Source organism: Pseudomonas sp. PI1, from assembly GCF_000812405.1.
In the GTDB taxonomy this organism is placed as follows: Bacteria; Pseudomonadota; Gammaproteobacteria; order Pseudomonadales; family Pseudomonadaceae; genus Pseudomonas; species Pseudomonas citronellolis.
Genome location: NZ_JWMC01000011.1, coordinates 1 through 56,973 on the forward strand (window position 1 = coordinate 1; position 56,973 = coordinate 56,973).

46 protein-coding genes (1 of these 46 only partly in view) are annotated in these 56,973 nt (G+C 69.5%); 28 read left to right on the forward strand and 18 right to left on the reverse strand.

Annotated elements, in window-relative coordinates:
• Positions 1–133 precede the first annotated feature (133 nt).
• Positions 134–2,320: a PQQ-dependent dehydrogenase, methanol/ethanol family gene (locus RN02_RS04110; protein WP_043313194.1), complete on the forward strand. Its 2,187-nt coding sequence runs from the start codon at positions 134–136 to the stop codon at positions 2,318–2,320.
• Between the two features lie 23 nt (positions 2,321–2,343).
• Positions 2,344–3,780 (forward strand): aldehyde dehydrogenase, encoded by a 1,437-nt coding sequence (aldA, locus tag RN02_RS04115; protein ID WP_043313195.1) that lies wholly within the window; start codon positions 2,344–2,346, stop codon positions 3,778–3,780.
• A gap of 212 nt (positions 3,781–3,992) precedes the next feature.
• On the opposite strand, the gene RN02_RS04120 is transcribed toward aldA, so the two are convergent.
• A complete protein-coding gene (locus RN02_RS04120) occupies positions 3,993–5,906 on the reverse strand; it encodes a sigma-54-dependent Fis family transcriptional regulator (RefSeq protein ID WP_043313197.1) in 1,914 nt (637 codons plus the stop codon).
• Positions 5,907–6,297: 391 nt separating this feature from the next.
• On the opposite strand from RN02_RS04120, the gene pqqA reads away from it, so the two are divergent.
• The 9 genes from pqqA to RN02_RS04160 all read left to right on the forward strand — a co-directional run bounded on the left by pqqA (position 6,298) and on the right by RN02_RS04160 (position 15,858).
• Positions 6,298–6,369: a pyrroloquinoline quinone precursor peptide PqqA gene (gene pqqA / locus RN02_RS32100; RefSeq protein WP_003106462.1), complete on the forward strand. Its 72-nt coding sequence runs from the start codon at positions 6,298–6,300 to the stop codon at positions 6,367–6,369.
• Between the two features lie 47 nt (positions 6,370–6,416).
• Complete coding sequence (pqqB, locus tag RN02_RS04125) at positions 6,417–7,331, forward strand: pyrroloquinoline quinone biosynthesis protein PqqB (protein WP_043313198.1); 915 nt, start codon at positions 6,417–6,419, stop codon at positions 7,329–7,331.
• A 10-nt stretch (positions 7,332–7,341) separates the two neighbouring features.
• Positions 7,342–8,088: a pyrroloquinoline-quinone synthase PqqC gene (gene pqqC / locus RN02_RS04130; protein ID WP_009622917.1), complete on the forward strand. Its 747-nt coding sequence runs from the start codon at positions 7,342–7,344 to the stop codon at positions 8,086–8,088.
• Positions 8,088–8,366, forward strand: a complete 279-nt coding sequence (pqqD, locus tag RN02_RS04135; RefSeq protein ID WP_043271907.1) for a pyrroloquinoline quinone biosynthesis peptide chaperone PqqD — start codon at positions 8,088–8,090, stop codon at positions 8,364–8,366. The genes pqqC and pqqD overlap by 1 nt, the downstream gene beginning before the upstream one ends.
• Positions 8,338–9,483, forward strand: coding sequence for a pyrroloquinoline quinone biosynthesis protein PqqE (gene pqqE, locus RN02_RS04140; protein ID WP_043313200.1), 1,146 nt, complete (start codon positions 8,338–8,340; stop codon positions 9,481–9,483). The genes pqqD and pqqE overlap by 29 nt, the downstream gene beginning before the upstream one ends.
• Before the next feature lie 2 nt (positions 9,484–9,485).
• On the forward strand, positions 9,486–11,318 hold the full coding sequence (locus tag RN02_RS04145; protein WP_043313202.1) for an alpha/beta hydrolase family protein: 1,833 nt from the start codon (positions 9,486–9,488) through the stop codon (positions 11,316–11,318).
• A gap of 81 nt (positions 11,319–11,399) precedes the next feature.
• The gene (ercA, locus tag RN02_RS04150; protein WP_043313203.1) at positions 11,400–12,563 is read left to right on the forward strand and encodes an alcohol dehydrogenase-like regulatory protein ErcA; all 1,164 of its coding nucleotides are present in this window, start codon (positions 11,400–11,402) and stop codon (positions 12,561–12,563) included.
• Entirely contained in the window at positions 12,547–14,244 is a 1,698-nt protein-coding gene (locus RN02_RS04155; protein ID WP_043313205.1) for a PAS domain-containing hybrid sensor histidine kinase/response regulator, read from the forward strand. The genes ercA and RN02_RS04155 overlap by 17 nt, the downstream gene beginning before the upstream one ends.
• 99 nt (positions 14,245–14,343) lie before the next feature.
• Positions 14,344–15,858, forward strand: a complete 1,515-nt coding sequence (locus RN02_RS04160) for a sensor domain-containing diguanylate cyclase (protein WP_043313206.1) — start codon at positions 14,344–14,346, stop codon at positions 15,856–15,858.
• 666 nt (positions 15,859–16,524) lie between these two features.
• Here the strand turns inward: RN02_RS04160 and RN02_RS04165 are convergent.
• Together RN02_RS04165 and bamA are read right to left on the reverse strand one after the other, a co-directional pair.
• Positions 16,525–16,929 (reverse strand): hypothetical protein, encoded by a 405-nt coding sequence (locus RN02_RS04165; protein ID WP_052267640.1) that lies wholly within the window; start codon positions 16,927–16,929, stop codon positions 16,525–16,527.
• Positions 16,930–17,053: 124 nt separating this feature from the next.
• Complete coding sequence (gene bamA / locus RN02_RS04170) at positions 17,054–19,423, reverse strand: outer membrane protein assembly factor BamA (RefSeq protein WP_043313208.1); 2,370 nt, start codon at positions 19,421–19,423, stop codon at positions 17,054–17,056.
• Positions 19,424–19,648: 225 nt separating this feature from the next.
• Here bamA and RN02_RS04175 point away from each other — a divergent pair, with 225 nt between their 5' ends.
• Together RN02_RS04175 and RN02_RS04180 are read left to right on the forward strand one after the other, a co-directional pair.
• Positions 19,649–20,338, forward strand: coding sequence for a response regulator transcription factor (locus RN02_RS04175; protein WP_009622900.1), 690 nt, complete (start codon positions 19,649–19,651; stop codon positions 20,336–20,338).
• Positions 20,335–21,594 carry a HAMP domain-containing sensor histidine kinase gene (locus tag RN02_RS04180; RefSeq protein WP_043313209.1) on the forward strand — a complete coding sequence of 420 codons (1,260 nt, stop codon included), beginning with the start codon at positions 20,335–20,337 and terminating at the stop codon, positions 21,592–21,594. Before RN02_RS04175 ends, RN02_RS04180 begins: the two co-directional genes overlap by 4 nt.
• A gap of 3 nt (positions 21,595–21,597) precedes the next feature.
• Here the strand turns inward: RN02_RS04180 and RN02_RS04185 are convergent, their stop codons facing one another.
• The 3 genes from RN02_RS04185 to RN02_RS04195 are packed head-to-tail and all read right to left on the reverse strand — an operon-like array spanning position 21,598 to position 27,281.
• The gene (locus RN02_RS04185; RefSeq protein ID WP_043313210.1) at positions 21,598–22,977 is read right to left on the reverse strand and encodes an efflux transporter outer membrane subunit; all 1,380 of its coding nucleotides are present in this window, start codon (positions 22,975–22,977) and stop codon (positions 21,598–21,600) included.
• A complete protein-coding gene (locus RN02_RS04190; protein ID WP_043313211.1) occupies positions 22,977–26,096 on the reverse strand; it encodes an efflux RND transporter permease subunit in 3,120 nt (1,039 codons plus the stop codon). The genes RN02_RS04185 and RN02_RS04190 overlap by 1 nt, the downstream gene beginning before the upstream one ends.
• A 9-nt stretch (positions 26,097–26,105) precedes the next feature.
• Entirely contained in the window at positions 26,106–27,281 is a 1,176-nt protein-coding gene (locus RN02_RS04195) for an efflux RND transporter periplasmic adaptor subunit (RefSeq protein ID WP_043313213.1), read from the reverse strand.
• A gap of 151 nt (positions 27,282–27,432) precedes the next feature.
• On the opposite strand from RN02_RS04195, the gene RN02_RS04200 reads away from it, so the two are divergent.
• Together RN02_RS04200 and RN02_RS04205 are read left to right on the forward strand one after the other, a co-directional pair.
• Positions 27,433–28,827, forward strand: coding sequence for an ATP-binding protein (locus RN02_RS04200; RefSeq protein ID WP_043313214.1), 1,395 nt, complete (start codon positions 27,433–27,435; stop codon positions 28,825–28,827).
• Positions 28,824–29,492: a response regulator gene (locus RN02_RS04205; RefSeq protein ID WP_043271894.1), complete on the forward strand. Its 669-nt coding sequence runs from the start codon at positions 28,824–28,826 to the stop codon at positions 29,490–29,492. The genes RN02_RS04200 and RN02_RS04205 overlap by 4 nt, the downstream gene beginning before the upstream one ends.
• Positions 29,493–30,147: 655 nt before the next feature.
• Here the strand turns inward: RN02_RS04205 and RN02_RS04210 are convergent.
• Positions 30,148–31,404 (reverse strand): OprD family porin, encoded by a 1,257-nt coding sequence (locus RN02_RS04210; RefSeq protein WP_043313215.1) that lies wholly within the window; start codon positions 31,402–31,404, stop codon positions 30,148–30,150.
• Positions 31,405–31,786: 382 nt separating this feature from the next.
• Between RN02_RS04210 and RN02_RS04215 the strand changes: the two genes are divergently transcribed.
• From RN02_RS04215 to RN02_RS04240, 6 genes are all read left to right on the forward strand, one after another.
• Complete coding sequence (locus RN02_RS04215) at positions 31,787–32,563, forward strand: IclR family transcriptional regulator (RefSeq protein WP_043313216.1); 777 nt, start codon at positions 31,787–31,789, stop codon at positions 32,561–32,563.
• A gap of 199 nt (positions 32,564–32,762) precedes the next feature.
• Positions 32,763–33,815, forward strand: coding sequence for a Gfo/Idh/MocA family protein (locus RN02_RS04220; RefSeq protein WP_043313218.1), 1,053 nt, complete (start codon positions 32,763–32,765; stop codon positions 33,813–33,815).
• 328 nt (positions 33,816–34,143) lie between these two features.
• The gene (locus RN02_RS04225; RefSeq protein ID WP_043313220.1) at positions 34,144–34,959 is read left to right on the forward strand and encodes a sugar phosphate isomerase/epimerase family protein; all 816 of its coding nucleotides are present in this window, start codon (positions 34,144–34,146) and stop codon (positions 34,957–34,959) included.
• Between the two features lie 82 nt (positions 34,960–35,041).
• Positions 35,042–35,920, forward strand: a complete 879-nt coding sequence (locus tag RN02_RS04230) for a DMT family transporter (RefSeq protein WP_043313221.1) — start codon at positions 35,042–35,044, stop codon at positions 35,918–35,920.
• 467 nt (positions 35,921–36,387) lie between these two features.
• Entirely contained in the window at positions 36,388–36,738 is a 351-nt protein-coding gene (locus RN02_RS04235; protein WP_043313223.1) for a type II toxin-antitoxin system RelE/ParE family toxin, read from the forward strand.
• Between the two features lie 5 nt (positions 36,739–36,743).
• On the forward strand, positions 36,744–37,067 hold the full coding sequence (locus RN02_RS04240; protein ID WP_043313224.1) for a helix-turn-helix domain-containing transcriptional regulator: 324 nt from the start codon (positions 36,744–36,746) through the stop codon (positions 37,065–37,067).
• Positions 37,068–37,127: 60 nt separating this feature from the next.
• On the opposite strand, the gene RN02_RS04245 is transcribed toward RN02_RS04240, so the two are convergent.
• Positions 37,128–38,504, reverse strand: a complete 1,377-nt coding sequence (locus RN02_RS04245) for an MFS transporter (protein WP_043313225.1) — start codon at positions 38,502–38,504, stop codon at positions 37,128–37,130.
• 529 nt (positions 38,505–39,033) lie between these two features.
• Between RN02_RS04245 and quiC the strand changes: the two genes are divergently transcribed.
• Positions 39,034–40,944: a 3-dehydroshikimate dehydratase QuiC gene (quiC, locus tag RN02_RS04250; RefSeq protein WP_043313226.1), complete on the forward strand. Its 1,911-nt coding sequence runs from the start codon at positions 39,034–39,036 to the stop codon at positions 40,942–40,944.
• A gap of 93 nt (positions 40,945–41,037) precedes the next feature.
• Entirely contained in the window at positions 41,038–41,703 is a 666-nt protein-coding gene (locus RN02_RS04255) for a TetR family transcriptional regulator (RefSeq protein ID WP_043271885.1), read from the forward strand.
• Here the strand turns inward: RN02_RS04255 and RN02_RS04260 are convergent.
• From RN02_RS04260 to RN02_RS04275, 4 genes are all read right to left on the reverse strand, one after another.
• The gene (locus RN02_RS04260) at positions 41,645–43,372 is read right to left on the reverse strand and encodes an FAD-dependent oxidoreductase (protein WP_152623724.1); all 1,728 of its coding nucleotides are present in this window, start codon (positions 43,370–43,372) and stop codon (positions 41,645–41,647) included. The two genes, RN02_RS04255 and RN02_RS04260, sit on opposite strands and share 59 nt — an antisense overlap.
• 64 nt (positions 43,373–43,436) lie before the next feature.
• On the reverse strand, positions 43,437–43,757 hold the full coding sequence (locus RN02_RS04265; RefSeq protein WP_009622855.1) for an NIPSNAP family protein: 321 nt from the start codon (positions 43,755–43,757) through the stop codon (positions 43,437–43,439).
• 2 nt (positions 43,758–43,759) lie between these two features.
• Positions 43,760–45,490 (reverse strand): FAD-dependent oxidoreductase, encoded by a 1,731-nt coding sequence (locus tag RN02_RS04270; RefSeq protein ID WP_043313228.1) that lies wholly within the window; start codon positions 45,488–45,490, stop codon positions 43,760–43,762.
• Positions 45,487–46,302 (reverse strand): shikimate dehydrogenase family protein, encoded by an 816-nt coding sequence (locus tag RN02_RS04275; RefSeq protein WP_009622850.1) that lies wholly within the window; start codon positions 46,300–46,302, stop codon positions 45,487–45,489. The genes RN02_RS04270 and RN02_RS04275 overlap by 4 nt, the downstream gene beginning before the upstream one ends.
• Positions 46,303–46,453: 151 nt before the next feature.
• Between RN02_RS04275 and RN02_RS04280 the strand changes: the two genes are divergently transcribed.
• Positions 46,454–47,224, forward strand: a complete 771-nt coding sequence (locus RN02_RS04280) for an IclR family transcriptional regulator domain-containing protein (RefSeq protein WP_043313229.1) — start codon at positions 46,454–46,456, stop codon at positions 47,222–47,224.
• A gap of 83 nt (positions 47,225–47,307) precedes the next feature.
• Positions 47,308–48,051 (forward strand): sulfite exporter TauE/SafE family protein, encoded by a 744-nt coding sequence (locus RN02_RS04285; protein ID WP_043313231.1) that lies wholly within the window; start codon positions 47,308–47,310, stop codon positions 48,049–48,051.
• 461 nt (positions 48,052–48,512) lie between these two features.
• Here the strand turns inward: RN02_RS04285 and RN02_RS04290 are convergent, their stop codons facing one another.
• The 4 genes from RN02_RS04290 to RN02_RS04305 all read right to left on the reverse strand — a co-directional run bounded on the left by RN02_RS04290 (position 48,513) and on the right by RN02_RS04305 (position 52,578).
• Positions 48,513–49,364, reverse strand: a complete 852-nt coding sequence (locus tag RN02_RS04290) for a shikimate dehydrogenase (RefSeq protein WP_043313233.1) — start codon at positions 49,362–49,364, stop codon at positions 48,513–48,515.
• A gap of 4 nt (positions 49,365–49,368) precedes the next feature.
• Complete coding sequence (gene aroQ, locus RN02_RS04295; protein ID WP_009622845.1) at positions 49,369–49,809, reverse strand: type II 3-dehydroquinate dehydratase; 441 nt, start codon at positions 49,807–49,809, stop codon at positions 49,369–49,371.
• Positions 49,810–50,002: 193 nt separating this feature from the next.
• Positions 50,003–50,842: an aldo/keto reductase gene (locus RN02_RS04300; RefSeq protein WP_043313235.1), complete on the reverse strand. Its 840-nt coding sequence runs from the start codon at positions 50,840–50,842 to the stop codon at positions 50,003–50,005.
• On the reverse strand, positions 50,809–52,578 hold the full coding sequence (locus RN02_RS04305; RefSeq protein ID WP_043313237.1) for an FAD-dependent oxidoreductase: 1,770 nt from the start codon (positions 52,576–52,578) through the stop codon (positions 50,809–50,811). Before RN02_RS04305 ends, RN02_RS04300 begins: the two co-directional genes overlap by 34 nt.
• A 944-nt stretch (positions 52,579–53,522) precedes the next feature.
• On the opposite strand from RN02_RS04305, the gene RN02_RS04310 reads away from it, so the two are divergent.
• From RN02_RS04310 to RN02_RS04320, 3 genes are all read left to right on the forward strand, one after another.
• Positions 53,523–53,792 (forward strand): LasR-specific antiactivator QslA, encoded by a 270-nt coding sequence (locus RN02_RS04310; protein WP_009622842.1) that lies wholly within the window; start codon positions 53,523–53,525, stop codon positions 53,790–53,792.
• 24 nt (positions 53,793–53,816) lie between these two features.
• A complete protein-coding gene (locus RN02_RS04315) occupies positions 53,817–54,119 on the forward strand; it encodes a helix-turn-helix domain-containing protein (protein ID WP_043313238.1) in 303 nt (100 codons plus the stop codon).
• A gap of 539 nt (positions 54,120–54,658) precedes the next feature.
• Entirely contained in the window at positions 54,659–54,961 is a 303-nt protein-coding gene (locus RN02_RS04320) for a LasR-specific antiactivator QslA (protein WP_052267642.1), read from the forward strand.
• Positions 54,962–55,074: 113 nt separating this feature from the next.
• Here RN02_RS04320 and lpdA read toward each other — a convergent pair whose 3' ends face one another.
• Together lpdA and RN02_RS04330 are read right to left on the reverse strand one after the other, a co-directional pair.
• Positions 55,075–56,481, reverse strand: coding sequence for a dihydrolipoyl dehydrogenase (gene lpdA / locus RN02_RS04325; protein WP_043313240.1), 1,407 nt, complete (start codon positions 56,479–56,481; stop codon positions 55,075–55,077).
• 5 nt (positions 56,482–56,486) lie between these two features.
• Positions 56,487–56,973 carry the end of a dihydrolipoamide acetyltransferase family protein gene (locus tag RN02_RS04330; protein ID WP_043313242.1) on the reverse strand. Its footprint extends 785 nt past the window's final position, so the window shows 487 of its 1,272 coding nt (coding positions 786–1,272); its start codon lies beyond the right edge, outside the window — the gene reads right to left on this strand; the stop codon is at positions 56,487–56,489.

Genomic DNA, 56,973 nt, shown 5'->3' on the forward strand with positions numbered 1-56,973 from the left:
CCACCGACCCCCCCGAACCCCCCGCCATTCCTGCCCCACAGCCATTCCCCCACCCCTTGGCACAGCCATTGCTCAAGCCCTCTCCAAGCCACGGCGTCCGATCCGTGGCACCAACAAGAATCGGAGACCCTCCATGAGCTCGACCGGCCTCACCTTGCCTGACGCCCACCCGCATCCCACCTCGCGCCTGCGCCGCAGCGCACTCGCCGCCGCGCTGCTGGCCGGCCTCTGCCCACCCCTGCATGCCGCCGATGCCCCGGCCGACGTCGATGGCGCGCGCATCGCTGCCGCCGACCAGGAGCCGGGCAACTGGATGAGCACCGGGCGCACCTACGACGAGCAGCGCTACAGCCCGCTCAAGCAGATCGACCAGGGCAACGTCGACAAGCTCGGCCTGGCCTGGAGCTACAAGCTGGACATCGACCGCGGCGTGGAGGCCACGCCCATCGTGGTCGACGGGGTGATGTACACCACCGGGCCGTTCTCCATCGTCTACGCGCTGGACGCGCGCAACGGCAAGCTGCTGTGGAAGTACGACCCGCAGTCCGACCGCAGCCGCGCCGGCGAGGCCTGCTGCGACGCGGTGAACCGCGGCGTGGCGGTGTGGAAGGGCAAGGTCTACGTCGGCGTGCTGGATGGCCGCCTGGAGGCCATCGACGCCAGGACCGGCAAGCGCGTGTGGAGCGTCGACACCCGCACCGACCCCTCGCGCAGCATCACCATCACCGGCGCGCCGCGCATCGTGAAGGGCAAGGTGATCATCGGCAACGGCGGCGCCGAGTTCGGCGTGCGCGGCTACATCACCGCCTACGACGCCGAGACCGGCAAGCAGGACTGGCGCTTCTTCACCGTGCCCGGCGACCCCAAGCAGGCGCCGGAGAACAAGGCCATGGAGATCGCCAGCAAGACCTGGTTCGGCGACAAGTACCCCGAGCAGGGCGGTGGCGGCACCGTCTGGGACTCCATGTCCTACGACCCCGAGCTGAACCTGCTGTACATCGGCGTGGGCAACGCCTCCTCGTGGAACCCGCGCATCCGCAGCGAGGGCAAGGGCGACAACCTGTTCCTCTCGTCCATCGTCGCCATCAACCCGGACAGCGGCGAGTACGTCTGGCACTACCAGACCACCCCGGGCGACGCCTGGGACTTCACCGCCACCGCGCACATCATGCTGGCCGACCTGCCCATCGACGGGAAGGTGCGCAAGGTGCTGATGCAGTCGCCGAAGAACGGCTTCTTCTACGTCATCGACCGCGCCACCGGCGAGCTGCTCTCGGCGAAGAACATCATCCCGGTGAACTGGGCCAAGGGCATCGACATGAAGACCGGTCGGCCCATCGTCGACGACAAGGCTGCGGCCTACTGGAAGGATCCCGAGCGCAAGGCGCTGCTGATCCAGCCGGCGTTCTGGGGCGCCCACGACTGGCAGCCGATGTCCTACAACCCGGCCACCGGCCTGGTGTACATCCCGGCGCACATCATGTCGGCCTACTACCAGGACGTGGAGGGCGCGCCGCCGCGCTCGAAGTTCAAGAGCATCTACCAGCTGGACGTCAACACCGGGATGATGCCCGAGGACCCGGAGGGCCTGCGCAAGGTCGCCGACTCCTGGTCCGGTAAGCTGATCGCCTGGGACCCGCTCAAGCAGAAGGCCGCCTGGGAGGTGCCCTACAGCACCATCTTCAACGGCGGCACCCTGAGCACCGCCGGCAACCTGGTGTTCGAGGGCACCGCCGACGGCCGCGTGGTGGCCTACGCCGCCGACAGCGGGAAGAAGCTCTGGGAATCGCCGGCCAACACCGGGGTGATGGCCGCGCCGGTGACCTACGAGGTGGACGGCGAGCAGTACGTGACCTTCATGGCCGGCTGGGGCGGCGCCTTCTCCACCTTCGCCGGCGCCCTGTCGCTGCGCGCTGGGGTCAAGCCCAACGCCCAGGTGCTGACCTACAAGCTCGGCGGCAGCGCCAGGCTGCCCGAGGCCAAGTACAAGTGGGCCGGACGCAAGCCCGAGCCGCCGAAGCTGACCGGCACCACCGCGCAGATCGACCAGGGCCGTGAGCTGTTCAACGCCAGCTGCTCGCAGTGCCACGGCATCAACGCCATCAGCGGCGGCGTACTGCCCGACCTGCGCACCCTCAGCGCCGAGAACCACCAGCGCTTCCTCGGCATCGTCTACGGCGGGCGCATCCCCGACGGCATGCCGTCGTTCCAGGGCCACCTCGACCTGCAGCAGGCCGAGGCGGTGCACCAGTACCTGATCAAGCGCGCCTACGACCTCCAGGAACAGCTGGCCGCCGCGCAGAAGACCGCCGGCAAGTGATCGACCCCCACAGGAGAACCCCGATGACCGACGTCACGACCTACCAGCACTACATCGACAACCGCTTCGTCGCCGGCGAGGCGCTGATCGAGGTGCACAACCCGGCCAACGGCGAGCTGCTGGCGCGCATCCCCGAGGCCAGCGCCGAGCAGGTGGACGCCGCCCTGGGCGCGGCGCGCATGGCCCAGAAGGGCTGGGCGGCCAAGCCCGCTATCGAGCGCGCCGGCTACCTGCGGCGGATCGCCGGGAAGGTCCGCGCCAACGCCGAGCGCCTGGCGCGCATCATCACCGCCGAGCAGGGCAAGGTGCCGGCGCTGGCCGAGGTGGAAGTGGCCTTCACCGCCGACTACCTGGACTACATGGCCGAGTGGGCGAGGCGCCTGGAAGGCGAGGTGCTGACCAGCGACCGCGCCGGCGAGCACATCTTCCTGCTGCGCAAGCCGCTGGGCGTGGTGGCCGGCATCCTGCCGTGGAACTTCCCGTTCTTCCTCATCGCGCGGAAGATGGCGCCGGCGCTGCTGACCGGCAACACCATCGTCATCAAGCCCAGCGAGGAAACCCCGATCAACTGCTTCGAGTTCGCCGCCCTGGTGGCCGAGACCGACCTGCCGCGCGGCGTGTTCAACGTGGTCGGCGGCACCGGCGGCGGGGCCGGGCAGGCGCTGACCGGCCATGCTGGGGTGGACCTGATCAGCTTCACCGGCTCGGTGGCCACCGGCTCGCGGATCATGGCCGCGGCGGCGCCGAACATCACCAAGCTGAACCTGGAGCTGGGCGGCAAGGCGCCGGCCATCGTCCTGGCCGACGCCGACCTGGACCTGGCGGTGAACGCCATCAAGGCCTCGCGGGTGATCAACAGTGGGCAGGTGTGCAACTGCGCCGAGCGCGTGTACGTGCAGCGCCGGGTGGCCGACGCCTTCATCGAGAAGGTCGCCGCCGCCATGGCCGCCACCCGCTACGGCGACCCGGGCACCCAGGCCGACTTGGACATGGGCCCGCTGGTCAACCAGGCCGGCCTGGACAAGGTCGCGCAGATGGTCCGCACGGCCCAGGGCCAGGGCGCCCAGGTGATCACCGGCGGCGCCGTGGCCGACCTCGGCCGCGGCTTCCACTACCAGCCCACGGTGCTGGCCGGCTGCTCGGGCGAGATGGAGATCATGCGCAAGGAAATCTTCGGCCCGGTGCTGCCGATCCAGGTGGTGGACGACCTCGACGAGGCCATCGCCCTGGCCAACGCCAGCGAGTACGGCCTGACCTCGTCCATCTACACCCGCGACCTGGGCGCCGCGCTCAAGGCCAGCCGCGAGCTGGACTTCGGCGAGACGTACATCAACCGCGAGAACTTCGAGGCCATGCAGGGCTTCCACGCCGGCACGCGCAAGTCCGGCATCGGCGGCGCCGACGGCAAGCACGGGCTGTACGAGTACACGCACACCCACGTGGTGTACGTACAGGAATAGGTGCCTCCTTGGGCGGCGCGTGCTTGCCAGGTGCGTGCCGCTCCTTTTTCCCTGCGCCGATCTGCTCTTCGTAGGAGCGAGCTTGCTCGCGAACAAACGCGGTGCCATGCGGTTCGCGAGCAAGCTCGCTCCTACAAAAAATCGCCGCCAGCCGGTGATGTAGGAAACGGGCCATGCCCCGGGCAAAGCGGACGCAGGGAAAAGGGATGCGCTCAATACAACGCGTTGGGCTGGACGATGCCGTGCTTCTTCATCTTCCGATACAGGGTCGAGCGGGCCACGCCGAAGTGCTCGGCCACCGCGCTGATGTTCCATTGCCGCTCGCGCAGCGCGGCCAGCAGGTGGCTCGCCTCGGTGTCGTCCAGGCGTGCGGCCAGGGCGCTGCTGGGCGTGGCCACGACGGGGGCCGGCTGATGCAGTTCGGCGGGCAGGCAGTCGAGGTCGATGACGCCGTCCTCGGCCAGGGCCGCGGCGTAGCGCAGGCAATTGAGCAACTGGCGGATGTTGCCCGGCCAAGGCTGCGCGCGCAGGCGTTCGCGCGCTTCCGGCGCCAGGCGCAGCGCGGGGTCGATGGCGGCCAGCAACTGCTCGACCAGCGCCTCGCGGTCGCTGCGCTCGCGCAGGGCCGGCAGTTGCAGGGTCATGCCGGCCAGGCGGTAGAACAGGTCCTCGCGGAAGCCGCGGGCCTGGATCATCGCGGCCAGGTCCTGGTGCGTCGCCGAGACCACCTGCACGTCCAGCGCCACCGGCGTCTCGGCGCCCAGCGGGAGGATCTCGCGCTCGGCCAGCACGCGCAGCAGGCGCGTCTGCAGGTGCGCCGGCATGTCGCCGATCTCGTCGAGGAACAGGGTGCCGCCGTTGGCCAGTTCCAGCTTGCCCTTCATGCCTTTCTTGCTGGCGCCGGTGAAGCTGCCGCCGCGGTAGCCGAACAGCTCGCTCTCGATCAGGCTCTCGGGGATGGCCGCGCAGTTCAGCGCCACGAAGGGCCCGGCGCGGCGCGCGCTGGCCTGGTGGATGGCGCGGGCGAAGGCCTCCTTGCCGGTGCCGGTCTCGCCGTTGAGCAGGATGGCGATGCCCTTGTCCAGCACCTTGCGCAGGCGCCGCACGCCCTCCTGCAGGCGCGGGTCGGCGCCGGCCAGGCGCGCCAGGTCCGGGTGCTCGCCGGCCTTGGCCGGCGCCGGCGAGGCGCTGCGCCGCGGCAGGCCGGCGGGCATGCGCAGGCCGACCTCCACCGCCGCCTCGTCGCCCAGGGTGCGCAGGCGCACGGCGCGGGCGCCGCCCTGGCTCAGGGCCAGCAGCTGGTCGAGGTCGCTGGCCAGCAACTGCTCGATGCGGCTGCCCAGCAGCTCGCCGGGACTGGCGGCGAAGGCGGCGTGGTTGGCGCCGATCACCCGGCCGCGCTCGTCCAGGGCCAGCAGTTGCTCGGCGGCCAGGTCGGCGACCTCGTCGCGAGCCTTCACCGAGAGCGTCAGGCGGTCGCGGTAGCGCTGGCGGAAGGCGGCGTTCTCGATCAGCCGGGCGTAGAGGATGACCAGTTGCAGGGTGAGGTACTGCGCCTCCTTGGGCCCGCCGCTGTTCAGGCAGGTGGCGTTGAGGCAGCCGCGCAGGTTGTGCTGGGCGTCGTAGATCGGCGCCACCGAGCAGCTCAGGCGGAAGTTGCTGACCAGGAAGTGCTCCTGGCGGTGGATGGTCAGCGGCGCGGCGGCGGCCAGGGCGGTGCCGATGCCGTTGGTGCCGGCCACCGACTCGTCCCAGCGCGCGCCGACGATCAGCCCGGCCTGGGTATAGCGGTCGCGCTGCGCCGGCAGGCGGGCGTCGAGGGTGACGCCCTGCTCGTCGCTGAGCAGCACGGCGAAGCCGGCCGGGGTGACGCGCCGGGCCAGGCCGCTGACGCCCTGGCCGGCGATGGCCAGGTATTCCTCGTGCTGGGCCTGGTGCTCGCGGATTTCGCCGGCGGTGAGGATGTGCTTCTCGGCGCTGGCGCGCGGGTCCAGGTGGTGCTGCACCACGCTGCGGTACCAGGAGCGGGCGATGGCGTCCTCCGGTTGCAGGTCGCGCTCGCCGAAGTGGTCGGCGATGAAGCTGGCGAGGTCGTTCGGGCAGTTGTCCAGGGCATGCTCGTTCATGGGTACTACTCCCGGGCGCCGTCAGCCGTGCTGCGGCGCTTTGTTGTTGTCAGGTGCCGTTCGGCGGGGCTTGCCGGGCGAACGGACCGGCGCAGGCAGGCAAGTCTAGTCAGGCGCCCGCCGAACGGCGAGGAACCGAGCAAGGCCCGTGCCGCCTGTACGGACAAGAGGCGCCCCGCGCGGCGCCAGGGTTCAGCGCGCCGCGCGAGGGCGGCGCCGGGAACGGTTGTCGCGCCGCGCGCGACACCTGTAGCGGGCGGGCGCGACAGCTGTCGCACCCTCCCTACCAAATCAGGGGGAAAACTCCTTCGAAAGTATCATTCGGAGGGCTCCCCCCTGGTGTTTAACTCGACCTGCCGGAATCGCCGGCCAACAAGAAGAGGACAGACCCATGTGGACCAAGCCTAGCTTCACCGACCTGCGCCTTGGCTTCGAAGTGACCCTGTACTTCGCCAACCGCTGATCCACCCGGCCCCGGTCTTCCGGGGCCCCTGCCCACGGGGCACTGTCATGCACATCCGTATTCTCGGTTCGGCCGCCGGTGGCGGCTTCCCGCAGTGGAACTGCAACTGCCGCAACTGCCACGGCGTGCGCAGCGGCCAGGTGCTGGCGCAGCCGCGCACCCAGTCGTCCATCGCCCTGTCCGACGACGGCGAGCGCTGGATTCTCTGCAACGCCTCGCCCGACATCCGCGCCCAGCTCGCCGCCTTCCCGGCCCTGCAGCCGGCGCGCAAGGTGCGCGACACGGCCATCGCCGGCATCCTCCTGCTGGACAGCCAGATCGACCACTGCACCGGCCTGCTCAGCCTGCGCGAGGGCTGCCCGCACGACGTCTGGTGCACGCAGATGGTCCACCAGGACCTGACCAGCGGCTTCCCGCTGTTCAACATGCTGCAGCACTGGAACGGCGGCCTGCGCCACCACCCGATCGAGCTGGACGGCGTGCCCTTCACCGTGCCCGCCTGCCCGAACCTGCGCTTCACCGCCATCCCGTTGCGCAGCGCCGCGCCGCCGTATTCGCCGCACCGCCACGACCCGCACCCGGGCGACAACATCGGCCTGTTCGTCGAGGACCTGGGCAGCGGCGGCAAACTGTTCTACGCCCCCGGCCTGGGCCAGGTGGACGAGGCGCTGCTGGGCTGGATGCGCCGCGCCGACTGCCTGCTGGTGGACGGCACCCTGTGGCGCGACGACGAGATGCGCCGCTGTGAAGTGGGCGACAAGCTCGGCAGCGAGATGGGCCACCTGGCCCAGAGCGGCCCCGGCGGCATGCTCGAGGTGCTGGACGGCGTGCCCGGGCCGCGCAAGGTGCTCATCCACATCAACAACACCAACCCCATCCTCGACCCGGCCTCGCCCGAACGCGCCGAACTGGACGCCCGCGGCGTCGAAGTGGCCTGGGACGGCATGGCCATCCACCTGTAGAGGGAGCGCGATGAACGCCGCCATGAGCCCCGCCGAATTCGAGCAGGCGCTGCGCGCCAAGGGCGCCTGCTATCACATCCACCACCCGTTCCACGTGGCCATGTACGAGGGCCGCTGCACCCGCGAGCAGCTCCAGGGCTGGGTGGCCAATCGCTTCTACTATCAGCTGAACATCCCGCTGAAGGACGCCGCCATCCTCGCCAACTGCCCGGACCGCGACACCCGCCGCGAGTGGGTGCAGCGCATCCTCGACCACGACGGCCGCCCCGGCGAGCCCGGCGGCATCGAGGCCTGGCTGCGCCTGGCCGAGGCGGTGGGGCTGGAGCGCGAACAGGTGCTGTCGCAGGAACTGGTGCTGCCCGGCGTGCGCTTCGCCGTGGACGCCTACGTCAACTTCGCCCGCCGCGCCAGCTGGCAGGAAGCGGCCAGCAGCTCGCTGACCGAGCTGTTCGCCCCGCAGATCCACCAGTCGCGGCTGGACGCCTGGCCGCAGCACTACCCCTGGATAGACGCGGCCGGCTACGACTACTTCCGCAGCCGCCTGTCCCAGGCTCGTCGCGACGTCGAGCACGGCCTGCGCATCACCCTGGAGCACTACCGCACCCGCGAGGCCCAGGAACGCATGCTGGACATCCTGCAATTCAAGCTCGACGTGCTCTGGAGCATGCTCGACGCCATGAGCATGGCCTACGAGCTGGGCCGCCCGCCGTACCACACGGTGACCCGCGAGCGCATCTGGCACAGGGGGCTGCTGTGATGAGCCTGCCCGCGCTGGACAGCGTGCCGCGCATCCGCCGCGGCTTCCGCCTGCAATTCGAACCGGCCCAGGGCTGCCACGTGCTGCTCTACCCCGAAGGCATGGTCAAGCTCAACGACAGCGCCGGGGAAATCCTCCAGCGCATCGATGGCCAGCGCGACGTGGCGGCCATCATCGCCGAGCTGAGCAAGCGCTTCCCCGGCGTGCCGGGCATCGACGAAGACATCCTGGCATTCCTCGAGGTGGCCCATGCGCAATTCTGGATCGAGCTGCACTGAAGGCGCCGGCCCGCCGCTGTGGCTGCTGGCCGAGCTGACCTACCGCTGCCCGCTGCAGTGCCCGTACTGCTCCAACCCGCTGGACTTCGCCAAGCAGGGCGGCGAACTTTCCACCGCCGAATGGATCGAGGTGTTCCGCCAGGCCCGCGAGCTGGGCGCCGCGCAGCTGGGCTTTTCCGGCGGCGAGCCGCTGCTGCGCCAGGACCTCGCCGAGCTGATCGGCGCGGCCCGCGGGCTGGGCTTCTACACCAACCTGATCACCTCCGGCATCGGCCTGAGCGAGGCGCGCCTGGCGCAGTTCGCCGAGGCCGGGCTGGACCACATCCAGATCAGCTTCCAGGCCGCCGACGAGGAGGTGAACAACCTGCTCGCCGGCTCGCGCAAGGCCTTCGCCCAGAAGCTGGCCATGGCCCGCGCGGTGAAGGCCCACGGCTACCCGATGGTGCTCAACTTCGTCACCCACCGGCACAACATCGACAACATCGGGCGGATCATCGAGCTGTGCATAGAGCTTGAGGCCGACTTCGTCGAACTCGCCACCTGCCAGTTCTACGGCTGGGCCGAACTCAACCGCGCCGGCCTGCTGCCCACCCGCGCGCAGCTGGAACGCGCCGAGCGCATCACCCACGAATACCGCGAGCGCCTGGCCGCCGAAGGCAACCCCTGCAAGCTGATCTTCGTCACCCCGGACTACTACGAGGAACGCCCCAAGGCCTGCATGGGCGGCTGGGCCAGCGTGTTCCTCGACGTCACCCCCGACGGCACCGCGCTGCCGTGCCACAGCGCGCGGCAATTGCCGGTGCAGTTCCCCAACGTGCGCGAGCACAGCCTGCGGCACATCTGGTACGAGTCCTTCGGCTTCAACCGCTACCGCGGCGACGCCTGGATGCCCGAGCCGTGCCGCTCCTGCTCGGAGAAGGAACGCGACCACGGCGGCTGCCGCTGCCAGGCCTACATGCTCACCGGCGACGCCGACGCCACCGACCCGGTGTGCGCCAAGTCGGCCCACCACGGGAAGATTCTCGACGCCCGGCGCCAGGCCGAGGAAGCGCCGCTGGGCCTGGACCAGCTGACGTGGCGCAACCAGCGCGCCTCGCAACTGATCTGCAAGGCCTGAGGGTGCGCAGCCTGGCCCATGGCGACTGGCCCAGCGCCTGGAGTGCCGAGCGCGCGGTGGCGGCGGGGCGCGACTTCGCCGAACTGCACGCGGCCCACGGCGGGCTGCTGTGGCTGGAGTTCGAACCGCGCAGCGCGCGTTGCCGCCTGTACCTGTGGCGCGACGGCGCGCTACAGGAGCTGACGCCGCCCGGCGTCTCGGCGCGCAGCCGCGTCTATGAATACGGCGGCGGCGCCTGCTGCGCCACGGCCGAGGGCGTGGCCTGGGTGGAGGAGGGCGACCAGCAGGTGCGCTGGCTGCGCTTCGGCGAGGCGCCCCGGCAGTTGACCGAGCGCCCGCAGTGCCGCTATGGCGACCTGCACTACGTGCCGGCCTGGAATGCGCTGCTGGCGGTGGAGGAAAGCCGCGAGGGCGATGCCGTGGTCCACCGCATCGTGCGCCTGGACGCCGATGGTGCGCGCCAGGTCATCGCCGAAGGCGCGGACTTCTACGCCGCACCGACAGCCAGCTCCGACGCGGCACGTATCGCCTGGGTGGAATGGGACCGCCCGCAACAGCCCTGGACCGCCACGCGCCTGTGCCTGCTGCGGGACGGTGTGCAGCGCTGCCTGGCGGGCGAGGGCGGCGAAGAATCCATCCAGCAACCGCGCTTCGACGACCAGGGCCGCCTGCACTGGCTCAGCGACCGCAGTGGCTGGTGGCGCCCCGAGGCTGAGGACGGGCAGACGGGCGCCTTCGCCTTCGCCGACCACGCCCCGGCGCCCTGGCAGCTGGGCGGGCGCAGCTACCTGCCCTTGCCCGGCGGGGAAATGCTGCTGAGCCGCTTCGAGGAAGGCCGTGGTCTGCTCATCCTGCGCGCCGCCGATGGCAGCGAACGGCGCCTGGCCCCGGATTTCTCGCGCTTCCGCGCCCTGGCCGCCGACGCCGGGCACTGCTACTGCATCGCCGCCGCCGAGGACCGCCTGCCGGCGCTGCTGGCCATCGGCCGCGAGAGTGGCCAGGTGCAAGTAATCGCCGGCGGCGAACATCCGCTGGACGAGGCCGAGCTATCGCGCCCGCAACCCTTCGGCTACCCGGTGGCCGGCAACGAGCGCGGCCACGGCTTCTTCTACCCGCCGCGCAACGCCCAGTGCCGCGGCCCGGCGGGGCGGCGGCCGCCGTTGGTGGTGTTCCTGCATGGCGGGCCCACTTCGGCCTGCTACCCGGTGTTCGATGCGCGCATCCAGTTCTGGACCCAGCGCGGCTTCGCCGTGGCCGACCTCAACTACCGCGGCAGCGCCAATTTCGGCCGCGCCTACCGCGAACGCCTGCGCAGCGAATGGGGCAGGGTGGAGGTGCAGGACATCTGGGCGGCGGTGGTGCAACTGGCCGCCGACGGGCTGATCGACCGCCAGCGGGTGTTCGTCCGCGGCGCCAGCGCCGGCGGCTACAGCGCGCTCTGCGCCCTGGCCTTCGTCGGCGGCTTCCGCGGCGGCGCCAGCCTCTACGGCGTCAGCGACCCGCTGGCGCTGGGGCGGGTGACGCACAAGTTCGAGGCCGACTACCTCGGCTGGCTGATCGGCGACCCGCAACGCGACGCCCGCCGCTACCGGGCGCGCACGCCGCTGCTGCACGCTGCGCGCATCCAGGCGCCGGTGATCTTCTTCCAGGGCGAGCTGGACGCCGTGGTGGTGCCCGAGCAGACCCAGGCCATGGTCGCCAGCCTGCGCCAGCGCGGCCTGGCCGTGGAATGCCACCTGTACCCCGGCGAGCGCCACGGCTTCCGACAGGCGGCCAACCTGGCCCACGCGCTGGATGCCGAGTGGCGCTTCTACCGCGCGCTGCTGGGCGGCTGACGGCCGGGCCAAGGTCGCATTGCAATCAGCGCAGGATGCAGTAGGCTCGCGGAAACATTTCATAACAAGAACAAGCACCCCATGAGCCACGACCTCAGCCTGCTGCGTAAATTCGTCTCGCCAGAGATCATCTTCGGTGCCGGCTGCCGGCACACCGTCGCCAACTACGCCAAGACCTTCGGCGCCCGCAAGGTGCTGCTGGTGTCCGACCCCGGCGTGCTCGCCGCCGGCTGGGTGGGCGACGTGCAGGCCAGCCTGGCCGGGCAGGGCATCGAGCACTGCCTGTACACCGACGTCTCGCCCAACCCGCGTGTGGAAGAAGTGATGCGCGGCGCCGAGCTGTACCGCAGCGAAGGCTGCAACGTGATAGTCGCGGTCGGCGGCGGCAGCCCCATGGACTGCGCCAAGGGCATCGGCATCGTCGCCGCCCACGGCCGCAACATCCTCGAGTTCGAAGGCGTCGACAAGCTGCGCGTGCCCAGCCCGCCGCTGATCCTCATCCCCACCACCGCCGGCACCTCGGCCGACGTCTCGCAGTTTGTCATCATCTCCAACCAGGACGAGCGCATGAAGTTCTCGGTGGTGAGCAAGGCGGTGGTGCCCGACGTGTCGCTGATCGACCCGGAAACCACCCTGAGCATGGACGGCTTCCTCTCCGCCTGCACCGGCATCGACGCCCTGGTCCACGCCATCGAGGCCTTCGTCTCCACCGGCCACGGCCCGCTCACCGACAGCCACGCGCTGGAGGCCATGCGCCTGATCGACGGCAACCTGGTGCAGATGATCGCCAACCCCAACGACATCACCCTGCGCGAGAAGATCATGCTCGGCAGCATGCAGGCCGGGCTGGCATTCTCCAACGCCATCCTCGGCGCGGTGCACGCCATGTCCCACAGCCTCGGCGGCTACCTCGATCTGCCCCACGGGCTGTGCAACGCCGTGCTGGTGGAGCACGTGGTGGCCTTCAACTACAACGCCGCGCCCGAGCGCTTCAAGGTCATCGCCGAGACCTTCGGCATCGACTGCCGCGGGCTTGGCCACGCGCAGATCCGCCAGCGCCTGGTCGAGCACCTGATCGCCCTCAAGCGCGCCGTGGGCTTCCACGAGACCCTCGGCCCGCACGGCGTGGGCATCTCCGACATCCCCTTCCTGTCGCGCCACGCCATGCAGGACCCGTGCATCCTCACCAACCCCCGCGAATCCAGCCAGCGCGACGTCGAGGTGGTCTATGGCGAGGCCCTCTGAGCCGCAGCAGGACGCCCTGGCGGCGCTGCTCGGCCTGGGCAGCCACTCCACGCGCAAGAGCCACTACCCCGAGCTGCTGGCGCGCCTGGAGGAACTGGAAACCGAGCGCAACCGCTACAAGTGGCTGTTCGAACACGCCGTGCACGGCATCTTCCAGGCCAGCCTCAGCGACGGCCTGCGCGCGGCCAACCCGGCCCTGGCGCGGATGCTCGGCTACGCCGACCCGCAGCAGGTGTTGTGGAACCTGCAGGACATGGCCACGCAACTGTTCGCCGGCGGCGAGGCGGAGATGCGCCGCATCCGCGACCTGCTGCGCGAGCAGGGCGGGCTGTTCGGCTACGAGACGCGCCTGCTGCGCAAGGACGGTAGCCACGTCGACGTGCTCATGAACCTGCTGCTCAAGCCCGACGAAGAAGGCCTGGTGGAAGGCTTCGTCGCCGACATCACCGAACGCATCCTGGCCCAGCAGCGCCTGCAGACGCTCAACGAGGAGCTGGAGCAGCGCGTCGCCGAACGCACAGGCGAGCTGGAAGCGCTGAACCAGCAACTGCGCGAGGCGCGCGACGCCGCCGAGGCGGCCAACCACAGCAAGGACAAGTACCTGGCGGCGGCCAGCCACGACCTGCTGCAACCGCTCAACGCCGCGCGCCTGCTGGTGGCCACCCTGCGCGAGCGGCAATTGCCGGGTGCCGAGCAGCAACTGGTGGAGCGCACCCACCAGGCCCTGGAAGGCGCGGAGAACCTGCTCACCGACCTGCTGGAGATCGCCCGCCTGGACCAGAGCGCGATCCGCCCGGACCTGGACGTCCACGGCCTGGACGAACTGCTCGGCCCGCTGGCCTCGGAGTTCGAAAGCGTGGCGCTGTCGTCCGGCCTGCAACTGCGCGTGCGCATCCCCAATCTCTCGGTGCGCACCGACGCGCGCCTGCTGTCGCGCATCCTGCGCAACTTCCTCAGCAATGCCTGCCGCTACACCGGGCGCGGTGGCGTGCTGCTGGCCGCGCGGCGGCGCGGCGCCAGCGTGCGCCTGGAGGTGTGGGACACCGGCCGCGGCATCCCGGCGGACCAGTTGCAGGCGATCTTCCTCGAATTCAACCAGCTCGACACCGGCCGCGCCGCCGAGCGCCAGGGCGTGGGCCTGGGCCTGGCCATCGTCGACCGCATCGCCGGGCTGCTCGGCTGCGCGGTGCAGGTGCGCTCGGTGCCCGGGCGCGGCTCGCTGTTCGCCCTCGAAGTGCCCCTGGCCGAGGCGCTGCCGCCGCGCGCCGGCGGCGATGCCGCGCCGCGCCCGAGCACCGGCGACCCGCTGCCGGGCCGGCGCCTGCTGGTGGTGGACAACGAAACCTCGATCCTCTTCAGCATGGCCGCGCTGCTCGGCCAGTGGGGCTGCGAGGTGCTCACCGCCACCGACCGCGACGCCGCCCTGGCGCTGCTCGGCCCGCAGCCGCCGGAGGCGATACTGGCCGACTACCACCTGGACCACGGCGCCACCGGCTGCGAGCTGGTGCGCGACCTGCGCCGCCACTACGGCCGCGAGATCCCCGCGGTGATGATCAGCGCCGACCGCAGCGACGAATGCCGCCGCGCCCTGCAGCGCCTGGGCATCCCGCAGCTGAACAAGCCGCTGAAGCCGGGCAAGCTGCGCGCGGTGCTCAGCGCCCTGCTCGATACGCCGGCCTGACCGGCCGGTCATGGGCGGATTCGCCCACGCGGGCTAGAATACCCGCTGCGCGGGCCATGCCGTCCGCTACGGATTACCCCGCGTCGAGCCCGTGATGTCGTGAAGCGTGATACCCGCGTAGCCTCCCTGCTGCTGTTCATGATCTGCGTCTCCCTGGCCCTGCTGACCGCCTGGCAGACCTGGTCGGCGCGCGAGCGCACCCTGGGCGAAGTCAACACCGACATGCTCAACCTCACCCAGGCGCTGGACTCCTACGCCGAGGGCGTGGTGCGCCAGTGCGAGGTGCTGCTGCTGGACCTGGCCGACCGCATCGAGAGCGACGGCCTGGGCCCCGCGCAGCTGGCGCGCCTGCAGCGGCTGCTGGAGCGTCAGCAGAAGGTGCTCAGCCAGGTAGTCGGCATTTCGCTGTTCGATGCGCACGGCCGCTGGCTGCTGCTCTCCCACGGCGCCATCCCGCCGGGGGCGAACAGCGCAGACCGCGCCTTCTTCATCCACCACCGCGACAACCCCTCGCGGGACATCTTCATCGGCCCGCCGATCCGCAGCCGCTCCAGCGGCCTGTGGGTGATCACGGTCAGCCGCCGCCTTGACCACCCCGACGGCAGCTTCGCCGGCGTGGTGGCCACCACCCTCGGCATCGAGAACTTCCTCAGCCTGTTCGGCCGCCTGGACATCGGCCAGCACGGCGCCATGAGCCTGAGCCAGGGCAACGGCCAACTGCTGGTGCGCTACCCCTTCCGCGAGGCCGACCTGGGCCGCGACCTGTCGGGCTCGCCGCTGTTCACCGACTACCTGCGCCACGCCGACTCCGGCAGCGCCAGCAGCACCTCGCGCTTCGACGGCGTGGAGCGCATCTACGTGTTCCGCCGCAACGACCACTACCCGCTGGTGACCACCGTGGCGCTGAGCAAGGCGGAGGCCCTGCAGGACTGGCGCAAGCAGGCCCAGCTCAACGCCGGCATCGTCCTGGTGCTGCTGGCGGTGCTCGGCCTGACCGGCCAGCGCCTGCTCATCGACATCCGCCAGCGCACTCGCACCAGCCGCCAGCTCGCCGCCGCCCGCGAAGAACTGCTGCGGGCCAACGACCAGCTGCGCGTGCTCGCCGCCCAGGACGCGCTGACCGGCCTGGCCAACCGCCGCAGTTTCGACGAAACCCTGGCCACCGAGGCGCGCCGCTGTGCCCGCGAGGGGGCGCCGCTGTCGCTGTTGCTGGTCGATATCGATCACTTCAAGCGCTACAACGACAGCTACGGGCACCAGGCTGGCGATGACTGTCTGCAGGTGGTGGCCGGGTTGCTCGCCGCCTGCGTGCGGCGACCGGGGGACCTGGTGGCGCGTTACGGTGGCGAGGAGTTGGCGGTGATTCTGCCCAGCACTGATAGCGCTGGCGCTGAGGCGGTGGCTAGGGCCTTCCTGCAGCGCTTGGCGGGTGAGCGGCTGGCGCACCGTGAGAGCCCCTTTGGGGTGGTTACTGCCAGCATCGGCTTGGCCACCGCACCGGCCACGGTTGCCGGGGGGCAGGAGTGGCAGTTGGTGAATGCTGCTGACCGGGCTCTGTATCGTGCCAAGGCTGGTGGGCGTAATCGCCTGGAGGTGGAGCGCCTGGAGGGGTGAGGGTGGTCTTCTACGGATTCTTAACCTCCGCTCCAGCCTCAACCCCATCGAAAATCCGTAGGGCGGATAAGGTCCGCTCCTACGCTGCCCCACCCACGCCATTCCCATGTAGGAGCGCGCCCTGCGCGCGAAATCGCGGGCAGGGCCCGCTCCTACAGGTTGACGCCGAATTTCTCGTTCGCGCCGGACGGCTCCCTCTCCCTCCGGGAGAGGGCTGGGGTGAGGGAGCGGCGTCAACCCGAAACACCGCTGTCGCCGGTAAGCACCGTTCGCGAGCAAGCTCGCGCCTACGAGAAGCTGTGCCCGCACCTACAGGTTGACGCCGAATTTCTCGTTCACGCCGGACGGCCCCCTCTCCCTCCGGGAGAGGGCTGGGGTGAGGGAGCGGCGTCAACCCGAAACACCGCTGTCGCCGGTAAGCACCGTTCGCGAGCTCGTTCCTACAGGTTGACGCCGAATTTCCCCCTCGCGCCGGACGGCTCCCTCTCCCTCCGGGAGAGGGCTGGGGTGAGGGGGCGGCGTCAACCCGAAACACCGCTGTCGCCGGTAAGCACCGTTCGCGAGCAAGCTCGCGCCTACGAGAAGCTGTGCCTGCCCATGCGGTGGGGGTGATGGGTATCGCTTCGCTCAACCCATCCTACAGGGCTACGGGGCTTGGCTTGTCGCTCAGCCCTGGGGCAGCAGCACCCGGGCCGAGGGGTAGAGGCTGGCGGCTACCTTCTGCAGCTCTACCGGGCAGACCAGTTCGCTGATCCACGCCAGGCGCCGTACCGGGCCGGGTTTGTCCAGGCGTTGCAGTTCGGCGGATTCGAGCATGGCCTTCATGCGCCAGGCGAGGGCGAACAGCTCCTCGATGAAGGGCGGCGCCACCGTGCCCTGGTGTTCCACCGACAGGCCGCTGGGTGCGTGGCGGATGGCCAGGTGGTAGTGGCTGGCGCCGTTGCGCCCGCCGCTGCCGGCGAGGGTGGCGGTGAAGTGCGCGCCGAGGATGCGCGCCAGTTGCCGCTGCACGTCGTGCAGCAGTTGCTGCGGCACTTCTTCCAGCAGCGCGGTGGGGTCGGTCTGGCCCATGGTCGTCCCGGGTTCTGAGTGGCAGGGCGGCGGCCGGGGCGGCCGCCGGAACAGGTGCCGCTAGCATAGGGAAGGCGACTGTGAACTTGGGTTAAGCCGGGGTAAAGGCGGGTAATTGCGTGCCTCAGAAGGTCTGCCCGAGGGAGAACTGGAACACCTCGGTCTCGGCGCCGTCGGGCTTCTTCAGCGGCGTCGCCAGGCTGAAGCTCAGCGGGCCCAGTGGGCTGTACCAGGTCAGGCCGACGCCCACAGACATGGCCATCTGGTCGAGGCTGACGTTGCCGCAGCCCTGGGTGGTGGACAGGTAGCACTTGTCGGCGAAGACGCTGCCGGCATCCCAGAACAGCGTGCTGCGCAGCTGGCTCTGGTCCTTGACGAAGGGCAGCGGGAACAGGTACTCGACGCCGCCGGCGATGAGGATGTTGCCGCCGAACACCTCGGCGTCGCGGTCGGAGTAGTAGGCCTGGCCGGCGCTGGAGTAGTTGCCGGTGGCCGGGGTGCTGCGCGGGCCCAGGGTGCCGTCCTTGAAGCCGCGCACCGAGCTCAGGCCGCCGGCGGTGTAGTTCTCGTAGAAGGGCAGGCCGTCGGTGGAGCCGTAGCCGTTGCCGTAGCCCAGGCTGGTGTGCAGGCGCAGGGCGGTGCGGTCGGTGACCGGGACGAAGCGCTGGGCGCTGTAGTCGAGCTTGTAGAACGACAGGTCGCTGCCGGGCACCGTGGCCATCAGCGTCAGGCTCTGGGAATGCCCGCGGGTGGCCAGCACGCCCTTGTTCAGGGTGGATTCGGACCAGCCGATGGAGGCCTTGAGGTTGTTGAAGCTCTTGCCCTCGCGCTCGATGAAGTCGTAGATCTCGTCGGCGCTGTAGGTGCCGGGGCTGACGACGTCGTGCTGCAGGGTCAGGCCGTAGGTCAGGCGCGAGGTCTCGCTGATCGGGTAGCCGACGCTGACGCCGGCGCCGAAGCTGTCGAGGGAGTAGTACGACACCTCGTCATCGTCGTCGTAGTACTTGCTGTAGTCGGTGCTGCTGTAGAACAGGTTGTAGCCCAGGCTCACGCCGTCGGTGGTGAAGTAGGGGTTGGTGAAGCCGAAGTTGTACTTGGTCTGGTACTCCGAGCGGGTCAGGCCGATGCTGGTGTAGTTGCCGGTGCCGAGGAAGTTGCTCTGGCTGATGGAGCCGCCGAGGATCAGCCCGGCGCTCTGGGAGAAGCCGACGCTGGCGCTGAGCGAACCGGAGGCCTGCTCCTCGACGCTGTAGTTGACGTCCACCTGGTCGTCGGTGCCGGGCACCGCCGGGGTCTCGACGTTGACCGTCTTGAAGTAGCCCAGGCGCTCCAGGCGCTGCTTGGACTGGTCGATCAGGTAGGTGCTGGCCCAGCCGCCTTCCATCTGGCGCATCTCGCGGCGCAGCACCTGGTCTTCGGTCTTGGTGTTGCCGCGGAAGTTGATGCGGTTGACGTAGGCGCGCTTGCCCGGGTCGACCACGTAGGTGATGGACACGGTCTTGTCGTCGTCATGGGCCTCGGGCACGCCGTTGACGTTGGCGAAGGTGTAGCCCTCGTTACCCAGGCGGCGGGTGATCAGGTCGGAGGTGGAGGTCATCACCTTGCGCGAGAACACCTGGCCCGGCTCGACCAGCATCAGCTTCCTGATTTCCTCTTCCGGCACCTTGAGGTCGCCGGTCAGCTTCACGTCGCGGACCTTGTACTTCTCACCCTCGTTGATGTTGACGGTGATGTAGACGTGTTTCTTGTCCGGGGTGATGGAAACCTGGGTGGAGGCGATATCCATGTGGATATAACCGCGGTCCAGGTAGTAGGAGCGCAGGCGTTCCAGGTCGCCGGAGAGCTTCTCGCGGGAATACTTGTCGTCGTTCTTGAAGAAGGACAGCCAGTTGGTTTCCTTCAGCTCGAACAGGCCGGTCAGGTCCTCGTCGGAGAACACGGTGTTGCCGACCACGTTGACGTGGGCGATGGCTGCGACCGTGCCTTCGTTGACGGTGATCTTCAGCGCCACGCGGTTGCGCGGCTGCGGAGTGACCTGGGTCTCGATGTTGGCCGAGTAGCGGCCCTGGGCCACGTACTGGCGCTGCAGCTCGTTGCGCACGCCTTCGAGGGTGGCGCGCTGGAAGATCTCGCCTTCGGCCAGGCCCGATTGCTTGAGGCCCTTCATCAGGTCCTCGGTGCTGATGGCCTTGTTGCCTTCGATCTCGATGCCGGAGATGGACGGGCGCTCGACCACGTCGATGACCAGCACGCTGCCGTCGCGGCCGAGGTGGATGTCCTGGAAGAAACCGGTACGGAACAGCGAGCGCGAGGCTTCCACCAGGGCGTGGTCGTCGGCCTGGTCGCCGACGTTCAGCGGCAGGGCGGCGAACACGCTGCCGGCGGAGACGCGCTGCAGGCCGTTGACGCGGATGTCGGCGATCTTGAAGCCTGCGGCGTGGGCCAGGGCGGCGTTGAACAGCAGGATCGGGAACAGCAGGCGGGTAGGGCGCATCGTGACTTCCAGACAGGCGGTGGCAGGGGGCGCGGACGGTTCGCACGGCGATCGTCCGGGCGCTGCCGCCCGGCCCGGGCTGGCGGCCGATGAGGATAAGAGCGGGCTGTGTTCGGCGCGGTTAACCCAGGGTAAAGATGTGTAAAGTTTGCCCATGCGGCGGTGACAGGGCGGCCCCGCGGAAGGGATCATTGCGCCCTCCAGGCCTTGAACCGCGTGCCCTGCATGATTCCCGTACTGCTGGTCGACGATGACCGCGAACTCACCGAGATGCTCAGCCAGTACCTGGCCCGCGAGGGTTTCCAGGCCACCGCCGTGGGCACCGGCGAGGAAGGCGAGGCCGAGGCCCTGGGTGGCGCCTACGCCCTGGTGGTGCTGGACGTGATGCTGCCGGGCCTGTCCGGCATCGAGGTGCTGCGGCGCATCCGCGCGCGCAGCCAGGTGCCGGTCCTGCTGCTGACCGCGCGGGGCGACAACATCGACCGCATCGCCGGCCTGGAGCTGGGCGCCGACGACTACGTGCCCAAGCCCAGCTCGCCCGGCGAGCTGGTCGCGCGGCTGCGCGCCATCCTGCGCCGGGTGCAGCCCCAGGTGCCGCTCGGCAACGCGCCGGAGGCCGTCGGCAGCGGCGCCCTGGCGCTCTGGCCCGGCAAGCGCCAGGCGTTGTGGCACGGCCAGCCGCTGGAGCTGACCGGCACCGAGTTCAGCCTGCTGGAGGTGCTGGTGCGCCGGGCCGGGCAACTGGTCAGCAAGCAGGACCTGTCGCTGGACGCCCTGGGCCGCCCGCTGACCCGCTACGACCGGCGCATAGACGTGCACGTCAGCAGCATCCGCCAGAAGCTCGGCCCGCGCGCCGACGGCAGCAGCTGGATCCAGAGCGTGCGCGGCATGGGCTACCTGCTGATCGTCGAATGAAGCGCGGGCGGCTGTTCTGGAAGCTGTTCCTGGCCTTCTGGCTGGCCAACAGCCTGACCTTCCTGGTGGGCGCCGGCGCCTTCATGTTCGACGAGCTGCGCGGCGACACCCCGGCGCTGCGCTCGCTGCTGGCCACCGAGGTGCGCCTGCTGCAGCGCTTCGGCGAAGCGGCGGGGCGCCAGCTACTGGAGGTGTCGCCGCAGCAGCCGGACGTCCAGGTCGGCCTCTACGACGCCCAGGGCGCGCTATTGGCCGGGCGCGCCGTGGCCCAGGTGCGCTTCGAGCAGGCGGTCACCAGCCAGGACGGCCATCGCCTGCTGCTGCGCGCCTCGGCCGCCACCACCCTCGACCAGGCGCCGCCGCCGCGCAGCCTGGGCCCGCTGCTCACCGGCACGCTGATGAGCGCGCTCTTCGCCCTGCTGCTCAGCCAGTACCTGGCGCGGCCGCTGGCCTGGTTGCGCCAGGCCATGGGCCAGGTCGCCCAGGGCCGCTTCGAGGTGCGCGTCAAGCCGCGTCTGGGGCGGCGCCGCGACGAGATCGTCTACCTGGCCGAGGACTGCGACCGCATGGCCGGGCAGCTCAAGGCGCTGGTGGAGGCGCAGCAGCACCTGCTGCACGACATCTCCCACGAGCTGCGTTCGCCGCTGACGCGGATGAGCGCCGCCATCGGCCTGCTGCGGCAGGCGCCGGGGCAGCCCGGCATGCTGGAGCGCATCGAGCGCGAGTCGCGGCGCATGGACGAGCTGATCGAGCAACTGCTCACCCTGGCGCGGGCGCAGTCGCGCCAGGACAGCGGCGAATACCGCCTGCTGGACGTCGTCGAGCTGCTGGCGCAGATAGTCGAGGACGCCCGCTTCGAGGCGGCGGGCAAGGGCTGCCAGGTGCGCCTTGTAGCCGAGCAGCCGTTCCTCGGCCGCGCCCACGAGGAGCTGCTCTACCGGGCCTTCGAGAACGTCATCCGCAACGCCGTGCGCTACACCGCGGCGGGCACCGAGGTGCGCGTGGGTGCGAGCCTGGTGGAGGGCGGCGAACGCCTGGTGGTGTGCATCAGCGACCACGGCCCGGGCGTCGACGAGAGCCGCCTGGGGCGCATCTTCGAACCCTTCGAGCGCGGCCCCGACGCCGGCCCCGACGGCTTCGGCCTGGGCCTGGCCATCGCCAGCCGGGCGGTGCAGCTGCATCACGGGCGGATCGCCGCCGAGCCCGCCGAGGGCGGCGGGCTGTTGGTGCGTATCGAGTTGCCGCGGCTGTTCTAAGCCTTAGCCTTGCCAACCGCCGCCCAGGACCTTGTACAGGGTGACGCGGTTGACCTGCTCGGCCAGCTCCAGGCTGATCAGCGTCTGCTGCGCGGAGTACAGCGAGCGCTGCGCGTCCAGCACTTCCAGGAAGCTGTCCGAACCCTGCTTGTACAGCGCCAGCGACAGGTCGTAGCTCTTGTCGGTGGCCGCCGTCAGTTCGCGCTGGGCGTCCAGGCGCTCGTTGATGTGGCTGCGCACGGAAAGGGCGTCGGCCACTTCGCTGAAGGCGGTCTGCAGGGCCTTCTCGTAGTTGGCCACGTCGATGTCGCGGGTGATCTTCGCGGCGTCCAGGCCGGCCTGGTTGCTGCCGGCGTCGAAGATCGGCAGGTTGATCGAGGGGGCGAAGCTCCAGGCGCGGCTGCCGGACTTGAACAGCCCGGACAGCTCGCCGCTGGCGCTGCCGCCGCTGGCGGTCAGGCTCACGCTGGGGAAGAAGGCCGCGCGCGCCGCGCCTATGTCGGCGTTGGCCGCCTTGAGCGTGTGCTCGGCGGCGAGCACGTCGGGGCGGCGTTGCAGCAGGCTCGACGGCAGGCCCGCCGGCACCGTCACCAGCAGCGCGGCGTCCAGGCCGGTGTCGCCCGGCAGCAGGCTGGCGTCCAGGCGTTCGCCCACCAGCAGTTCCAGGGCGTTGCGGTCCTGCTCGACCTGGCTGGCGTAGCTGGCCGCCTCGGCGCGCGCCGATTCCACCGTGCTGCGCGCCTGCGCCAGGCTCAGCCCGGACTCGCCGCCCAGGCCGTGGCTGCGCTGCACCAGCTCGTAGGTCTTCTGCTGGCTGGCGTGGGTATCGCGGGCCAGCTTGAGCAACTGCTGGTCGGCGGCCAGGGTCATCCAGGCGCTGGCCACCTCGGCCACCAGGCTGATCTGCGTGCTGCGGCGGGTCTGCTCCAGGGCCAGGTAGTCCTCCAGGGCGGCGTCCTTGAGGTTGCGCAGGCGGCCGAACAGGTCCAGCTCGTAGCTGCTTACGCCCAGGCCGACGCTGTACTGGCTGCTGACCGCCGTGGTGCCGTCGGAGAGGGCGCGCTGGCGGGTGCCCTCGGCGCTGGCCGAGACCGCCGGGAACAGCTCGGCGCGCTGGATGCGGTACTGCGCGCGCTGGTACTCGACGTTCAGCGCCGCCACCCGCAGGTCGCGGTTGTTGGCCAGGGCGCGGGCCACGGTGTCGCGCAGGCGGGCGTCGACGAAGAACTCGCGCCAGTCGACGTCGGCCTGGCTGGCGCCGGCCGGCGCGGCGCCGGGCCATTGCGCCGCCACCGGCGCGGCGGGGCGCTGGTAGTCCGGCTCCAGGTTGACGCAGCCGCCCAGCAGCAAAGCCAGCAGCAGAGGGAGAGGGGAGGTGCGCATCAGGCGTCTCCTTCGACGGTGGCCGGGGCACGGCGCGCGACCAGGCGCTGCACCAGCACGTAGAACAGGGGAATGAAGAACAGGCCCAGCAGGGTCGCCGCGAGCATGCCGCCGAGCACGCCGGTGCCGATCGCCTGGCGCCCGCCGGCGCCGGCGCCCTGGCTCAGCGCCAGGGGCAGCACGCCGAGCATGAAGGCCAGCGAGGTCATCAGCACCGGGCGCAGGCGGATGCGCACCGCTTCCAGGGTCGCGGCGAGCAGGTCCTGGCCGCGGTCGTAGCCTTCCTTGGCGAACTCGACGATGAGGATGGCGTTCTTCGCCGCCAGCCCCACGGTGGTCAGCAGGCCGACCTGGAAGTAGACGTCGTTGGACAGCCCGCGCAGGCCGGTCAGGGCCAGGGCGCCGAGGATGCCCAGGGGCACCACCAGCATCACCGCGAAGGGCACCGACCAGCTCTCGTAGAGCGCCGCCAGGCAAAGGAACACGAAGAGGATGGAAATGGCGTAGAGCAGCGGCGCCTGGTTGCCGGCCAGGCGTTCCTGGTAGGACTGCCCGGTCCAGGCGTAGCCGATGCCCTCGGGCAGCTGCGCCATGATCGCCTGCACCGCGGCCATGGCGTCGCCGGAGCTGACGCCGGCGGCCGGCTCGCCGACGATCTCGTAGGCGCCGAAGCCGTTGTAGCGCTCCAGCAGCGGCGAGGCGGTGCTCCAGCCGGTGCTGACGAAGGTGGCCAGCGGCACCATGGCGTCCTGGTCGTTGCGCACGTACCAGTCGCCGATGTCCTCGGCCTGCATGCGCTTGTCGGCGTCGCCCTGCAGGTAGACCTTCTTCACCCGCCCGGCGTCGAGGAAGTCGTTCACGTAGCTGCCGCCCAGGGCCACGCTCAGGGTGTCGTTGATGTCGCTGGCGGCCACACCCAGCGCGCCGGCCTTGCGGTCGTCGATGTGCAGGTCCAGCTGCGGGGTGTCTTCCAGGCCCTGGGCGCGCACGTTGGCCAGGCGCGGGTCCTGGCGGGCCAGTTCGATGAAGCGGTTGCGCGCCGCCAGCAGCTCGGCGTGGCCGAGGCCGGCGAGGTCCTGCAGCTCGACGTCGAAGCCGGCGCTTTCGCCCAGGCCCTGGATGGCCGGCGGGGCGATGACGAATACGTCGGCATCGATGATCCCGGCCAGCGCCCGGTTGGCCCGCCGCGCCACTGCCGCGGCGCTGTGCGCCTCGCCCTGGCGCTGGCTCCAGTCCTTGAGCTTGATGAAGCCGCGGCCACTGTTCTGCGCGTTGCCGCCGTTGCCCAGGCCGCGCACGGTGAGCACCGTGTCCACCTCCGGCTGCTGCAGCAGGTAGTCCGTCACCTGGCGGGTGACCGCCTGCAGGCGCTCGTCGGTGCCGCCCACCGGCAGGGTCATCTGCATCATCAGCATGCCCTGGTCCTCCTCGGGGAGGAACGCGGTGGGCAGCTTGTGGAACATCAGCCCGACGCCGGCCAGCACCAGCGCGTAGACCGCCAGCGCGCGCACGGGCCGCGCCAGCAGGTTGCCGACGCCGCGCTGGTAGCGCCGCGAGCCGGCCTCGAAGTTGTGGTTGAACCAGCCGAAGAAGCCGTGCCGCGGCTGGCCGTGGCCGGGCTTGAGCAGGGTGGCGCACAGCGCCGGGGTGAGGGTCATGGCCACCAGCACCGACAGCGTCATGGCGGCGACCATGGTCACCGAGAACTGCCGGTAGATCACCCCGGTGGAGCCGCCGAAGAAGGCCATGGGCACGAACACCGCCGAGAGCACCACGGCGATGCCCACCAGCGCGCCGCTGATCTCGCCCACCGACTCGCGCGTGGCCTCCCGTGGCGACAGGCCGCGCTCGGCGATGATCCGCTCGACGTTCTCCACCACCACGATGGCGTCGTCCACCAGCAGGCCGATGGCCAGGACCATGGCGAACATGGTCAGGGTGTTGATCGAGTAGCCCATCAGCGCCAGCACGCCGAAGGTGCCCAGCAGCACCACCGGCACGGCGATCGCCGGGATCAGCGTGGCGCGCAGGTTCTGCAGGAACAGGTACATGATCAGCACCACCAGGGCGATGGCCTCGAACAGCGTCTTGACCACCTCCTCGATGGAAATCTTCACGAAGGGCGCGGTGTTGTAGGCCACCTCGGCGCGCAGCTGCAGCCGGCTGGGGAAGAACTGCTGCAGCTCGGCCACCTTGGCCTGCACCGCCTCGGCCACGTCCAGGGCGTTGGCGCCGGTGGCCAGGCTGATGGCCAGGCCGCCGGAGGGGCGCCCGCCGTGCTCGGCGACCACGTCGTAGCTCTCGCTGCCCAGCTCCACCCGCGCCACGTCGCCGAGGGTGACCACGGCGCCGTTGCTGGCGTACTTGAGCACCACCTCGCGGAACTGCGCCGCGGTCTTGAGCTTGCTGCGCGCATTGATGCTGGCGTTGAGCTGCTGCCCCGGGCGCGCCGGCAGGGCGCCGAGCTGGCCGGCGGAGGTGTCGACGTTCTGCGCCTGCAGGGCGCTGCTGATGTCCGAGGGCATCAGCGAGTACTGCTTGAGCTTGTCCGGGTCCAGCCAGATGCGCATGGCGTAGCTGGAGCCCAGGGTGGTCACCTCGCCGACGCCGCTGACGCGGCTGACCTGGTCGTACAGGGTGCTGGCGATGAAGTCGCTGATGTCGGTGGCGCCGACCTCGGGGTTGTCCGAGACCAGCGAGAGGATGATCAGGAAGTCGCTGGAGGAATTGCGGATCTCGATGCCCTGCTGCTGCACCTCGTCGGGCAGCCGCGCCTTGGCCTGCTCCAGCTTGGTCTGCACCTGCATCTGCGCGGTGTTGATGTCGGTGCCGGCGTCGAAGGTCAGGGTGATGCTGGCGCTGCCCGCCGAGCTGCTGCTGGAGGACATGTAGGTGAGGCCGTCCAGGCCGGTCATCTGCTGCTCGATGACCTGGGTCACCGAGTCTTCCATGGTCTTGGCCGAGGCGCCGGTGTAGGTGGCGCTGAGGCGGATCTGCGGCGGCGCGATGCTGGGGTACTGGGCCAGCGGCAGCTGGAAGATGGCCAGGGTGCCGCCGAGCATCACCAGGATGGCGAGCACCCAGGCGAAGATGGGCCGGTCGATGAAGAAGCGTGCCATGGCGGGTCCTCAGTCGCGCGCGTCGTTCTGCGCGGTCAGCTGCGCGTCCAGGGTCTTGACCTGCTGGCCGACGCGGACCTTCTGCGCGCCCTGGACGATCAACTGGTCGCCGTCCGCCAGGCCCTTGTCGACCCACCAGTGGTTGCCCACCGCGCGGGCCAGGCTCAGCTGGCGCTGCTCGACCTTGCCGTCAACCACCACCAGGGCGGTGGCCTGGCCGCGCTCGTCGCGGGCCACGCCCTGCTGCGGCACCAGGATGGCGTCCGGCTGCACGCCCTCGGCCAGCGTCGCCTTCAGGTACATGCCCGGCAGCAGCAGGCCCTCGGGGTTGGGCACCAGGGCGCGCAGGGTCACGCTGCCGGTGCTCTCGTCGACGCTCACGCCGTTGAAGGTCAGGGTGCCGTCGTGGGCGTAGGTGCTGCCGTCCTCCAGCTGCAGGCTGATGCGCGTGGCGTCCTGCGCCTCGGCGGGGGCGAGCTTGCCCTCGGCCAGCTCGCGCTTGAGGCGCAGCAGGGTGGTGCTGGGCTGGGTGAAGTCGACGTAGATCGGGTCCAGCTGCTGCACCGTGGTCAGGGCGGTGGTCTGCTCGGCGGTGACCAGCGCGCCGGCGGTGACCGAGGAGGTGGCCGTGCGCCCGGAGATCGGCGCGTCGATCCGCGTGTAGCCCAGGTTGATGCGCGCCGTCTTCAACGCCGCCTGGGCCGACTGCAGGTTGGCGCGGGCCTCCAGCAGCGCGGCCTGGGCGCTCTCGTTGTCCTCCGCGCTGATGGCGTCGATCTTCACCAGCTGGGCGTCGCGCCGGGCCTTGAGCTCGGCCGCCTTCAGGGTGGCACGGGCGGAGGTGACGCTGGCCTCGGCCTGGGCCAGGGCGGCCTCGTAGGGCTGCGCGTCGATCTGGTACAGCGCCTGACCGGCCTTCACCGTCTGGCCTTCCTCGAACAGCCGCCGCTGGATGATGCCACCGACCTGCGGGCGGATCTCCGCCACCAGGTGCGCGCTGGCGCGGCCGGGGAGGGTGAGGCTGAGCGCCTGGGGCGCGCTGCGCACCTGGTAGATGCCGACCTCCTGCAGGTCGGCTTGCGGCGCGGCCGCCTCGTCGTCGAGGCAGCCGCCCAGGGCGAGCAGGCCGGCGCCCAGCAACAGGGCGCGGGCCAGCGAGGAAAGCGGGGGGGCGAGGGGGGACATCCGGGACTCCGATCCAGGTTGGATTCAGCGTCAAGGGTGCTCGGCGAATGTGCAGGCATTGTGCAGAAACCTGGGAGATTGCCCGTCGCGCCTTGAAGGGCCGCGGGGGCCGCGCTTCAATGGCGGCATCCCGACAGAGCCCGGCGGTGCCATGAAAATCAGCCTCTCCAGCAAATTCTTCCTGGCCATGCTGGCGGTCTGCGCCTTCGCCGTGCTGGGCATGGTCTTCGCCGCCTACCTGAGCCTGAGGTACGGCTTCCTCGGCTACCTCAACCAGCAGGCCGAGGAGCGCATGGAACTCATCGTCCCGCGCGCCGAGCGGGCCTTCGCCGCCCACGGCAGCTGGGACTTCATCCGCCGCGACCACGAACAGTGGTTCGACATGCTGCGCCCCGACGCGGCGACCCAGGACCGCGACTTCGACCCCAGCCTGCTGACCGTCTCCGACCTCACCGGCGCCTTCGTCCGCTTTGCCCTGCTGGACGAGGCGCAGCGCCTGATCATCGGCTACAAGGCGCCGCCGCGGGAGATGGTCCTGCGGCCGATCCGCCACCAGGGCCAGGTGGTCGGCTGGATGGCCCTGGCGCCGCTGCAGTCGGTGACCAGCGTCGGCGACCGGCGCTTCCAGCTCAACCAGCTGCGTTCCAGCCTGCTCATCGGCCTGGCCTGCCTGCTGGCCACGGCGGTGATCGCCTGGTGGCTCACCCGCAGCCTGCTGCGGCCGATCCGCCAGGTGGCCGGGGCCACCCATCGCCTGGCCGCCGGCGACTATGCCATCCAGCTGCCGGTGCGCTCGGCCGACGAGGCCGGCCAGCTGGCCGCCGACTTCAACCGCATGGCCGCCACCCTGGCCAGCAACGAACGCCTGCGCCGCGACTTCATGGCCGATATCTCCCACGAACTGCGCACCCCGCTGGCGGTGATGCGCGCCGAGCTGGAAGCCATGGAGGACGGCATCCGCCCCCTGGACGGCGCCGCCCTGCGCTCGCTGCAGGCCGAGGTGGGGGCCCTGGCCAAGCTGGTGGACGACCTCTTCGACCTGTCCCTGGCCGAGGTCGGCGGGCCCACCTACCGCCGCGAGCGCATCGACCTGCGAGTGCTGCTGCCGGTGGTGGCCGACGCCTTCCGCGCCGGCTTCGCCGAACGCGGCCTGGCCCTGGACGTGGAGCTGCCCGACGAGCCGCTGTGGGTGCTGGGCGACGAGTCGCGCCTGGGCCAACTGCTGCACAACCTGCTGGAGAACAGCCGGCGCTACACCGACCCCGGCGGCCGCACCGTGCTGCGCGCGCTGCGCGAGGGCGAACGGGTGCTGGTACAGTGCGAGGATTCCGCACCGGGCGTGGATGCGGCGGCGCTGGAGCGCCTGTTCGAGCGCTTCTACCGCGCCGAGCGCTCGCGCAACCGCGCCAGCGGCGGCACCGGCCTGGGCCTGGCGATCTGCCGCGGCATCGCCGAGGTGCACGGCGGGCGCCTGAGCGCCCGGGCATCGAGCATGGGAGGGTTGCTGATGACGCTGGAACTGCCGCAGGCCGGAGACGCGCCATGAGCCAGGGCGACATCCTGCTGGTGGAAGACGAACCCAAGCTGGCCGCGCTGGTGGGCGACTACCTGCGCGTCGCCGGCTACCAGGTGGAACACCTCGCCGACGGCAACGCGGTGATCCCGGCGCTGCGCGGCAAGACCTACGACCTGCTGCTGCTCGACCTGATGCTGCCCGGCCGCGACGGCCTGGACATCTGCCGCGAGCTGCGCGGCTTCAGCCGCATGCCGCTGATCATGATGACCGCGCGGGTCGAGGAGATCGACCGCCTGCTGGGCCTGGAGCTGGGCGCCGACGACTACATCTGCAAACCCTTCTCCCCCCGCGAACTGGTGGCGCGGGTCAAGGCCGTGCTGCGCCGCAGCGGCGCCCAGGCGCCGAGCCTGGGCCTGGAACTGGACCCGCAGGCCTTCCAGGCGCGCTACCTGGGCGTGGCGCTGGACCTCACCCCGGTGGAGTTCCGCATGCTCGCCGCCCTGGCCGCACGCCCCGGCCAGGTGCTGTCCCGCGACCAGTTGATGAACCACATCTACCAGGACCACCGCGTGGTCGCCGACCGCACTGTCGACAGCCACGTGAAGAACCTGCGACGCAAACTGGCGGCGGTGGCCCCGGGGCACGATCCCATCCGCTCGGTATACGGCGTGGGCTACAGCCTTGAGGCCGGGTAGGGCGAGGCCCGGCCCGCTACGGTCGAACTCAACCGTAGGGCGGATAACCGTTCGCGGTTATCCGCCGTTTGACCTTGATCCCCGGCGCGCCGCGGATTCGACCATGGAGCGCCTGTTCGAGACCCCGGTCACGCAAGGCTCCAGGACGCCCCCGTAGGAGCGGATTCCATCCGCGATTCCTACGCTGCATCAGCCATGGCGCGCCAATAAATGTAGGAGCGCGCCCTGCGCGCGAATCGCGGGCAGGGCCCGCTCCTACGAAGAGCCCCACGGCGTGGCAGGCAAGGCAGCCCCGTAGGATGGGTTGAGCGAAGCGATACCCATCGCCGCCACCGCATGGGTTTCGCCAAGGCTCAACCCATCCTACGAAAAGCACCCTGACGGAGTCGGCAAGACAGTTGCTCCTACTTGAACGTGGGTTCGAAAGTGGGTCCAGCGTAGGAGCGGATTCCGTCCGCGATAACCGCGGTTTCCGGCGCACAACCATGCCCCTGTAGGAGCGCGCCCTGCGCGCGAATCGCGGGCAGGGCCCGCTCCTACAGGTGGGCGCATTGTAGGAGCGAGCTTGCTCGCGAACAGACTCCGCTGCGGGGCTCATTCGCGAGCAGGAACCAGGCGTCCCCCTCGATCCTACGAAAAGCGCCCGGTTCGGGCGTTACAACAGATCCAGCGGATAACTCACGATCAACCGGTTCTCGTCGAAGCTGTTGGTCCGCCCCCAATCTCGGCGCATGGTCGAGTTGCGCCACTTCAGGTTCAGCGTCTTCAACGGCCCGGACTGCACGGTGTAGGCCAGCTCGCTCTCGCGGCCCCACTCGGTGCCGTCGTCGGTGCTGGCGTTGTGCACGTTGCTGCCGTGGATGTAGCGGTTCATCAGGGTCAGGCCGGGGAGGCCGAGGCCGGCGAAGTCGTAGTCGTAGCGCAGCTGCCAGGAGCGCTCCTTGGCGTTCTCGTAGCTGGAGTTGTAGCTGTCGTTGGCCAGGGTGCCGCCGCTGGCGCCGTTGACGCGGAACCACTCGTCATCGCCCATGACCTTCTGCAGGCCCAGGTAGAAGGTGCCGGCGCCGTACTTGGCGGAGAACAGCCCGGAGGCGGTGCGGTTGTCCAGGTCGCCGGCGCGGGCGCTGCCGTCTTCCTTGCCCCGGAAGTAGCCGAGGTTGGCGCCCAGCACCCAGTCGCCCACGGGCTGGAAGTGCTGCACCTGCAGGTACTGCTGCTGGTAGATGTCCTTCAGCTCGGCGTTCCACAGGCCGACCAGGGTGCGCTCGCCGTTGAAGCGGTATTCGCCGCCGACGAAGTTGAAGCGATCGGACTTGAACGCCGTGCGGTTGAACAGGCTCATGTCCTCCATGCTGGCGTCGTTGCGCGGGCTGTTCTGGCGGAACTGGCCGCCGTAGAGAGTCAGCCCGGCGAGTTCCTTCGAGGTCACCTGCGCGCCCTGGAAGGTCTGCGTCAGCGAACGGCCGTCGTCGGAGCGCAGGATCGGCAGTGCCGGCGCCCATTCGCCGACCTTCAGCTCGGTCTTGGAAATGCGCGCCTTGCCGGCCACCGCCAGGCGGCCGAAATCATCGGCCGGGCGGCCATCGTCGTGAACCGGCAGCAGCTGGGTGCCGGCGGTGCCGCGGCCGCCATCGAGCTTGACGCTGTACAGGCCGAGCACGTCCAGGCCCAGGCCGACGGTGCCCTGGGTGAAGCCGGACTTGAAGTCGAGGATGAAGTTCTGCGTCCACTCCTCGGCCTTGCCCTGGGCGGTGTCGCCCAGGTAGTTGCGGTTCATGTAGAAGTTGCGCAGCGTCAGGCTCGACTTGGCGTCTTCGAGGAAGCCGTCGGCGAAGGCGGGCAGGGTGGCACCGGCCAGGGCCAGGGCGGCGGGCAGGTAGCGGGGAAAACGGCGGATGCAGGGGTAGCCCATGACGATCTCTCTGGAGTCATTGTTGTGGGAGAGGCTTGTGCGGCGCGGCGGGGCGCCGGGAAACGCGGCGCTAGGCGGCTGGGCGGCCTGGCGTTCGCGGATCGAGAGAGGGGCGTGTGCTGTGTGGCATTGCTCTGGACCTTCTTGTAATTGTTCGAGGGTATTCGCGTCCGAGGGCAGCAGGCGCTGCCGGGTGTTTCGGTACGGCTCGATAGTGGAAGGGCGGCAGGCAGTGGACAATCGGCGAAAACGCTTCTTGTGCGAATAGCGAACATTAATTAACCGGTTCGAACATTTAAGGAGAGCATCCGATCCAGCCCAGCGGTTCCCCGGCCCGGTCGATCTCATTAGAATCCGCCGATCCTCGTAGTGGACGACGCCCATGGCCGGTAGCCAGATCGAACGTGCCTTCAGCCTTCTCGAAAGCCTCACCAGCGAGCCCCGCGGCCTGCCGATGCAGACCCTCGCCGAGCGCCTGGAGATACCCAAGAGCGCCACCCACCGCATGCTCGCCGAACTGATCCGCCTGGGCTACGTGCGGCAGAACCCGGAGAACGCCCGCTACCAGCTGTCCACCAAGCTGGTGGCGCTGGGCTTCCGCTACCTGTCCTGCAGCGGCGCCGACATCGTCCAGCCGATCCTCGACCGCCTGGCCCAGGACAGCGGCGAGCTGGTGCGCCTGGGGGTGATCGACGGCAGCCGCCAGACCTGGATCGCCAAGTCCCAGGGCGCCCGCTCGGGGCTGCGCTACGACCCGGACATGGGCCGCGACGCGCCGCTGTTCTACACCGCCTCCGGGCACGCCTGGCTGGCCAGCCTGGACGATGCCCAGGCCCTGGAGCTGGTGCGCCGGCAGGGCGTGGGCGACCCCGCCAACTTCGGCCCGCGCGCGCCGCGCAGCGAGGACGAACTGCTCGGCTACCTGCGCCGTGCCCGCGAGCGTGGCTACGCCTGGGTCGAAGAAACCTCGGCGCTCGGCACCTCGGCCCTGGCCGCCGTGGTGCACAGCCCGGTGGATCGCCGGGCGATCGGCGTGCTGAGCATCGCCGGGCCCAGCGCGCGCCTGCCGGAAGCGCGCCTGCACGAACTGGCGCCGCTGCTGCTGGCCGCCAGCGCCGAGCTGTCCGCCGCCAGCCAGGCTTCCGACCTCTTCGCCTGATTCCCCCTTGCTTGCTGGCCTCCCTCCCGCGGAGGAGGGCCGCTTGCGCCTGCCCGGATGTAACGGCGGTCGATAATCGCCCGCTGCTTGTCGCATTGCGCTTGAGTAAAAATGGAACCGAGTTCTAAATTTATTCATGCCATTCCATGGAGCCCCGTGCAGCGAGGCTCCAGCACAACAAGCAGAAGAGGAATCCCGCGTGACCGCTCCCTTGCGCATCGCCCTGATCGGCGCCGGCATCATGGGCCGCCAGCATCACCAGCACTTGCTCCAGGTGCCCGCCCTGCAACTCTGCGCGGTGGCCGACCCGGGCCCTGGCGCGGCCGGGTTCGCCGCCGAATGCGGGGTGCCGTACTACGCCGACCACCGGCGCATGCTGGAAGAGGCGCAACCGCAGGCGGCGATCATCGCCAACCCCAACAACCTGCACGTGGCCACCGCCCTGGACTGCCTGGCCGCCGGCGTGCCGGTGCTGCTGGAGAAGCCGGTGGGCGTGCACCTGGATGAAGTGCGCGAACTGGTGGAGGTGAGCCGGGGCAGCGGCGTGCCGGTGCTGGTCGGCCATCACCGCCGGCACAACCCGCTGATCGGCAAGGCGCGGGAAATCCTGGCCGCGGGCGCCCTGGGCCGTCTGGTCAACGTCACCGCGCTGTGGCAGCTGCAGAAGCCCGACAGCTATTTCGAAGTGCCCTGGCGCCGCGAGCCGGGCGCCGGCTTCCTGCTCACCAACCTGATCCACGACCTCGACCTGCTGCGCTACCTGTGCGGCGAGGTGGCGCAGGTGCAGGCCTTCACCGGCAACGCGGTGCGCGGCCTGGTCAACGAGGACAGCGCGGCCATTCTCCTGCAGTTCGAGAACGGCGCCCTCGGCAGCCTGACCGGTTCCGACGGCGTGGCCGCGCCCTGGAGCTGGGAGCTGGATTCTGGCGAGAGCCCCATCTACCCACGCCAGGTCGACCAGCCCTGCTATCTGCTGGCCGGCACCGAGGGCGCGTTGAGCATCCCGCAGTTGCAGCGCTGGCACTACGCGCAGCCGGGCGCCGGCTGGCACCAGCCGTTGCTGCGCAGCAGCGAACCTTTCACCCCGGGCGAGGCGCTGCGCCGGCAATTGGAGCATTTCGTGCGTGTGGTGCATGGCGAGGAGCAGCCGCTGACCGACGCCGTGGACGGCGGCCGCACCCTGGCGCTGATCGAGGCCATCCGCGAGGCCGCCGCCAGCGGCCGGGCGTGTGCGCCGGCGCGGGTTGGGTGAATGAACCCGTACGGGAGAGGGGCCACCGTAGGATGGGTGGAGCGGAGCGATACCCATCACCACGACCGCATGGGTATCGCAAGCTCAACCCATCCTACAAGTTGACGCCGAGCTTCCCGTCCATGCCGGACAGCCCCCTCTCCCGCTTGCGGGAGAGGGTTGGGGAGAGGGCGCTCTTGAACCTGACACCTGGGCCGCCGGTGAACACCGTTCGCGAGCAAGCTCGCTCCTACGAAAAGGAAAAGCGCCTTGGCGCGGCCTGCAAGCCACGCGATTCGCGCCCAGGGGGCGCTCCTACAATCCATCTGTGAACCGGATACCGATACCCATGACCGACCGAATCTTCTCCCTCGCCGCCCTGACCGTCCTCGAACTGTCGCCGCCGGACATGGTCGAGGTCGCCGCCCGCGCCGGCTACAGCCATGTCGGCCTGCGCCTGGTGCCGGCCACCGCCGAGGAGCACCACTTCCCGCTGGTGGCCGATGCCGAACTGCGCCGGCAGACCCAGGCACGCCTGCGCGACACCGGCATCCGCGTGCTGGACCTGGAAATCCTGCGCCTGAAGCCGGAGACCCGCGTGGCCGACTTCGAGCCCATCCTCGCCGTCGGCGCCGAGTTCGGCGGCACGGAGCTGCTGGTGGCCGGCAACGACGCGGATGAGGCGCGCATGACCGAACGCTTCGCCGAGCTGTGCGAATTGGCCGAGGGCTACGGCATCCACCCGCACCTGGAGTTCATGTCCTGGACCGACGCCCCCGACCTGGCCACGGCCTGGCGCGTGGTGCGCAACGCCGGGCGCGACAACGGCTGCGTGCTGGTCGACGCCTTCCACTTCGACCGTTCCGGTTCCTCGCTACAGGACCTGGCGCAGTTGCCGGCCTCGCGCATGCGCTATGCCCAATTGTGCGACGTGGCCGGCCCGCGCCCGGACGACATGCAGGAAATCCTCCGCCAGGCGCGCAACGAGCGGCGCTTCCCCGGCGATGGCGACTGCGACCTGGCGGGTTTGTTGCGGACCTTGCCGGCGACGGTGCCGCTGAGCCTGGAGATCCCCACCCGGCAGTTGCTGGAGCAGGGCGTCAGCGCCCTGGAGCGGGCCAGCCTGGCGCTGGACAAGGCACGCACGGTGCTCGCCCGGCTCTGATGCCGGCAACTGCGCCATTCCCATCCACCCGTTCGCCCGGCACACTGCCGGGCGCCTTGCTTTGTAAACCACGGGAAACCCGATGACCGCCGCCTCCGCGTTGTCCGGCAGCAGCCAGCCCCTGAAGGGCATCCTTCTGGTGGTGCTGGCCACCTCGCTGTTCTCCACCCACGACGCCCTGTCCAAGTACCTCTCCGGCTTCTACCCGATCCTGCTGGTGGTCTGGGCCCGCTACGTGGTGCACACGCTGCTGATGGCCGGCATCTTCCTGCCGCAGTCGGGCCTGCGCGTGCTGCGCACCCGCAGGCCGGGGCTGCAGACCCTGCGCGCGTTGTGCCTGCTGGGCACCAGCCTGCTGTTCACCACCGGCCTGCAGTACATCCCCCTGGCGGAGGCCACGGCAGTCAACTTCCTCGCCCCGCTGATGGTCACCGCGCTGTCGGTGCCGTTGCTGTACGAGAAGGTCAGCGCCGGGCAATGGGCCGCGGTGAGCCTGGGCTTCGCCGGGGTGCTGGCGATCGTCCATCCCGGCGGCGAACTGTTCACCCCGGCGGTGTTGCTGCCGCTGGGTTCGGCGCTGTGCTTCTGCTTCTACCAGCTGCTGACGCGCAAGCTGGCGGCGGTGGACAGCCCGACCACCAGCAACTTCTTCGCCGGCCTGCTGAACACCGCGCTGACCACTGCGATGGTGCCCTTCGTCTGGCACACCCCGAGTCTTGGCCATGCGCTGCTGATGCTCGCCCTGGGCACCTGCGGCATGTCCGCCCACCTGTTCCTCACCCAGGCCTTCCGCCATGCCGCCCCGGCGCTGCTGGCGCCTTTCGGCTACTGCCAGATCGTCTTTGCAGGGCTAATCGGTTGGCTGGTCTTCAGCCATGTGCCGAGTGCCAGTGCTTTGGTGGGCATTGCTGTGATCTGCCTGAGCGGGCTGGCGGCGGCCTGGATGCAGCGGCGGGGGTGAGGGGGCCGTGTAGGAGCGAGCTTGCTCGCGAAGGGAGTTTTCCGGTGGCGTCGGTGCCGGGTTCAAGAGCCCCTCACCCCAACCCTATCCCAGAGGGAGAGGGGGCTGTCCTGAGCCGCCGGGAAGTCTGGAGTCATCCTGATGCTCCTGGAGCGTAGGGCGGATAACCGTTCGTGGTTATCCGCCGTTGGCCGTGCCACCGATGCGTCCGGCGGGGCCGGTGAATCCGATCGCGGACTCTGTCCGCGATTTTTCCGCTGCGGGGCGTCGGACCTGAGCTCTCGCGATGTAGGTAACTTCCGTTTCTTCTCCAGGGCGATAGCCAGGTGTGCAGCAGCGCACCCCGGGCAGGCGCCCGGTAACCGTACTTTCTCCCCCTCGCACAGACGCAGGCGAGGGGATTCCATTCCCGAAGCAGCACTCGCCTCGTCTGAGACCTATTGGTAAATGGTAACGAGGAGGTTACTATGGCGGCCATAGAAGTGGTCGAGTATGTCCGGGAAGACAGGTCCTGCCCCTATCAGGAGTGGTTCGACGCCCTGCATTTCCAGGCGGCGGCCAAGGTCGCCACCGCCAAGGTGCGCATGGCGGTGGGCAACACCTCCAATGTCAAATGGTTCGATGGCATCGGCGAATACCGCATCGACTGGGGCCCGGGCTACCGGATCTACCTGGCGAGGGACGGCGAGGCGCTCATCGTGCTGTTCGGCGGTGGCAGCAAGGCCGGCCAGGCGGCGGATATCCGCAAGGCGAAGGTGCTGCACGCCGAGTACAAGCAACGCAAGAAGGCCCGGTTCGGGCCGCAGATGAGAGGGTGATTCCAATGGTACTGACCAGGGATTTCAAACAGACCGTCGTCGCGCGGGTGCAGCGCGAACCGGCATTCGCCACCGCGCTGCTCGACGAGGCCGCCTCGCTGTTCCTCAACGGCGAGCCGGACGCCGCGCGCCTGATCCTCCGCGATCTGGTCAACGCCACCCTGGGCTTCGAGCGCCTGGCGCTGGAGACGGAACGGCCGAGCAAAAGCCTGCACCGCATGCTGTCGGCCTCGGGTAATCCGGGCATGGACAACCTGGCGGCGATCTTCGATGCCCTGCGCCGTACCCTGGGGGTGGAAATCCAGGTGCGGGCAGTGCATATCGCCTGACGCCGCCCCACGAAAAAAGGCCCCTCACGGGGCCTTTTTTCATGCTCGGGCATTATCTGTTCAGTGGCTCGCCACCCGCAGGCTGTTCTGCCGCGCGCTGTCGTAGGCGGCTTTTTCCAGCGGCTTGGCGTCAGGCTTTCCCAGGTCTTCCATCGGCAGGCGGTGGGTTTCCGGGGCCAGGTAGGCGGCGAAGGCGCACAGGCAGGTGATGAGGAAGGCCAGGCTGCCGATCACCATCGGGACGTTGTCCGAGCCGGGCGGGGCGACGGCGGCGAACAGCGCCGGCAGCATGGCGGTGAGCATGGTGCCGATGTTCTGCGCGATGGCCATGGCCGAGACGCGGTAGCGGGTCTGGAACAGCTCCGGGTAGAAGGACGGGAACACCGCGTTGTAGCCCTGGTACACCAGGCCCCACATCAGCAGCGACATGACGAAGGCCAGCGGCACGTTCTGGATGCTGATGGCGTATAGGTAGCCGAAGGCGAGCAGGCCCGAGCCCAGGGCGCCGACGATCAGCGTCGGGCGGCGGCCGATGCGGTCGGAGAGGTTGCCGACGAAGGGAATGGCCAGCACCGCGACTATGTTGCCCACCACCGGGATCCACAGGTACACGCTCTTGTCGAAGCCTATGCCGTAGGCCGGCTGCACCGCGTAGGCCGCGCCGAAGATGGTGGCCACCACCGGGATCACGTTCATCAGCGACATGACCATCACCAGCAGCATCTGCTTCCAGCTGTTGCGGAAGGCTTCGGCGATCGGCGACTTGGCCACCTGCTGCTTGGCTTCCTCGTTGACGAAGGCCGGGGTCTCGTGAACTTCGCGACGGATGATCAGGCCGGCGATCAGCACCACGGCGCTGAGCAGGAAGGGAATCCGCCAGCCCCAGGCGTTGAAGGCGTCGTTGGGCATGAAGTAGGCCAGCGGCAGGAACACCGCGGCGGCCATCACCTGGCCGGCCTGCACGCCCTGCAGGGTGTAGCTGGCGAAGTAGCCGCGACGGCCGAAGGGCGCGTGTTCGAGGATCATCGAGCTGGCCCCGGAGATTTCCCCGGCCACGGCGAAGCCCTGCACCAGGCGCAGCACCACCAGCAGCGCCGGGGCGAGGAAGCCGACGTCGTGGTAGGTCGGCAGCAGGCCCACGGCCATGGTCGACAGGCCCATCATGAACATGCACAGCAGCAGCACGTTCTTGCGCCCGCGGGTGTCACCCCAGTGGCCGAGGAAGAAGGCGCCGATCGGGCGGGCCAGGTAGCCCACGCCGTAGGTCGCCAGCGACGCGACTATGGCCATCTTCGGGTCGGAGGAGGGGAAGAACAGCTGCGGGAAGATCAGCGCAGCGGCCTGGGCGTAGATGAAGAAGTCGTAGTACTCGAGAGCCGAGCCGATCCAGCCACTGGCGGTGGCTTTCTTGGCTTGGGAGCTGGAGGAAGTCGCCATCGTTGTCTCCGGTTCTTGTTGTTGTCGGTGCCTGCCCGGGCGCCGCGCCCTTCGGGGGCGTGTGCGCTGATCGAACAGGGGCACCGAGGTCGTCGCTAAAGCCCCTGGCCGGGGCCCGTGTCTGAAATGCGCCGGGCGGCGCGGCTCAGGGCTGGGGGCGAGCCGGCGTTCGTGTTGGGCTGGAGACGGCGGCGGTGAGGAGGCGTGCAGTCAACATGGGCAGGGACTCTTGTTGAAATTGTTATAGGGCAAGGCGTCTCGCGGGCCAGGGGAGGCATGGCCCTGGTGTGTCGCGGTGAATCCATGGTCGGCCACTGGACGAAAAACCGTCAATTCGCTGATCGGCCTTTTGTTCGCTGATCGAACACAAAACTAACTGGTTCGTACAATTTGCCTTGCCGCTGGAAAATACCCTGCGAATAATCCAATGACCAGCCGTGCGTCCTACGGCTGGCGATATTTCCGAAGGTCGCCGACAGCCGGCGGCCAGGCCATGGCTCGCAGAAGCCAGCAGCACAGGAGCCCCAGCATGCAGCGCTCGATCGCCACCGTCTCCCTGAGCGGTACCCTGCCCGAGAAACTCGAAGCCATCGCCGCCGCCGGCTTCGACGGCGTGGAGATCTTCGAAAACGACCTCCTGTACTACGACGGCAGCCCCCGCGACGTGCGCCAGATGTGCGCCGACCTGAATCTCGCGATCACCCTGTTCCAGCCCTTCCGCGATTTCGAGGGCTGCCGCCGCGAGCGCCTGGCGCGCAACCTGGAGCGCGCCGAGCGCAAGTTCGACCTGATGCAGGAGCTGGGCACCGACCTGGTGCTGGTGTGCAGCAACACCGTCGCCGATTCCCTGGGCGAGCGCGACATCCTCATCGACGACCTCCGCGAGCTGGCCGAGCGCGCCGGAAAGCGCGGCCTGCGCATCGGCTACGAGGCCCTGGCCTGGGGCCGCCACGTCAACACCTGGCAGCAGGTCTGGGACCTGGTGAAAGCCGCCGACCACCCGGCCCTGGGCGTGCTGCTGGACAGCTTCCACACCCTGTCGATCAAGGGCGACCCCAGCGGCATCGCCGACATCCCCGGCGAGAAGATCTTCTTCGTGCAGATGGCCGACGCGCCCGTGCTGGCCATGGACGTGCTGGAGTGGAGCCGGCACTTCCGCTGCTTCCCCGGCCAGGGCGAGTTCGACCTGGCGGGCTTCCTCGCGCCCATCCTGCGCAGCGGCTACAAGGGCCCGCTGTCGCTGGAAATCTTCAACGACGGCTTCCGCGCCGCGCCGACCCGCTCCAACGCCGCCGACGGCCTGCGCTCGCTGCTCTACCTGGAGGAGAAGACGCGCCGCCTGCTGGAGCAGGACGCCGCGCCCGCCGGCGACCCCAGCATCCTCTTCGCGCCGCCGCCGGCCAGCCGCTACGACGGCGTGGAATTCCTCGAGTTCGCCGTGGACGAGGACCTGGGCGCGCGCCTGGGCAACTGGCTGGAGAATCTCGGCTTCGCCCGCGCCGGCGAACACCGCTCCAAGGCGGTGAGCCTGCTGCGCCAGGGCGACATCAACATCGTGCTCAATGCCGAGCCGTACTCCTTCGCCCACAACTTCTTCGAAGCCCACGGCCCCTCGCTGTGCGCCACCGCCCTGCGGGTGCGCGACGGCGCCCAGGCCCTGGAGCGCGCCCAGGCCTTCCGTGGCCAGCCGTTCCGCGGCCTGGTCGGCCCCAACGAGCGCGAGGTGCCCGCGGTGCGCGCCCCCGACGGCAGCCTGATCTACCTGGTGGAGCAGGGCGCGCCGGGGCAGACCATCTACGACAGCGACTTCTGCCTCGACGCCCAGGCCCAGGCCAGCGGCAACCTGCAGCGCATCGACCACATGGCCATGGCCCTGCCGGCCGACAGCCTGGACAGCTGGGTGCTGTTCTACAAGGCGCTGTTCGACTTCGAGGCCGACGACGAGGTGGTCCTGCCCGACCCCTATGGTCTGGTGAAAAGCCGCGCCATCCGCAGCCGCTGCGGCAGCCTGCGCCTGCCGCTGAACATCTCGGAGAACCGCAACACCGCCATTTCCCACGCGCTGTCCAGCTACCGCGGCTCGGGCGTGCACCACATCGCCTTCGCCTGCGAGGACATCTTCGCCGAGGTCACCCGCGCCAAGCAGGCCGGGGTGCCGCTGCTGGACATCCCGCTGAACTACTACGACGACCTGGCGGCGCGCTTCGACTTCGACGACGAGTTCCTCAGCGAGCTGGCCTACTTCAACGTGCTCTACGACCGCGACGCCCAGGGCGGCGAGCTGTTCCACGTCTACACCGAGCCGTTCGAGGGGCGCTTCTTCTTCGAAATCCTCCAGCGCAGGAACGGCTATGCCGGCTACGGCGCGGCCAACGTCGCCGTGCGCCTGGCGGCCATGGCCCAGGCGCGCAGCGGCGCCGCGCGCAAGCCCAAGCTGTAGCGCCCGGGGGCGGCGCGGCAAGCCCCGCGCCGCTTCCCTTGGCGGGGTGGCGAGGCCCATAATCGGCGCTCTCCGTGAGGCTGCGAGCCAACCATGCCGAATGTCGTCGAACCCCTGGACCCCGCCGAAGTGCGTGGCAAGGGCCGCAAGAACAACCCCGAGAAAACCCGCGAGGGCATCCTCCAGGCGGCCATCGCCGAGTTCGTCCAGCAGGGCCTGTCCGGCGCCCGGGTGGACGCCATCGCCGAGCGCACGCACACCTCCAAGCGCATGATCTACTACTACTTCGGCAGCAAGGAGCAGCTCTACGTCGAAGTGCTGGAGAAGCTCTACGGCGACATCCGCCACACCGAGGACAAGCTGCACCTGGCGGAACTGGAGCCGCTGGAGGCGATCCGCCGCACCGTCGAGTTCGCCTTCGACCACCACGACCGCAACGTCGACTTCGTGCGCATCGTTTCCATCGAGAACATCCACCACGGCGAGTACGTGAAGAAGTCCACGGCGATCCGCTCGATGAGCAACAACATGCTGCTGTCGCTGGCCGAAATCCTCCGCCGCGGCGCCGAGCAGGGCCTGTTCCGCGAGGGCATCGACCCGCTGGACCTGCACCTGTTCATCAGCTCGTTCTGCTTCTACCGCGTGTCCAACCGCAACACCTTCGGCGAAATCTTCCAGATCGACCTGGCCGACGAGCAGGTCAAGCAACGCCACAAGCAGATGATCTGCGAGGCGGTGCTGCGCTACATCCAGCGCTGAGCCCGGCCAGCTCCAGGCCGGCGAGGTAGCCGAAGGTCATGCCCGGCCCCAGGGTGATGCCGCCGCTGGGGTAGTGGCCGGCCATCACGCTGGCCATGTCGTTGCCCACCGCGTACAGCCCCTCGATGGCCGCGCCGCTGGCGTCCAGCACCCGCGCGCGGGCGTCGGTGCGCAGGCCGGCGAAGGTGCCGAGGCTGCCAGGCAGCAGCTTCACCGCGTAGAACGGACCTTTTTCCAGGGGCCGCAGCGATGCGTTGGGATGCTGCCGCGCTTCGCCCTGGGCCTTGTTGTAGGCCGAGCGGCCGCGCTGGAAATCCGCGTCTTCGCCCAGCGCCGCGTGTTCGTTGAAGCGCTTCACCGTCGCTTGCAACTGCTCGGCGTCGATGCCGCAGCGCGCCGCCAGTTGCGCCAGGCTGCGGGCCTTGACCAGATAGCCGCGGCGCTCATAGGGCAAGTCCGGGAAGGGCAAGGGCTTCACCCAGCCGATGCCGTAGCGCCGCCGCGCCCGGGCGTCGGCGATCAGCCAGGCTTCGTGGGGCTCGCCCGGTGGCGTGGCGGCGAACAGGGCGCTCATGAAGTCGTGGTAGCAGTCGGCCTCGTTGGCGAAGCGCCGGCCGTCGCGGCGCACGCAGAGGAAGCCGGGCTTGGCCCGTTCGATCAGGTGCGGGAAGTGGCCGACGCTGCCGTCGCGGCGCGGCACCAGCGATACCGGCACCCAGGCGCCGGCGTGGGCCAGGTCGTCGCGGACCTGCGCGCCCACGGCTTCGCCCAGGCGCAGGCCATCGCCGCTGTTCTGCGGCGGCGCGGCGGAGCGGTGCTGCCAGCCGTCCGGGGCGTGGGGCATGAGTCGGGCGATACGCTCGCGGTCATGGGGGAAGCCGCCGCAAGCCAGGACCACGCCGCGGCGGGCGTGGAACTCCAGGGTGTCGCTGCGCGCACCGGTCACCTTGCCGCCTTCGCGGAGCAGTTCGTGGATCGGCGTTTGCGTCAGCAACTGCACCTTCAGGTCCAGCGCGCTGCGCAGCAGGCGGGCCACCAGGGCATTGCCGTTGACCAACTGCGTGCCGCGCCCGTGGCGCAGGCGCCCATGCCAGTGCCGGGCGATGCGCTTGAGCGCGTAGAACGCGGCTTTCGGCGAGCGCGTGGCGTCGAGGAAGTTGGTCAGGTCGACGCCACCGGCGATGCCCATTCCGGCCAGGCTGACGAGGTCCAGCGGCTCGCGCAGGTGGTGCAGCCAGGGGCCGAGTTCGCGGCCGTCGTAGGGCTGGGCGCACAGCGAGCGGCCGCCGGCGGCGGAGCCCTCGCCATCGTGCATGTCCGGCATGCGCGTGCCGCTGAAGAACTGCACGGCGCTGTGGCGCTGGAAGAACTCGACCATCTCCGGGCCGTGGCGGAGGAAGGCGGCCTGGCGCTCGTCCAGTTGCTCGGCATGGACCTGGGCCTTGAGGTAGCGCTCCGGCGCGTCGTCCGGCTCGACGCGGCCTTCGGCGAGGGCCAGCGGGTTGCGCGGAATCCACAGCCAGCCGCCGGACCAGGCGCTGGTGCCGCCGAGCTGCGCGGCCTTTTCCGCGACGACCACGCGCAGGCCATGGTGCGCGGCGGTCACGGCGGCGGCCAGGCCGGCGGCGCCGGAGCCGATCACCAGGACGTCGCAGTCGAGGGTTTGCAAGGTGGGCATGGGCTTTCTCTTGTCGTTATCGGGGCGCGCGGAAGGGCTCCGCGCGCCGGGGCCATCACTGCAGCGGGGAGAAGCCGGTGGGCTTCATCAGCCGCGATTCCAGCTTTAGCACCGCGCCCAGTTCCCGGTTCAGCTTGCCGAACTCGGCCCAGCGCGGGTCGGCGGCCATGCTGGCGCGGCGCTGCATGCGCTCGTCCAGGCTCTCGTAGGCCCACAGGTGCACCACCTGGCTGCATTCGCCGAACTCGGTGGTGAAGAAGCCCACCAGCCTGCCCAGGTGCTCGGTCTGCACCTCGTAGGCGTGGCTGCGGTACAGGGCCAGCCAGTCGGCGAGTTTCAGCGGGTCGATGCTGTAGGTGCGCAGTTCGTAGTACATCGTCAGTGCTCCAGGGTTGCTTGTTGCGAGGCCGGCGCGGCGAGGCGCGCGGCTATGTGGTTGGCCGCCAGCCAGGCGAAGGTCAGGCCGGGGCCGAGGGTGATGCCGGGGCCGGGATAGGTGCCGTCCATCAGCGAGTTCATGTCGTTGCCGGCGGCGTAGAGGCCGGGGATCGGCTGGCCGTCGCGGCCGAGCACGCGGGCCTGGCCGTCGGTGACCAGGCCGCGGGCCGAGCCGAGGTCGCCGGTGTGCAGGCGGACGGCGTAGTAGGGCGCCTTCTCCAGCGGCGCCAGGCAGGGGTTGGGGCGGTGGTCCGGGTCGCCCATGTAGCGGTTGTAGCTGTTGCCGCCCTTGGCGAAGTCCGCGTCGACGCCGTTGCGCGCGTTGGCGTTGAAGCGCTCCAGCGTCTGACGCAGGCCCTCGGCGTCGATGCCGAGGGCGCGGGCCAGGGCGTCCGGCGAGTCGGCCTGGTACAGGTAGCCGGCCTGCACCAGCGCGCTGTTGTCGACCGGCTTCGGTCGCGCCAGGCCCAGGCCGTAGCGGTTCATGGCGCTGGCGTCGCAGATCAGCCAGCACTCGGTGTTGCCGCTGGCGAACATGCTCTGCACGAAGTGATGGTAGGAGTTGGACTCGTTGACGAAGCGCCGGCCGGCGCGGTTCACCGCGATCACCCCGGGCTTGGCGCGGTCGGTGACCAGGTGCGGGAAGCGCTCGTGGCGGCCGTCGGCATGGCGCAGTTCGGAGACCGGCGCCCAGAAGAAGTTCGCCGCCAGGCCCTCGCCGGCTGCCGCGCCTATGGCCTCGCCCAGGCGCAGGGCGGCGCCGTCGTTGCAGTCCGGCGACATGCTCAGGTGCTCGCCGTCGCTCGCCGGACGGAAGCGCTCGGCCAGCTTGCCGGCGGCAAAACCGCCCATGGCGCAGACCACGCCGCCATGCACGCGGATGCGCTCGATGCGGCCTTCGTGCAGCACCTGGGCGCCGACCACTGCGCCATTCTCGACCAGCAACTGCTGCGCCTCGCTGTTCAGCCACAGCTCCACGCCCTTGGCGAAGGCCGTGGTGGCCAGGCGCGCGATCAGGGCGTTGCCGGTGGTCAGGCGCGTGCCGCGGTGGTGGCTGAGGCGGTCGAGGCCATAGCGGGCCAGCAGCTTCAGGCAGTGCCACAACGACTTCGGCGAACGGCGGAAGCTGAGGAAATGCTGGATGTCCACGCGGTTCACCATCATGCCGCCGAACAGCAGCATGCCCGGCGGCGGCATGCGCAGGTCGCGGAAGCGCTCGCCGAGGTGGCGGCCGTCGTACTCGACCATCTCCAGGGCGCGGCCGAATTCGGTGCCGCCTTCCTCGTCGGGGTAGTAGTCCGGCGAGTGTGGGCGCAGGGCGTAGCGCAGCTCGGTGTTGGCCTCCAGCCAGCGCAGGGCCCGGTGGCCGTTGCGGATGAAGCTGTCGACCAGCTCGGGCTTGTAGCCCGGGCCGATGGTGCGCCGCAGGTAGGTGCGCATGGCTTCTTCGGAGTCCTTCGCGCCGGCGGCGCGGGCCTGGTCGGTGCCGTAGACCCATACCGCGCCGCCGGAGATGGCCGAGGTGCCGCCGAAGCTCGCCGCCTTCTCCAGCATCAGCACGCGCAGGCCCTGGCAGGCGGCAGTGGCCGCGGCGGCGAAACCGGCGGCGCCGCTGCCCAGCACCAGCAGGTCGCACTCGCGGCTCCAGGCCGGGGCGTTGAGGCTGGTCATGGCTGGATCTCCAGCGGCGTGACGCCCATGAAGGCGCCCAGGTTGCCCAGCTGCGCGAAGGCCATCTCGGCGCCGGTCTGGATGCGGCAGCCCGCCTCGCGGGCGCGCTCCAGCAGCGGGGTGATCTCCGGCTTGGTGACCACGTCGGCCACCAGGGTGTGCGCCTGCAGGCCGTCGAGCAGCATGCCCGGCAGCGGCAGCTCGCCGGTGCCGCCCATGCCTACCGGCGAGGCGTTGACCAGCAGGTCGAGCCCGGCCAGGTCGTCGCAGCCCACGCCGATGCGCACCTGGGGGAAGAGGGCGCCCAGGCGCTCGACCAGGGCGGCGGCGCGCACCTGGTCGAGGTCGCGCAGGCGCAGCTCGCCGATGCCGGCTTCGCACAGCGCATAGGCGATGGCGCTGCCGACGCCGCCGGAGCCGACCACCAGCGCGCGCTTGCCGGCCGGTTGCAGGCCATGGCGCCGGGCGGCGTTGAGGAATCCGGCGCCATCGACGTTGTCGCCCAGCAGGCGGCCGTCGGCCTCGCGGCGGATCACGTTGACCGAGCCCAGCGCCTCGGCGCGGGCGCTCAGGCCGTCCAGGCGCGGCGCCAGGGCCTGCTTGTAGGGCACGGTGACCACGCAGCCGCGCAGGTTGTGCCAGCCGCGCAGGGTGGCGACGAAGGCATCGAGGGCGTCGGCGCCCAGGTCGATGGCGATCATCGCCAGGTCGTGGCCGTTGTGGGCGAACCAGGTGTTGAAGTTCTCCGGCGACTTCACCTGCGCGATGGGTGTGCCGACGATGGCGACCAGTTCGGTGGAACCGCGAATCATGCTGACCTCCAGGGGTTCTTGGCGTTGTTCTGGCGGCCAGGGTGCGGCGGCGGGCTGTTGCGCTCAATGCGGTTGACGGCGCTTTAGTGCGTTATTCGCATTGATGCTGCGATAATCGCAATATTCGGCCGAATTACCCGGAGCCCGTGCCTTGGAAACCCCCAGCATCCATCCCCGCGACCTGATCGCCGGCCTGCAGAAGGGCCTGGCGCTGATGCAGCTGTTCAGCGCCGAGCGCCCGCGCCTGAGCGTGCCCGAGGCGGCGCGGCTGTCCGGCCTCACCCCCAGCGCCGCGCGGCGCTTCCTGCTGACCCTGGTGCACGAAGGCTTCGCCGAGACCGACAGCCGCCACTACTGGCTGACGCCCAAGGCGCTGCGCATCGGCCAGGCCTACGTGGATTCGGCGCAGCTGCCGCGCATGCTGCGGCCCATCGTCGAGCAGGTGGCGCGGCAGACCCAGGAGCACGTCTCGGTGGGCACCCGCGACGGCGACGAGATCGTCCACGTGGTGCGCAGCCGCTACAGCCACATCGCCTCGCTGTCGATCCGCCCCGGCTCGCGGGTGCCCATGTACTGCACCGCCAGCGGCCGCCTGTGGCTGGCGGCGCTGGGCGAGGCGGAGCTGGCGGCCTATTTCGAACGCAGTCCGCCACGGGCGCTGACGCCCTACACGCTGACGGACATGGACGCCTTGCACGCCGAGATCGCCAAGGTCGCCCGGCAGGGCTACTGCGTGGTGGACCAGGAATACGAGATCGGCATGCGCGTGATCGGCGTGCCGCTGCTGGACCGCAGCGGGCGCATGCGCGCGAGCCTGGCCATCACCACCCACGCCTCGCGCCTGGGCCTGGACGAGATGCGCCTGCGCTACCTGCCGGCGCTGTACGAGGCCCAGGCGCTGCTGCGCCCGGTGGTGGACTGAGCGGGCGCTGATCGCCCGCGGGGCCTGGCGCAGACGCGTCGACGCGGCATAATCGGCGGCTCCGTGTGCCGACGAGTTGCGTGATGACCCTCGAATTCCTCCTGGTGGCGATCCCCGCCGTGCTGCTCACCGGCGTTTCCAAGGGTGGCTTCGGCGGCGCCCTGGGCGGCATCGCCGTGCCGCTGATGGCCCTGGCCATGCCGCCGACCCAGGCCGCGGCGCTGATGCTGCCGATCCTCTGCATGGCCGATTTCACCGGCCTGCGGCGCTTCTACGGCAAGTGGGATGTGCGCAACCTGAAGATCATGCTGCCCGGTGCGCTGCTGGGCGTGGCGGCGGGCGCGCTGAGCTTCGGCCTGCTCAGCGAGCGCTTCATCGCCCTGCTGATCGGCGGCATCGCCATCGCCTTCGTGCTGCTCAACACCCTGGTGGCCCGCGCCGCGGCCCAGCCAAAGCCGGCGGCGGCGGGCAAGGGCGTGGTGCTCTCGGGCATCGCCGGCTTCACCAGCTTCGTCGCCCACGCCGGCGGCCCGCCGGTGATGATGTACCTGCTGCCGCAGCAACTGGAGAAGGTGCGCTACATCGCCACGGTGAACTGCTTCTTCCTGCTGACCAACGCCATCAAGCTGGTGCCCTACGCGCTGCTCGGCCAGTTCACCTGGAGCAACCTGGGGACCAGCCTGCTGCTGGCGCCCATCGTGGTGCTGGGTGTGTGGCTGGGGATCTGGTTGCAGGACAAGGTCAACCATGTGTGGTTCTACCGCATTGCGCGGCTGGGGTTGCTGGCGACCGGGGTGCAGTTGGTTTGGGAGAATTGGTGGGGATAGGGGGCAGGGCTTTTCGTAGGAGCGAGGGGGACGCCTAGTTCTTGCTCGCGAACAATGGCGTCAGGTTTGACTCCGGAGCTGGGGTGGAGTCCGCAACCCTCTCCCCAGCCCTCTCCCTGAAGGGAGAGGGGGCTTGTCCGTGCCGAGAATGGATTTGGTGTCAGCCGGTCACTCGGTACAAGCCGGCTAACACAGAAACACCCGCGCACTCCGAACGGTCCCCTCTCCCTTCAGGGAGAGGGTTAGGGAGAGGGCGCTCTTCAACGCAAACACCATGGACCCAAGGAGCGTAGGGCGAATAACGTTCCACGTTATCCGCCGCCTGACCCTGGTCGAACGCCCGCTGGTTGTAGAACGGGGCTCCGCTTTGGTGGCCGATGAGACGTCCAGCAGAACCTCGCAGCCGGGCAGGGGGGCCAGGTGTAGCGGCGTATAACCGCGAACGGTTATACGCCCTACGCTCAATCCAGGCTGCGGAAGTGGGCTTGCATCCGCTGCGCATCAGCCGCTCGGCCGCTGAACAGCTCGAAGGCCTTCACCGCCTGGAACACCGCCATGGTGCCGCCGTCCAGCGTGCGGCAGCCGAGGCTGCGGGCGTGGCGCAGCAGTTCGGTTTCCAGCGGGAAGTAGATGATCTCCGCCACCCACAGCTCGGCGCGCAGCAGGCCCACCGGCAGCGGCGTGCCGGGCAGCTTGGCCATGCCCACCGGGGTGGTGTTGACCAGGCCGTCGGCCACCGCCATGGCGGCCGGCAGGTCGGTGCAGAGCAGCGCCCGGCCATGGCCGAAATGCTGGTTGAGGTTGTTCACCAGGGCCTCGGCGCGGGCCGCGTCCACTTCGTAGACGCTCAGTTGCTCCACGCCTTCGCTGAGCAGCGCGTGGGCCACCGCCGCGCCCGCGCCGCCGGCGCCCAACTGCACCACGCGGTTGCGCTTCACGTCGGCCAGGCCGCGGCGGAAGCCTTCGGCGAAGCCCAGGCAATCGGTGTTGTGGCCGATGCGCCTGCCGTCCTTCAGCACCACGGTGTTCACCGCGCCGATGCCGCGCGCTTCCTCGGACAGCTCGTCCAGCAGCGGGATGATCGCCTGCTTGCACGGGAAGGTGATGTTCAGCCCGGTGAAGCCCAGGCGCTGAGCGCCGTCGAGCAGTTCGGGCAGGGCGTCGAGGTTCAGCTTCAGCTGGTCCAGGTCGATCAGCCGGTACAGGTAGCGCAGGCCCTGGGCGTCGCCTTCGTGCTCGTGCAGGGCGGGGGTGCGCGAGGCCTGGATGCCGGCGCCGATCAGGCCGGCGAGGATGGCGGTCTTCTGGCTCATGGCATCAGCCCCGCAGCAGGTGGGCGAAGTGGTCGAGGGCCAGGCGGTAGCCGTTGCTGCCGAAGCCGGCCAGCACGCCCACGGCGATGCCCGAGACGAAGGAGTGGTGACGGAACTCCTCACGCTTGTGCACGTTGGACAGGTGCACCTCGATCACTGGCAGCTCCACCGCCGCCAGGGCGTCGCGGATGGCCACCGAGGTGTGCGTCCAGGCCGCCGGGTTGATCACGATGCCGGCGCAACGGCCGCGCGCTTCGTGGATCCAGTCGATCAGCTGGCCCTCGTGGTTGGTCTGCTTGAACGCCACCTGCAGGCCCAGTTCGTCGGCGCGCGCCTGGCACAGCGCTTCGACGTCGGCCAGCGTCTCGTGGCCGTAGGTGGCCGGTTCGCGGGTGCCCAGCAGGTTCAGGTTGGGGCCGTTGAGGATCAGGATCGGGAGGGGCATGCGGGTGTCTCTTGTAGGTCTTGTCGCCGCTGGAGTGCGGTCATCAGAAAATGTACCAAATGGTTACTTTCGTCAATTGGCTCACCGGGCTTTGGGCAAAAGCGCTGCAAGCCAGGCGCGGCAAGGCCCGGCGCGGTTTCTGGCCGGGCCGGGCGGAAGGAGGGGGGCGAGGAAGTGTGCGATCAGCGGACGGTCAGTCCCACTTCGGGGCGAATTCCGGGCTGACCAGGCGGACGTTCTTCGGCAGGGCGGCGATCTGCGCGCGGTCCTCGTCGTCCAGGCGCAGGTCGAGGGCGGCGAGGTTGGAGCGCTGGTTGGCCAGGCTGGCGGCCTTGGGGATGGCGGCCACGCCGTCCTGCTCCAGCAGCCAGGCCAGGGCCACCTGGCTAGGCAGCACGCCGTGGCGCCGGGCGATGGCCTGGATCGCCGGTTCCTCCAGCATGCGCCCGCGGCCCAGCGGGGTGTAGGCGGTGAGGGCCATGTCGTGGGCGCGGGCGTAGTCCAGCAGCGGTAGCTGGTTCAGCATCAGGTGGTATTCGACCTGGATGGCCGCCAGCGGCGCGCCCAGGGTTTCCACGGTCTCGCGCAGCAGCGCCAGGGGGAAGTTGGCCACGCCGATGGCGCGCGCCTTGCCGCTGTCGCGGGCGGCCACCAGGGCCTCGACGCTGCGCTTGAGGTCGTCGCCGACGAGGCTGCCGTTCTTGCCCGGCCAGTGGATCATGAACAGGTCCAGGTAGTCGCTGCGCAGCGCGCGCAGGCTGTCGTCCAGGGACTGGGCGAGGTCGGCCGGGGCCAGGCGGTCCCACCAGACCTTGCTGGTGACGTGGACGTCCTCGCGGGCCACCGGGCTGTCGGCCAGCGCCTGGCCCACGGCGTCTTCGTTGTGGTAGCCGGCGGCGGTGTCGATGTGCCGGTAGCCCAGTTCCAGGGCCTGGCGCACGGCGCCGGTGCACTCGGCGCCGGTCAGCGGCCAGGTGCCCAGGCCGAGCTTGGGCATGTTCAGGCCGTGGCGGTTGCGGATGCGTGCTTGCATGGGGTGGCTCCTGCTTGGGGTTCGTAGTCGTGTGCGCCGGCGGCGTGGCGGCCGGCGACGTAGCCGAAGGTCAGCGCCGGGCCGAGGTTGATGCCGCCGGAGGGGTAGTGGCCGCCGAACACGCTGGCCATGTCGGTGCCGGCGGCGTACAGGCCGGGGATCGGCTGGCCGTCGGCGCCGAGCACGCGGGCCTGGCCGTCGGTCTTCAGCCCGGCGAAGGTGCCGAAGCAGCCCGGCTGCACTTTGACCGCATAGAACGGGCCATGCTCGATGGGCGCGACGCAGGGGTTGGGGCCGGGGTTGGCCGCATCGCCCTGCTTGCGGTTGAAGGCGGTGCTGCCGCGGCCGAAGGCCGGGTCCTCGCCGTTGCGGGCGTGGCGGTTGAAGTCGGCGACGGTCTGCGCCAGGCCCTGCGGGTCGATGCCGCACACCTGCGCCAGTTGCTCGATGCTGGCGCCGCGCTTGAGGTAGCCGCTGCGCAGGTGCGCGCCGATGGGCAGCGGCGCCGGGCGCACGTAGCCCAGGCCGTAGCGGCGCAGGAAGCGCTGGTCGCAGACCAGCCAGGAGCAGGGCTCCTGGTCCTCGGGCAGGGCGGCGAGCATCGCGCTGACGTAGTCGTAGTAGCCGTGGGCCTCGTTGACGAAGCGCTTGCCGTTGGCCAGCACGCCGATGATGCCGGGCTTGCCGCGCTCGATGATGTGCGGGAAGTGGCCGACGCTGCCGTCGCGGTGCGTGACCTTCGACACCGGGGCCCAGGCCACCGGCGAGCGCAGGTTCGTCTCGACGCTGCCGCCGGCGGCTTCGCCCAGGCGCAGGCCGTCGCCGGAGCAGGAGGTCGGCGGCAGGGCGAGGTTGTCGTGGCCGCTGGCGTCGCGGGGGAACAGCTGGCGGCGGCGCTCGGGGTCGTTGGGGAAGCCGCCGGCTGCGAGGACCACGGCCTTGGCGCGGATTTCCAGTTCGCCGCGCGGTGTCTTCACCACGGCACCGCGCACGGCGCCATCCTCCAGCAGCAGGCGCTGCGCCGGGCAGGATTCCATCAGGCGCACGCCCAGGTCTTGCGCCGACTTGGCCAGGCGCGCCACCAGCGCCACGCCGTTGACCAGGTGCATGGCGCGGCCGTAGCGGGCCAGGTGGTAGAAGTGGGTGAGCACGCGCTTGGCCACGTGGACGAACGCGCGCGGCGAGCGGGTCATGCTGAGGAAGGCGGCCAGGTCGGCGCCGGCCATGATCGGCATGCCGAGGAAGGAGGTCTCGCGCATTGTCCTGCGCAGGCGCGGCAGCAGGTCGCCGACCTCGCGGGCATCGTAGGGCGCGGCTATCACCTGGTGCCCGCCGCTGGCGGCGCCGGGGGTGTCGCCATGCATGTCGGGGATGCCGTTGCCGTCGGCGAACTGCAGGCGGGTGTGCTGCTCGAAGAAGGCCACCATGTGCGGCGCGGCTTCGAGGAAGGCATCAACCCGCGCGGCGTCGTAGTAGTCGCCCAGCTCGTTGCGCAGGTAGGTGCGCGGCTGCTCGATGTCTTCCTCGATGCCGGCGCGGCGCGCCAGCGGGTTGCGCGGCACCCAGGCCCAGCCGCCGGACCAGGCGGTGGCGCCGCCGAACACCGCGTCCTTCTCCATCAGGATGACCTTCTGGCCGTGCCAGGCGGCGGTGACGGCGGCGGCCAGGCCGGCGGCGCCGGAGCCGACCACCAGCAGATCGCAGTCGGTGGGCGGCAGGTTCGGGGCAGGGGACATGGGTAGGGGACTCCGCGGGAATTTTTTTTGGAACTTGGTTCCATAATCTGGTTTTGGGCGGAGTGAAGGCAAGCTATCGGGCGCAACTACTGGTCGATAATCGGCCGGGGGAGTGGACGTAGGATGGGGGTTGAGCGAAGCGATACCCATCATTCATCGGGGCGCTGGGCTGATCATTTCCATGCAAGGCATGATGGTGGGCTGGGCCTCGCCCCTCTCCCTAACCCTCTCCCTGAAGGGAGAGGGGACCGTTGGGCAGATGCGGATGTACAGGCGTTAGCCGGCAACGCCAAAAGTCTCAGGCTAATGCCATGCCTTCTCTCGGCACGGACAAGCCCCCTCTCCCTTCAGGGAGAGGGCTGGGGAGAGGGTTACGGACGCCAACCCAACTCCAGAGTTAAACCTGACGCCATTGTTCGCGAGCAAGCTCGCTCCTACAGATATTTCCGGCCTTCCCTGAAAATTGGGAAAGCTCACGCGAGAGCCTGCGATACTTCGCCTTGTTGCGCCTGAGTGGGGCTCGCTAGGGTTCGTTCGTCACGGCGATTGTCGTGATCGGGCGTGGAAACCCGGGTTGTCTTCGTAAGGGCGGTAGCACCATAGCTGTCCGGCAGGCGCTTCCTGTGCCGGTCGAACGCTGTTCTATGGTGGGCCGTGCGAGGCGGGCTTCGGCCCGGCCGGGTCCTACGAAGCCGGTATTTCCACCCTCGCACGGTCTGCCTCCTCATCCGTGGAAAGATAGAGGCAGGCTCCCATCACTTCGTAGGAGCTAACCAGAATGCATTCACCGGCTTTTATCCCCGCGCGCCTCCCAACCTCTCTCATTTTCAGGCGTCCCCGGCAAAAACCATTGTCCGCCTGAACGTTACCCGGCGTCAGGCCGGTCAGCGCCCGGCGCCGTCCATTCAGCCCTCGCTGTAGGGCAATGAGAGAGGGACCTTGCGATGCATGAAAAGCTCTTCACCACCCACATCCCCGCCGCTGACGGCCAGCCGGCGCTGGAATTGTTCTGGCTGCAGGACTGCCAGGCCGCCATCGATGCCGGGCAGCGACGTGCCGAGCGCTGGCTGATGGAAAAGGAGCCGGCCAGCCTCTGGGCGGTCCTGCTGGTCGGCCGCGAGGGGCAGGTTCCGGAGGGACAACGCACGGCATATGAGGTGGCTTTCCTGGCGCGCTTGCAGCAGCGTTTGTTGGCGCAGGATGCGAGTACCTAGCTGGCGTGCTATTGGAGGTGCATTGTGAGCAAGCTCATTGACTCCCTGCGTGACGACCTGGCTGTGCTCCATGAAGCGGGTGCGATCAGCAAGGTGACGATGCGCGAGTTCGACACGATCTGCCCGCCGCCGGTACGGGAGTTCAGTGCTGCCGACATCAAACGCCTTCGCGAAGAGCTGAAATTCAGCCAGCCGGTGTTCGCGCTCCATCTGCACACTAGCGCTTCGACCGTGCGCAAGTGGGAGCAAGGCGAAACCCATCCGACGGGGCCTGCGCTCAAACTGCTCAACGTCATCGCCGACAAGGGCTTGCAGGCGATTCTCTGATAAAGGCATTCGGGCGTCCCCGGTCGAGCCGTGTTGCCGTGCTTCGCCCGGAAGGGGTACCGGCTAACTCCAGAACACCCAATTCTGCCCAACGGTCCCCTCTCCCTTCAGGGAGAGGGTTAGGGAGAGGGCCGGCGCTCAGCCCCGCACCTGACTCACCGGCAAAACTCCATTCGCGAGCAAGCTCACTCCTACAGATATTTCCGGTCTTCCCTGAAAATTGGGAAAGCTCACGCGCGAGCCTGCGATACTTCGCCTTGTTGCGCCTGAGTGGGGCTCGCTAGGGTTCGTCCGTCACGGCGGTTGTCGTGATCGGGTGTGGAAACCCGGACCAACTATGCAGGCGCGGTAGCGCCATAGCTGTTCAACTGGCGCTTTTTTGTGCCCGCTGAACGTTGTTCTATGGCGGGCCGTGCAAGGCGGGCTTCGGCCCGGCCGGGTCCTGCATAGCCGGTATTTCCACCCTTGCACGGCCTGCCACCCCAACTGTGGAAAGTTTGGGTGGTGGCTTCCGAACCTACTATGCAGGAGTGATGGATATGCACCGCCCAGCTTTTACCCGCGCGCACCACCCGACTAAAAAACTCTTCACCACCCACATCCCCGCCGCTGATGGCCAGCCGGCGCTGGAGCTGTTCTGGCTGCAGGATTGCCAGGCCGCCATCGATGCCGGGCAGCGACGTGCCGAGCGCTGGCTGATGGAAAAGGAGCCGGCCAGCCTCTGGGCGGTCCTGCTGGTCGGCCGCGAGGGGCAGGTTCCGGAGGGGCAACGCACGGCGTACGAAGTGGCTTTCCTGGCGCGCTTGCAGCAGCGGTTGCTGGCGCAGGAGGCGGGCAGCTAGCGGCGTGGGCGTCGATGGGTTTCGCAGGCTCAACCCATCCTACGGGTGCCAGGTGTGCGCGACGTAGGATGGGTTGAGCGCAGCGATACCCATCGGCGGGTATCGCAGGGGGCTCAGATATGCAACGCGTGCCCCAGGGCGCGCAGGGCGGTTTCCTGTACTGCTTCGCCTAGGGTCGGGTGGGCGTGGATGGTGCCGGCGATGTCTTCCAGGCGTGCGCCCATTTCGATGGACTGGACGAAAGCCGTGGAGAGTTCCGACACCGCCTTGCCCACCGCCTGCCAGCCGAGGATGAGGTGGTTGTCGGCGCGGGCCACCACGCGGACGAAGCCGTCGTGGGCTTCCAGGGTCATGGCGCGGCCGTTGGCGGCGAAGGGAAAGTTCGCCGTCAGCACTTCGTGGCCGCTGGCGCGGGCCTGGTCCGGGGAGAGGCCGACCACTACCACTTCCGGGTCGGTGAAGCACACCGCCGGGATGGCCGCGGGGGTGAAGGCGCGGCGTTTGCCGGCGATGAGTTCGGCGACCATCTCACCCTGGGCCATGGCGCGGTGCGCCAGCATGGGTTCGCCGGCGATGTCGCCGATGGCCCAGACGTTGCGCATCGAGGTGCGGCACTGCTCGTCGATCTTCACCGCGCGGCCGTCCATGTCCAGGTGCAGGCTCTCCAGGTTCCAGCCTTCGGTGTTGGGCCGGCGGCCGACGGCGACCAGCACCTGGTCGGTCTCGATCACCCGTTGCTGGCCCTGGCCGTCGCGCAGGCGCAGGCCCTTGCCGTCGGGTTCCAGGCCCACCACGCTGTGGCCCAGGTAGAGTTCCACGCCGAGTTTGCGCAGGGCGGCCGCCACCGGCTTGGTCAGTTCCTCGTCGTAGCTCGGCAGGATGCGCGGCTGGGCTTCCACCACTGTCACTTCCACGCCCAGCTTGCGGTAGGCGGTGCCCAGTTCCAGGCCGATGTAGCCGCCGCCGATCACCGCCAGGCGCTTGGGCAGCGCCTTGGGCGCCAGGGCTTCGGTGGAGGAGATGACCTTGCCGCCGAGCGGCAGGAAGGGCAGTTCCACCGAGCGCGAACCGGCCGCCAGCAGCAGGTGCTCGGTGTGGATGCGCTGGGTGCCGCCGTCGGCCAGGGCGACTTCGACGGTCTTGCCGTCGACGACCTGCGCCCAGCCGTGCACCACGCCCACGCCGTGCTTTTTCAGCAGCGCGGCGACGCCGGTGGTCAGGCGGTCGACGATGCCGTCCTTCCATTCCACGGTGCGCTGGATGTCGATGCTCGGCGCCTGCACGCTGATGCCCAGTGCGGACTTGCCGGCGAACTCGCGGGCCTTGAGGTATTCCTCGGCGGCGTGGATCAGCGCCTTGGAGGGGATGCAGCCGATGTTCAGGCAGGTGCCGCCCAGGGCCGCGCCTTCCACCAGCAGGGTGCGGATGCCCAACTGCCCGGCGCGGATGGCGGCGACGTAGCCGCCGGGGCCGCCGCCGATGATCAGCAGGGTGGTTTCCAGTGTCTGGTTCTGCTTCACGGCGGTCACTCCAGGAACAGGGTGGCGGGGTGTTCGAGCAGGGCGCGCACGGCCTGGATGAAGGCTGCCGCGTCCATGCCGTCGACCACCCGGTGATCGAAGGACGAGGACAGGTTCATCATCTTGCGCACCACGATCTGGCCGTTGACCACCATGGGCCGCTCGACCATACGGTTGACGCCGACGATGGCCACTTCCGGATGGTTGATCACCGGCGTGCTGACGATGCCGCCCAGCGCGCCCAGGCTGCTGAGGGTGATGGTCGAGCCGGAGAGTTCCTCGCGGCTGGCCTTGCCGTGGCGCGCGGCCTCGGCCAGGCGCGCCACTTCTGCGGCGTTGCCCCACAGGTCGCGGGATTCGGCGTTGCGCAGCACCGGCACCATCAAACCGCTGTCGCTCTGGGTGGCCACGCCCAGGTGCACCGCGCCGTAGCGGGTGATGACCTCGGCCTCGTCGTCATAGCGGGCGTTGAGCTGCGGGAACTCGCGCAGG

What these genes read in the sequence shown, in the direction of transcription:
- RN02_RS04110 (WP_043313194.1), top strand. Translation starts at nt 134, where the DNA reads ATGAGCTCGACCGGCCTCACCTTGCCTGACGCCCACCCGCATCCCACC.
- aldA (WP_043313195.1), top strand. Translation starts at nt 2,344, where the DNA reads ATGACCGACGTCACGACCTACCAGCACTACATCGACAACCGCTTCGTC.
- RN02_RS04120 (WP_043313197.1), bottom strand. Translation starts at nt 5,906, where the DNA reads ATGAACGAGCATGCCCTGGACAACTGCCCGAACGACCTCGCCAGCTTC.
- pqqB (WP_043313198.1), top strand. Translation starts at nt 6,417, where the DNA reads ATGCACATCCGTATTCTCGGTTCGGCCGCCGGTGGCGGCTTCCCGCAG.
- pqqC (WP_009622917.1), top strand. Translation starts at nt 7,342, where the DNA reads ATGAACGCCGCCATGAGCCCCGCCGAATTCGAGCAGGCGCTGCGCGCC.
- pqqD (WP_043271907.1), top strand. Translation starts at nt 8,088, where the DNA reads ATGAGCCTGCCCGCGCTGGACAGCGTGCCGCGCATCCGCCGCGGCTTC.
- pqqE (WP_043313200.1), top strand. Translation starts at nt 8,338, where the DNA reads ATGCGCAATTCTGGATCGAGCTGCACTGAAGGCGCCGGCCCGCCGCTG.
- ercA (WP_043313203.1), top strand. Translation starts at nt 11,400, where the DNA reads ATGAGCCACGACCTCAGCCTGCTGCGTAAATTCGTCTCGCCAGAGATC.
- RN02_RS04155 (WP_043313205.1), top strand. Translation starts at nt 12,547, where the DNA reads ATGGCGAGGCCCTCTGAGCCGCAGCAGGACGCCCTGGCGGCGCTGCTC.
- RN02_RS04165 (WP_052267640.1), bottom strand. Translation starts at nt 16,929, where the DNA reads ATGGGCCAGACCGACCCCACCGCGCTGCTGGAAGAAGTGCCGCAGCAA.
- bamA (WP_043313208.1), bottom strand. Translation starts at nt 19,423, where the DNA reads ATGCGCCCTACCCGCCTGCTGTTCCCGATCCTGCTGTTCAACGCCGCC.
- RN02_RS04175 (WP_009622900.1), top strand. Translation starts at nt 19,649, where the DNA reads ATGATTCCCGTACTGCTGGTCGACGATGACCGCGAACTCACCGAGATG.
- RN02_RS04180 (WP_043313209.1), top strand. Translation starts at nt 20,335, where the DNA reads ATGAAGCGCGGGCGGCTGTTCTGGAAGCTGTTCCTGGCCTTCTGGCTG.
- RN02_RS04185 (WP_043313210.1), bottom strand. Translation starts at nt 22,977, where the DNA reads ATGCGCACCTCCCCTCTCCCTCTGCTGCTGGCTTTGCTGCTGGGCGGC.
- RN02_RS04190 (WP_043313211.1), bottom strand. Translation starts at nt 26,096, where the DNA reads ATGGCACGCTTCTTCATCGACCGGCCCATCTTCGCCTGGGTGCTCGCC.
- RN02_RS04195 (WP_043313213.1), bottom strand. Translation starts at nt 27,281, where the DNA reads ATGTCCCCCCTCGCCCCCCCGCTTTCCTCGCTGGCCCGCGCCCTGTTG.
- RN02_RS04200 (WP_043313214.1), top strand. Translation starts at nt 27,433, where the DNA reads ATGAAAATCAGCCTCTCCAGCAAATTCTTCCTGGCCATGCTGGCGGTC.
- RN02_RS04205 (WP_043271894.1), top strand. Translation starts at nt 28,824, where the DNA reads ATGAGCCAGGGCGACATCCTGCTGGTGGAAGACGAACCCAAGCTGGCC.
- RN02_RS04210 (WP_043313215.1), bottom strand. Translation starts at nt 31,404, where the DNA reads ATGGGCTACCCCTGCATCCGCCGTTTTCCCCGCTACCTGCCCGCCGCC.
- RN02_RS04215 (WP_043313216.1), top strand. Translation starts at nt 31,787, where the DNA reads ATGGCCGGTAGCCAGATCGAACGTGCCTTCAGCCTTCTCGAAAGCCTC.
- RN02_RS04225 (WP_043313220.1), top strand. Translation starts at nt 34,144, where the DNA reads ATGACCGACCGAATCTTCTCCCTCGCCGCCCTGACCGTCCTCGAACTG.
- RN02_RS04230 (WP_043313221.1), top strand. Translation starts at nt 35,042, where the DNA reads ATGACCGCCGCCTCCGCGTTGTCCGGCAGCAGCCAGCCCCTGAAGGGC.
- RN02_RS04235 (WP_043313223.1), top strand. Translation starts at nt 36,388, where the DNA reads ATGGCGGCCATAGAAGTGGTCGAGTATGTCCGGGAAGACAGGTCCTGC.
- RN02_RS04240 (WP_043313224.1), top strand. Translation starts at nt 36,744, where the DNA reads ATGGTACTGACCAGGGATTTCAAACAGACCGTCGTCGCGCGGGTGCAG.
- RN02_RS04245 (WP_043313225.1), bottom strand. Translation starts at nt 38,504, where the DNA reads ATGGCGACTTCCTCCAGCTCCCAAGCCAAGAAAGCCACCGCCAGTGGC.
- quiC (WP_043313226.1), top strand. Translation starts at nt 39,034, where the DNA reads ATGCAGCGCTCGATCGCCACCGTCTCCCTGAGCGGTACCCTGCCCGAG.
- RN02_RS04255 (WP_043271885.1), top strand. Translation starts at nt 41,038, where the DNA reads ATGCCGAATGTCGTCGAACCCCTGGACCCCGCCGAAGTGCGTGGCAAG.
- RN02_RS04265 (WP_009622855.1), bottom strand. Translation starts at nt 43,757, where the DNA reads ATGTACTACGAACTGCGCACCTACAGCATCGACCCGCTGAAACTCGCC.
- RN02_RS04270 (WP_043313228.1), bottom strand. Translation starts at nt 45,490, where the DNA reads ATGACCAGCCTCAACGCCCCGGCCTGGAGCCGCGAGTGCGACCTGCTG.
- RN02_RS04275 (WP_009622850.1), bottom strand. Translation starts at nt 46,302, where the DNA reads ATGATTCGCGGTTCCACCGAACTGGTCGCCATCGTCGGCACACCCATC.
- RN02_RS04285 (WP_043313231.1), top strand. Translation starts at nt 47,308, where the DNA reads ATGACCCTCGAATTCCTCCTGGTGGCGATCCCCGCCGTGCTGCTCACC.
- RN02_RS04290 (WP_043313233.1), bottom strand. Translation starts at nt 49,364, where the DNA reads ATGAGCCAGAAGACCGCCATCCTCGCCGGCCTGATCGGCGCCGGCATC.
- aroQ (WP_009622845.1), bottom strand. Translation starts at nt 49,809, where the DNA reads ATGCCCCTCCCGATCCTGATCCTCAACGGCCCCAACCTGAACCTGCTG.
- RN02_RS04300 (WP_043313235.1), bottom strand. Translation starts at nt 50,842, where the DNA reads ATGCAAGCACGCATCCGCAACCGCCACGGCCTGAACATGCCCAAGCTC.
- RN02_RS04305 (WP_043313237.1), bottom strand. Translation starts at nt 52,578, where the DNA reads ATGTCCCCTGCCCCGAACCTGCCGCCCACCGACTGCGATCTGCTGGTG.
- RN02_RS04310 (WP_009622842.1), top strand. Translation starts at nt 53,523, where the DNA reads ATGCATGAAAAGCTCTTCACCACCCACATCCCCGCCGCTGACGGCCAG.
- RN02_RS04320 (WP_052267642.1), top strand. Translation starts at nt 54,659, where the DNA reads ATGCACCGCCCAGCTTTTACCCGCGCGCACCACCCGACTAAAAAACTC.